The sequence below is a fragment of the Streptomyces sp. NPDC003379 genome (assembly GCF_053589195.1).
Window position 1 is genome coordinate 1 of record NZ_JBSFRK010000029.1, and the last position, 56,328, is coordinate 56,328.

Consider the following 56,328-nt stretch of genomic DNA (forward strand, 5'->3'; position numbering starts at 1 on the left):
TCCGCATCCTTGGCAGAGCAGCCGTTGAATCCGTAGGCGAACGACTTCGATGACAGCTTCTTGTTCCACCCGGTACCGCTCAGCGGTACCGGGGCTCTGCTCATGGAGCTGACGAGCCGGGGTCAGTCCTCGTCGCGGTTCGAGCCCCAGTGCGAGTCGCGCTGCGACAGGCCGCCGATGAAGCCGCCGCCGTCGTCTCCACCGCCGTTGCCGCCGTTCCCACCGTTGCCGCCGTTCCCGCCGTTGCCGTTTCCGCCGCCCGCGGTGGTCAGGTCGACCGCCGTGCCGGGGGCTGCCTTCTCGCCCGCGCCGGGCGTGGAGATGAGCACGAGGGAGTCATCGTCCTGCGGACCGGTGATGGTGCCCACCGAAAGCCCGGCGTCCTCGATGGCCTTACGGGCGTCCTTCAGCTTCTGGCCGGTGAGGGGCGGGACGGTGGTTTCTTCGGGGGCCTTGGCGACCTGGACAGTGACGACGGAGCCGGGGTCGGCCGACGTGCCGGCGGTGGGTGTGGTCTGGATGACCTTGCCCTCCTCGACATCATCGCTGGAGACGTCCTCGCGCTGCGCAACGAGGTCGCTGTCCTCGATCTGCTTCTTGGCTTCCGCCCAGGTCTTGCCCACGACGCTGGGTACGACGGACTGCGCCTTCTCCTTGGCGACGGTGAGGGTGATGTCGCTGCCCTTTTGGACCTCGGTGCCGAAGGTCGGGTCCTGCTCGAGCACGGTGCCCGGCTCCTCGGTGGACTCCCGGGCCTCGGTGTCGACGTTGAACTGGTACTTGTCGCCCTCGAGCTTCTCTGTGGCGTCCTTGACGTCCGTGTTGATGACGTTCGGAACCGCGACCTTGGGCGCGCCGGTCGAGACGGTCACCGTAATGGTGTCGCCCTTCTCGACCTCGGCATCCACCGCGGGATCCTGATCGCAGACCTCACCCTTCGGGTACTTGGCGCACGCCTTGCGATCGCCGACCGCGAACTTGAGGCCGTAGTTCGTGGCCGAATCCTTCGCCTCGCTCTCGGTCTCGCCGATGAGCTTCGGCGCCTTCATCGGCGCGTCCGCGCCGTCCCCGCTGACCGCCCACTTCCCGATGAGGATCGCCCCCACCAGGACGAGGACGCCCGCGAGGATCAGCAGCCACGTCGATGTGCTGCTCTTCTTCTGGCGGCGGCCGTGGCCGCCCTCGTCGCCGTAACCCCCCTCGTCGGGGTTGACCGGCGGCATCATGGACGTCTGGCCGCCGCCGTTCTGCGGGCGCAGCATCGCGGTCTGCTGGTCGGCCCCGTAGCCGTCGGTCCCGCCGTAGCCGACCGCGCCCATGGCGGCGGTGGCCGCGACGGGCTGGCCGTCCAGGCAGGCCTCGATGTCGGCGCGCATCTCGTCGGCCGACTGGTAGCGGTAGTCCGGGTCCTTGGTGAGGGCCTTCAGGACGATGGCGTCCATCTCCGGAGTGATCTCTCCGTCGAAGACGCTCGGGGCCTGCGGCTCCTCACGTACGTGCTGGTAGGCGACCGCGACCGGGGAGTCGCCGACGAACGGCGGCCGGACGGTGAGCAGCTCGTAGAGCAGACAGCCCGTGGAGTACAGGTCGGAGCGGGCGTCGACCTGCTCGCCCTTGGCCTGCTCCGGCGAGAGGTACTGGGCCGTGCCGATGACCGCGGACGTCTGCGTCATCGTCATGCCGGAGTCGCCCATCGCGCGGGCGATGCCGAAGTCCATGACCTTGACCTGGCCGTTGCGCGTCAGCATGACGTTCGCGGGCTTGATGTCGCGGTGGACGATGCCGCTGCGGTGGGAGTACTCCAGGGCCTGGAGGATGCCGATCGTCATCTCCATGGCCCGCTCCGGCAGCAGCTTGCGGCCGGAGTGCAGGAGCTCGCGCAGCGTGGAGCCGTCGACGTACTCCATCACGATGTACGGGATGGAGACCCCGTCGACGTAGTCCTCGCCGGTGTCGTAGACCGCGACGATCGCCGGGTGGTTGAGCGAGGCGGCAGACTGGGCCTCACGGCGGAACCGGGCCTGGAACGACGGGTCGCGGGCCAGGTCGACCCGCAGCGTCTTCACCGCCACGGTGCGTCCGAGGCGGGTGTCGTGCCCGAGGTAGACCTCCGCCATCCCACCGCGGCCGAGCACCTGACCCAGCTCGTACCGGCCGCCGAGGCGACGCGGCTCTTCCATAGCTAATCCAGCCCTCTCCGTCGGTCCCCGACCGCACCTTTGTGTGGTCCGGCGGTGTGCTGTCCGGGCATACCGTACCCGGCTCGACTTGCGTGACCCGGACGCGACCGTCAGCCGATACCGGACCGGTACCGCAACGTGCACCGATGCGGAGTGGCCGTGACGGGCGTCACTTCTTGCTCTTGATGACCGCTTCCATCACGTCCTTGGCGATGGGGGCGGCGAGCCCGCCACCGGAGATGTCACCCCGGTCGGCGTCGCTGTCCTCCACGACCACGGCGACGGCGACCGGCGACCCGGAGTCCGTCTTGGCGTACGAGATGAACCAGGCGTACGGGTTCTTGCTGTTCGCCACGCCGTGCTGCGCGGTGCCCGTCTTGCCTCCGACAGTGACGCCGGGGATCTTGGCCATGGTTCCGGTGCCTTCGTTGACGACCGTCTCCATCATTTCCTGGAGCTTCTGGGCGTTCTCCTTCGAGAGCGGCTCGCTCATCTCCTTGGGCGAGTGCTTCTCGATGACGTCCAGGTTCCGCGCCTGCAGGTCGCTGACCATGTACGGCTCCATGAGCGTGCCGTCGTTGGCGATCGCGGCGGCGACCATGGCCATCTGCAGGGGCGTCGCGGCGGTCTCGAACTGGCCGATGGAGGACAGCGCGGTCTGCGGCTTGTCCATGTCCTCGGGGAAGTGCGAGGCGTTGGAGCGGACCGGAACGAACTGCTCGGAGTTGAACCCGAACTTCTTCGCCGTCTCCAGCATCTTGTCCTTGCCGAGATCGGAGCCGATCTTGCCGAAGACGGTGTTGCAGGAGACCCGCAGCGCCTCACGCAGCGTGGCGTTCTTGCAGGGGATGTTCCCCTCGTTCTTCAGCGGCGTCGTGGTGTTCGGCATGACCCACGGCAGCGGCGAGCGCGTCTTGCTGTCGATGTCGTCGTACAGGCCGTTCTCAAGGGCGGCCGCGGCCGTGACCACCTTGAAGGTGGACCCGGGCGGGTAGGTCTCGCGCAGCGCGCGGTTGACCAGCGGCTTGTCCTTGTCCTTGTCGAGGTCCAGGAACTTCTGGGCCTCGTCGTTGGTGTTGCCCGCGAAGTCACCGGGGTCGTACGAAGGCGTGGAGGCCAGCGCCAGGATCGCGCCCGTGGAGGGGTCGATCGCGGCGACCGCGCCCTTGCCGCGGCCCTTCAGACCGTCGTACGCGGCCTTCTGCGCGGCGGAGTCGAGGGTCGTGACGACATTGCCGCCCTCCTTCTTCTCGCCGGTCAGCATGTCGAGCGTGCGGCGGAAGAAGAGCCGGTCGTCGTTGCCGGTGAGGATGCCGTCGTCGATGCTCTCCAGCTGGCTGGCGCCGATGCGCTGCGAGGAGTAACCGGTGACGGGGGCCCACATGGGCCCGTCCTTCCAGGTGCGCTTGTACTTCAGGTCGCTGCCCGGGGTGGCCTTGGAGCCGGTGATGGGCTTGCCGTCCACGATGATGTCGCCGCGCGGCTGGGAGTAGCGCTCGATGGTGACGCGGCGGTTCTTCTCGTGCTTGGCCAGGGTGTCGGCCTGGACGTACTGGAGCCAGTTGTCCCGGGCGAGCAGGGCGAGGACGAGCAGCCCGCAGAAGATCGCGATCCGGCGCAGGGGCTTGTTCACGGTCGGACCACCTGGGTCATTTCGGCGTCGGGGTTCGGGGCGGGGGACGGGGCGGGACGGCGCGCGGTGTCGCTGATCCGGATGAGGATGCCGACCAGGGCCCAGTTGGCGATGACGGACGAACCGCCGTACGCCAGGAAGGGCATGGTCATACCGGTCAACGGGATCAGGCCCATGACGCCGCCGGCGACGACGAAGACCTGGATGGCGAAGGCTCCGGAGAGACCGATCGCGAGGAGCTTGCCGAACGGGTCGCGGGCGGCGAGCGCCGTGCGGACGCCGCGCTCCACGATCAGGCCGTAGATCAGCAGGATCGCCATCACACCGGCCAGACCCATCTCCTCGCCGAAGGTGGCGAGGATGAAGTCGGAGTTGGCGGCGAAGCCGATGAGGTCGGAGTTGCCCTGACCGAGGCCGGTGCCGAGGACACCGCCGGAGCCGAAGGCCATGAGGGACTGGGCGATCTGCTCGGTCTGCTGGAGCGTCTCGGGGGCGAACGGGTTCAGCCAGGCGTCCACACGCTGCTGTACGTGGGGCTCGAACGAGGCCACGCCGACGGCACCGACGGCGGACATCAGCAGACCGAAGACGATCCAGCTGGTGCGCTCCGTGGCGACGTACAGCATCACGACGAACATGCCGAAGAACAGCAGCGACGTACCGAGGTCGGTCTCGAAGACCAGGATCAGGATCGAGATCGCCCAGACGACGATGATCGGACCGAGGTCGCGGCCACGCGGCAGGTACAGGCCCATGAAGCGGCGGCTGGCCAGGGCGAGCGCGTCCCGTTTCACCATCAGATAGCCGGCGAAGAAGATCGCGATGACGATCTTCGCGAACTCACCGGGCTGGATGGAGAAGCCACCGACCCGGATCCAGATCTTGGCGCCGTAGATGTTCTGGCCGAGACCCGGCACGAGCGGCAGCAGCAGCAGGACGATCGCGCCGACCATCGAGATGTACGTATAGCGCTGCAGGACGCGGTGGTCCTTGAGGAAGACCAGTACGGCCACGAAGAGCGCGATGCCGATCGCGGAGTACATGAGCTGGTTCGGAGCCGACGGGCTGAAGGCGTCGAACTGGGCCTTGGCGAGGTTCTGCAGCCTCTCCGACTGGTCGAGCCGCCAGACCACGACAAGGCCGAGTCCGTTGAGGACCGTTGCCAGCGGCAGCAGCAGCGGGTCCGCGTACGCCGCGAATTTGCGTACGACGATGTGGCCGACGCCCGCGAGGAGGCCGAGCCCCATGCCGTAGCCGAGCATGCCGGACGGCAGTTCACCGTCGAGCGCGAGGCCGACGTTGATGTAGGCGAACAACGGAATGACGACCGCGAAAGCGAGCAGCGCGAGCTCGGTGTTGCGCCGGCTCGGCGCCCCGATCGCGCCGATCGTCGACGTGTGTGTAGTACTGCTCATGGCGTGCAGAGGCCCCCAACGGCTGCTTACTGCTTACCGCACAGCGGGACCAGCTTCTGCTCATCCTCGGAGAGGCTGGGGCCGGGTGTGGGAGTCGGTGCGGTCTTGGACTTGTTCTTGTCGGTCGTGCTGTTCTTGTCGTTCTTGCCGGTCGGGTCCGACGACGGGTTCGTGGTGGGGTCGTCGCCCGGGGCCTTGGTCAGGCCGGTCGTGCCGCCCGCCTCGCCCTCACCGGTCCTGGCGTTGTTCTCGCGCTCGACCTCGCGGCGCTCGGCGTCCTTCTTGCACGCCGAGGCCTGGAGGCCGAGCTCCTTGATCTTGCTCTTGGCCTCGTCGAGGTTGCCCTCGGCGATGGTGGCCTCGACCTGCTTGCGCTGGTACGGCGGCAGGTACTTGAGTTCGATCTCGGGGTGGTCCTTCTCGACCTTCGACAGACTGACCCAGGCCAGGTCCTGGTCGATGCCTCGGTAGAGCGCGATGTGCCTGTCCTTCGTGCCCACGTAGTACTGGGTCTGCGTCCAGCGGTACCCGCCGTAGAGCCCGCCGCCGATGACGGCGAGCGCGAGCACTGTGTAGAGGGATCTCTTGAGCCACTTGCGGCCGCCGCCGGGCTTCACGAAGTCTTCGTCGTCGTACGCCCCGAAGCCGCCCTCGGGGACATACCCCGTGGTGTCGCCGCTGCCGGGCGGGCCGAAGCCGCCACCCTGCCCAGGAGAGCTCTGCGGCGGCACCGGGCGGCCGAGGCCGGAGGCGCGTCCCGCGGGCGTCTGCATGGCGCCGTCGTCCTGAGACTGGAGCTGGTTCTCGGCGACCGCGCCGACCACCACGGGGGTGTCGGACAGCTGGCCGGCGAGGGTGTCGCCGCTGTCGATGTCCAGGACATCGGCGACGATCACCGTGATGTTGTCGGGGCCGCCGCCGCGCAGCGCGAGCTGGATCAGCTCCTGCACGGTCTCCTGCGGGCCCTGGTAGGAGGCGAGCGTGTCCTCCATGGTCTGGTGCGAGACGACTCCGGAGAGGCCGTCCGAGCAGATCAGGTAACGGTCGCCGGCGCGGACCTCGCGGATGGACAGGTCGGGCTCGACGTGGTCGCCGCTGCCCAGCGCGCGCATCAGCAGGGAGCGCTGCGGGTGGGTGGTGGCCTCTTCCTCGGTGATGCGGCCCTCGTCGACGAGGCGCTGCACCCAGGTGTGGTCCTGCGTGATCTGCGTGAGCACGCCGTCCCGCAGGAGGTACGCGCGCGAGTCGCCGACGTGGACGAGACCGAGGCGCCGGCCCGTCCACAGGAGGGCGGTCAGGGTCGTCCCCATGCCCTCCAGCTGGGGGTCCTCCTCGACCATCAGCCGCAGCTGGTCATTGGCCCGCTGCACGGCCGTGCCGAGCGACGTCAGGATGTCCGAGCCGGGGACGTCGTCGTCGAGCGTGACGAGCGTCGAGATGACCTCGGAGCTCGCCACCTCGCCCGCCGCCTGGCCCCCCATGCCGTCGGCGATGGCGAGGAGACGGGGGCCGGCGTAACCGGAGTCCTCGTTCCCCTCCCGGATCATGCCTTTGTGCGATCCGGCGGCGAAGCGCAACGACAGACTCATGCGCACCTCGCCCGTCGGCTCCGGGTACATCCGCACGGTGCCCACCCTCCGGTCGGGAGCGCGCGGGCGTCCAGTGCCTGGACAGCCGCTTCGGCTCGCTCGCTCCGCTCGCGCTCTTTCATGACGTAGCACTACTTCCGCAGCTCGATGACGGTCTTGCCGATGCGGATCGGCGCGCCCAGCGGAACGGGCGTCGGGGTGGTGAGTCGGGTCCGGTCGAGATACGTGCCGTTGGTGGACCCGAGATCCTCGACGATCCACTGGCCGTCACGGTCCGGGTAGATCCTGGCATGCCTGCTGGAGGCGTAGTCGTCGTCCAGCACGATCGTCGAATCGTGCGCACGGCCCAGCGTGATGGTCTGCCCCTGCAGGGCGACCGTCGTCCCCGCGAGGATGCCCTCGGAGACGACCAGCTTGCTGGGGGCGCCGCGGCGCTGGCGGCCACCGCCGCCCTGCTGCTGGCGTGGCGGAGTTGGTGCGGCCTGCTGCTGGCGGGCGGCCTGTTGCGGCCGCTCGCGCCGGGAACCGCGTTGTGTGACGCGTGTTCCGAACAGGTCGCTGCGAATGACCTGGACGGCCACGATCACGAACAGCCACAGAACAGCTAGAAAACCTAGCCGCATGACCGTCAGGGTCAGCTCTGACATTGCCCCCGCTTCACCCTTCGGCTTGCCGGTAAACGATGGTGGTTTGGCCCACGACGATCCGCGAGCCGTCGCGGAGCGTAGCGCGGGTGGTGTGCTGCCCGTCTACCACGATGCCGTTGGTAGACCCGAGATCCTGGATCGTCGAGGGCGTTCCGGTCCGGATCTCACAGTGCCGGCGGGATACGCCGGGGTCGTCGATCCGCACATCGGCGTCGGTGCTGCGGCCCAGCACCAGCGTCGGGCGGGAGATCTGATGGCGGTTGCCGTTGATCTCGATCCAGCGCCGCACCTGGGCGCCCGGAAGAGGTCCGGCACCGGGGCCCGCGGGCCTGCCCGCCGCCGGGGACTGACCGCCTGGGCGACCCGCGCCGGGTGGCGGTGCGGCAGGCATGGGAGGTGCCCCGCCGGGAGCGCCGCCGGTGGCTCCGGAGGGCGGCTGCGGATAGCCGTAGCCGCCGCCCGCGCCACGGCCGGGAGCCGCGGGGCCACCGGGACCGGGGCTACTGGAGCCTGGACCACCGGAGCCTGGACCACCGGAACCGGAACCGCCGGAACCGGGGCCGGAGCCGCCGGGTCCAGGGCCTGCGGAGCCGGGGGCCGCGGAGCCGGGGCCTGCCGGGGCGCGTTCAGGAGACTGCGAGGTGCTGGAGGCGAGCGTGCGGCTGCGTACGCGATACAGGCCGGTGTCGAGATCCTCGGCCTTCTCCAGGTGCACCTTGATGGGGCCCATGAAGCTGTAGCGCTGCTGCTTGGCGTAGTCGCGCACCATGCCGGACAGCTCGTCGCCGAGCTGCCCGGAGTAGGGGCTCAGGCGCTCGAAGTCGGGTGCGCTGAGCTCCACGATGAAGTCGTTGGGGACGACCGTCCGCTCGCGGTTCCAGATCGTCGCGTTGTTGTCGCACTCCCGCTGGAGGGCGCCGGCGATCTCGACGGGCTGGACCTCGGACTTGAACACCTTGGCGAAGGTGCCGTTGACCAGACCTTCGAGTCGCTGCTCGAACTTCTTCAGGACTCCCATGGGGCACCTCCTCCGTCGTAGTCATCCTGGTACTGCTTACTGATCGTATCCACGCGCCGGGAAATCGGCTGGTTCCCCCTGTCTGCCCGGTCGACGAGTGTCGCCTCTCACAAGGCATGCCCGCACCAGGCCCCACGGATCCTCCCAGCACCCCTGATGAGGCCCTGATTTCCGGATCCGCAAACCCTTCCGGGAAGTGGCTCGGGACGCCTGCTCGAGTCTCCTCTTACCAGGGATCGTAGAGGGGGTCCCAAGCCAGTGTCCCGCACCTGGCTGTGGACCTCGGCGAGCCCGGTGGGCCCGGTGGGCGGAGCGGGTGTGGTCCCGGTCCGTTCCTGTGCGCGTACGGGAGTGTTGCCGGGCGGATCCCTTGGCAGGTGCCCCCCTAATACGGATGTGAATCCACCGTCTGCAGCGTGCTAATCTTCTGGATGTCGGCAGGCGCTCGCCCCACACGGCGGGGAGCCCGAAGACAACACCCAATGCGCGGGTGGCGGAATAGGCAGACGCGCTGGATTCAGGTTCCAGTGCCCGAAAGGGCGTGGGGGTTCAACTCCCCCCTCGCGCACCAGAAGAACCGATGAAGCGGGTCTTCACCAGAGACGACAGTCCTGGTGGGGGCCCGCTTCTCGTGTTCCGAGGAGACCGTGCCGCAGCCTGGATGACGACGACAGGGCCCCGGCCGTGAGATAGCTCACGGCCGGGGCCATGCTGCATCGGCTCTGTCGCCTTGGCCGTCGCCTGTGGGGCGGGTGTGGTCGTGGACGACCTCAAGGCCGATGCCGACGGCCGACACGACTATGTGGCCACCAATGAGGGGCTGGGCTGTCCCCCTTCTCCTGCCCGGCAGACTTCGGCCTCCTCCTGCCCGGCAGACTTCGGCATGGCGAATGACCGGGCGGCCGCCCTCGGCTTCCACTTCACGCCGATCGCCCAGCCATGTTCGACCTCATCGTCATCGTCCGGGTCCCCGAGACCGACAACATCACGCCGGTGGCCGATGCCCTGGCCCGCATGCGCCCCCGTCGAGCGCTGGGCGAGCCGCGCCCACTGGGAGGCGCACGACGACGGCGACGCCATCCAGAAGATCTACATCCCGGAGCTCATGCCGCGCATCGAACGCGAGGTGCACCCGAGCGTCCCGGTGAGCAGCGCGCAGTAACACGCGCGGTAACGGCGGTCTCAGCAGGAATACGACGCCGTGGGATCGGTCGCGGTGTACAGCGGGCGCACCCCGCTCGACCGGTGCCTGTGCGATGTCCCCACCGCAGGCCACCACGTGGCGTCGTCGGAGAGGACCTCGACCAGATCGGCCACCTGCGACTCGGAGGTGACCCTGTCTCGCCCCACCTCTGATAGGGGGCCGACCACGCCTTTTGGCAGCCCGCACCGAAGTTGTCCACAGGCTCTGACGATGGTCGGCGCGCGGCGGTACCGTCGAAGGCCGGATGTGGCTGGGTGGCCGAGGGGCGGGGGCGATGAGCGTGGTGGAGCTCGACGGGAAGATGCCTGGGCGAGGGCGGCAAGGGCGGCAGGGGCGGCAGGGGGAGCGGATGCCGCGGGTGCCGGGGTTCGCCGAGTGGGCCGGGCAGGGTTCGCCCAAGAAAGAGGGCAGGGCGTTGCGCCGGCGGGTGCTCCGCGCTTCGCACGGCGAGTTCGCGGTGGACGGCGGGCGTCCCGACCCCGTGGCCGCCGTGAACGAGTCCAACCGCAGCCGGCTTCCGGAGCTCGCGCCGATCCGGGTCGGCAGGATGGCCGCCTCTCCCTTCGCGTTCCTGCGGGGCTCCGCGGGACTCATGGCGTACGACCTCGCGCGCGCCCCGCTGACCGGCATCGGTGCGCAGATCTGCGGGGACGCGCACGCCGCGAACTTCGGGCTCTACGCGGACGCGCGGGGCGGCCTCGTCATCGACCTCAACGACTTCGACGAGACCGTGCACGGCCCCTGGGAGTGGGACCTCAAGCGACTGGCCACCTCCCTGGTGCTCGCCGGCCGCGAGGCGGGTGCGAGCGAGGCTGTCTGCACGGCTGCCGCGCTGGACGCGGCGGGGGCCTATCGCCGCACCATGCGGCTGCTCGCGAAACTCCCCGCCCTGGACGCGTGGAACGCCATCGCGGACGAGGAGCTGGTCTCGCACACGGACGCGCGCGACCTCCTCGGCACGCTGGAGCGGGTCGCGGCGAAGGCACGGCAGAACACGAGCGCCCGGTTCGCCGCGAAGTCGACGGTGCTGGTCGAGGGCGTTGACGGTTCCGTGGGGCGGCGCTTCGTCGACGCACCGCCCGTGCTGCGGCGCGTGCCGGACGCGGAGGCCGCCTCGGTGGCGGGTGCGCTGGAGGAGTATCTGGGCACGCTGACCGAGGACCGGCTGCCGCTGCTCGGGCGGTACGCGATCCAGGACGTCGCGTTCCGCATAGTGGGCACCGGCAGCGTCGGCCTGCGGTCGTACGTGGTGCTGCTGCTCGACCACCGGGGCGAGCCGCTGGTGCTCCAGGTCAAGGAGGCGCGGCCCTCCGCCCTGCTGCCGCAGCTGCCCGTGGCGGGCTTCAAGGTGCCCGATACCGCGCACGAAGGGCAGCGGGTGGTGCGCGGCCAGCAGCGGATGCAGGTCGTCAGCGACTTCCTGCTCGGGTGGACGACGGTCGACGGGTCTCCTTTCCAGGTACGCCAGTTCAGGAACCGCAAGGGCAGCGTGGACCCGGTGGCGCTGAGCGCCGACCAGATCGACGACTACGGCCGCATGACCGGCGCGCTGCTGGCTCGCGCCCATGCGCACAGCGCCGACCCGCGCCTCATAGCGGGGTACTGCGGCAGGAGCGACGAGCTGGACGTGGCGATATCGCGGTTCGCGACGGCGTACGCGGACCGTACGGAGGCGGATCACGCGCTGCTGGTGCGGGCGGTCAAGGAGGGGCAGGTGGCAGCTGAGGCGGGAGTGTGAGGGCCTCTTGAGCGGGTGGTGGGCGGCCCCGGGCAGGCTGTCCGGGGGAACGGACCGGTCGTGCTTCGGGGGCGGGGCACTTGGTGCCCTACGCTGGACGAGTGACGATCCCGGAAGCCGAGCCGACGCAGCCCGAGACGCCTGAGACTCCCGGCGAGGAGTCCGGGCAGCCGGGCCCAGAAGGGCGGCTCAAGGACCAGCTCAAGGAGCGGCTCAGGGCGCGCTCCGAAGAGCGACGTGCGGAGCAGGCGGACCAGCGGGCCGAGGAGCAGGCGGATCAGCGGCCCGAGGCGCGGCTCGAACGGGCCGTGCGCGCCGCCGAGCAGGCGCTGATCGAGTACGAGATCGCGCTGGAGACCTTCCGGGTGGAGGTCGAGAACTTCTCGCGCCTGCACCACCAGAAGCTCGGCCCGATGTACGCGCGCCTCGACGAGCTTGACGCACGGATCGCCGAGGCCACCGCGGCCCGCACGGGCGACCCCGAGGATCTGCGCAAGGCGGAAGAGGCGCGAGCGCGGGTGATGCCGATGCCGGGCGTCGAGGAGCTGTTCCACGGCTGGATGGACGACGAGGGTCTCTACCCCGAGGCCGCCGCGATGCTCACCGACCAGTCGGTGCGGCCTCCGCAGCGGGTGCGCCCCGGCGAGGAGGCCCGCAAGCTCTACCGCGAGCTTGCGCGCAAGGCGCATCCGGACCTGGCGCAGGAGGAGGGCGAGCGGCAGCGGCGCGAGGAGTTCATCACGCGCGTCAACGCCGCGTACGCCCGTGGCGACGAGGCGCTGCTGCGGGAGCTGTCCGAGGAGTGGGCCGCGGGGCCGGTGCCCGAGGAGCAGCGGCTGACCCGCAGCGAGGAGCTGTACGCCAGGCTCGAATGGCTCGCCCAGCGCAAGGAACTCCTCTCCGTCCTCGCCAAGGATCTGGAGGAGAGCGCGATCGGCGGGATGCTGCGCCTCGCGCCCGACGACCCGGACGCGCTGCTCGACGAGATCGCCGAGCAGCTGCTCGCGCAGGTCGCCGAGCGTGAGGCGGAGCTGGAGCGGCTGAGCGCGTAGCCGCGTTCACAGTTCGCCGAGCAGCCATCCACAGTCCGTCGCGCAGGCGCGTCCCCGGGGCGGCACCGGTCGGGTAGCGTCGGGGGCATGGCTTTCGGAACTCATGTGCCCACGGTCGGCGTCGACGACCTCACGCCCGGTGACTTTCTGCTGGATGTCCGCGAGGACGACGAATGGCAGGCGGGTCACGCCGAGGGCGCGCTGCACATCCCGATGAGTGAGTTCGTCGCCCGGTACGGGGAGTTGACCGAGGCCGCGCCGCAGGACGGCAAGGTCAACGTCATCTGCCGGTCCGGCGGGCGCTCCGCCCAGGTCGCCATGTACCTGGGGCAGCAGGGCATCGACGCGGTGAACGTCGCAGGTGGCATGGAGGCCTGGGAGGCCGCCGGCCGACCGGTCGTCGATGACAAGGGCGCGCCGGGCACCGTCGTATAGGCCCTGTACGTCCGCCTCCCGCTGGTTCAGCCGAGCGCGTGGGCGGCCAGCAGGTCGCCCAGCGCTTCCTCGTGCGCCGCTGCCGGGCCGAGGGAGAGTTCCAGCTGCTTGGCCCAGGCGTGATAGCGGTGCAGGGGGTAGTCGGTGTCGGCGCCGAAGCCGCCGTGCAGATGCTGGGCGGTCTGTACGACCCTTCGTACGCCGTCGGACGCCCAGATCTTGGCGACGGCCACGTCGCCGGTGGCGGGGAGCGCGCTGTCCGCGCCCGTGGCGATGCGCCAGGCGGCCTGCCAGAGGGTGGCCTCCATGGCGCGCAGGTCGATGTAGCGGTCGGCGGCCTGCACCGCGACGGCCTGGAACGTGGCGATCGGATGGCCGAACTGCTCGCGCTTGCTGACGTATTCACTTGTCATACGCAGGACGCCCTCGCCGAGCCCGAGGGCGAGCGCGCAGGTGCCGGTGGTGAGCAGGTCGCGCAGCCGGTCCCAGGCGCCGTCGGCCTCGATGACGTCGGACGCGGCGACGCGCACGGCCTCAAGGCGCAGCTCGCCGAGGTGCTCGCCGCTGGTGGAGTATTGCTCGGCCAGGCCGAGGCCGTCGTGGACGCGGGGGACCAGGGCGAGGACGGTGCGGCCGTCGGCGGTGTGGGCGGGTATGACGACGAGGTCGGCGTTCCGCGCCCAGGGCACGGCCGTCTGGAGTCCGTCCAGGAGCCAGCTGTCGCCTTCGCGCCGGGCTGAGACGGCCAGCTCGGCCGGGTCATGGCCGGTGCGGCCGTGGGCGGCGACGGTCAGGACGAGCTCCCCACGGGCGGCCCGGGGGAGGAGCCGTTGCCTCAAGCTCTCGCCGCCATGGGTCTGTACGAGTGCGGCGGCGGCGCTGCTTTCCAGGAGCGGTACCCGCGCGAGGACCTTCGCGGACTCGCGGAGCACCAGGCACAGGGCGATGGCGTCGAGTCCAACGCCGCCGTACTCGGCGTCGATGAGCAGGCCGAGCAGGTCGGCGTCCGCGAGCCTGGACCACAGGGCGCGGTCGAGGTCATCGGCGACGGCACCCGGCGTGAGGGCCGGACTCGGCACCCCGTCCGGCGCGACGTCGGTGAAGAGCGCCTTGGCCGTCTCGACCACGGCCCGCTGTTCCTCGGTGAAGGTGAAGTCCACTGCCTGTCCTCCCGCGCCGGCCTCTTCGTATCTGATGGGGCGTCAAGATAGAACAGGTTCTAGCGGAAGGGAACAGGCGCGGGGCCCTGGCGGCACCCGAGCGCCGCCGTCTCAGCGGTCGAAGTCCAACTCCACGGTGTCCGTGACCGGATGGGACTGGCAGGCCAGGACATATCCGGCCTCCGTCTCCTCCGGTTCCAGTGCGAAGTTCCGCTCCATCTGGACCTCGCCCGAGACCCGGAAGGCGCGGCACGTCCCGCAGACCCCGCCCTTGCAGGCGTAGGGCGCGTCCGCGCGGTTGCGCAGCACCGTCTCCAGCAGCGTCTCGCCGTCCAGCACGGGCCAGGTGCCCGAGCGGCCGTCGAGGGTCACCGTCACCGTGCTGTGCGCGGGCGTGGTCGGGGGTGCCGAGGCTGCGGTGGAAACACCGCCGTCCACGTGGAAGATCTCCTCGTGGATGCGCCGGCGGCCCACGCCGAGGGCGCGCAGGGTCCGCTCCGCGCCCTGCACCAGGCCGAACGGGCCGCACAGGAACCAGCCCTTGACCTCCGCCACGGGCAGCAGCGCCGGCAGGAGCCGGGCGAGCCGCTCCTCGTCGAGACGCCCGGAGTCCAGTCCCGCCTGCTGCTCCTCCCGGGAGAGCACGGTCACCAGCTGGAAGCGGTCCGGCCAGCGGTCCTTGAGGTCGGCGACCTCCTCCAGGAACATCGTCGAGGCGGCGGTGCGATCGCTGCGTATGAGGCAGAAGTGGGCCAGCGGCTCGCGCTCCAGGAGCGTGGTGACGATGGAGAGCACCGGTGTGATCCCGCTGCCGCCGACCACCGCCGCATAGCGCCCGGGGGCCGGGTCCAGGGTGAAGCGTCCGGCCGGGGTCATCACCTCCAGCTCGTCGCCGACGGAGAGTTCCTTGAAGGCGTATGTCGAGAAGGCGCCTTCCTCGACGAGGCGCACTCCGACCCGCAGCGTTCGTGGCTCACCGGGGGCGTCGGGGAGCGGGGCGGGGGAGCAGATCGAGTACGTACGGCGGATCTCGGTGCCGTCGGTGAAGCGGCGGAGGGCGAGGTGCTGGCCCGGGGCGAAGCGGTACTCCTCGCGCAGGGCGGGCGGCACGTCGAAGGTCAGCGTCACGGAGTCGTCGGTGAGCCGGTCGACGGCCGCTACCCGGAGCGGGTGGAAGCGGGCCATCACAGCTCCTTGAAGTGGTCGAAGGGTTCACGGCAGGAGACACAGCGGCGCAGCGCCTTGCAGGCCGTGGAGGAGAAGCGGCTGAGCAGCTCCGTGTCGGTCGATCCGCAGTGCGGACAGCGGATCGAGAGGCTCAGGGGGACGGGCCCGTCCGCCGGGTGGGAGCGCGGGGGCGCTATGCCGAACTCGGCCAGCTTGCGACGGCCTTCGGCGCTGATGTCGTCCGTCGACCAGGCGGGCGCGAGCACCGTGCGCACCGAGACCTCGGCCATGCCGTGGTCGTGCAGCACCTGCTCTATGTCGGAGGTCATGGCCTCGATCGCCGGGCAGCCGGTGTACGTGGGGGTCAGCTCGACCTCGACCTTGCCGGGGGCCAGGACCCGCACCCCGCGCACCACGCCGAGGTCGGCCAGGGTCAGGACCGGCAGCTCCGGGTCGGGCACCGAGCCCGCGAGGGCCAGGAGCTCGGCCTCCAGCGCGGTGGGCGCGGTCGTCACCATGACGCCCCCGGGTGGCTGCGGTGGAGGTGCTGCATCTCGGCGAGCATCCGTCCGAACGGCTCGGTGTGCAGGCCCTCGCGGCCGGCGCCCGCCGCCCAAGCGCCCGTCTGCGGCCCGCCGGGCACGGTCAGGGTGGCCCGCTCCATGACGGCCGTCACCGAGGCCGTCCAGCTGTCCCGCAGGGCGTCGCAGTCGACACCGAGGCCGTCCACCGGCTGGAACATCTCGCCGGTGAACCGCCAGAGCGCGTCGAGCCCCCGCTGCATCCGCTCATGGCTCCCGGCCGTGCCGTCGCCCAGCCGCAGTGTCCACTGCTCCGCGTGATCCTGGTGGTAGGCGACTTCCTTGACGGCCTTCGCCGCCAAGGGCGCGAACTCGCCGTCCCCGGACGCCAACTGGCCGTACAGCGCCGACTGGTAGGTGGAGAAGTAGAGCTGGCGGGCGATGGTGTGCGCGAAGTCGCCGTTCGGCTGCTCGACCAGTTGGAGGTTGCGGAAGGCGCGCTCCTCGCGGAGGTACGCCAACTCGTCCTCGTCCCCGGCCAGGGAGAGCAGGACGCGGGCTTGCCCGAGCAGATCCAGGGCGATGTTCGCCAGGGCGACCTCTTCTTCGAGGACCGGGGCGTGCCCGGCCCACTCCCCCAGGCGGTGCGAGAGCACCAGGGCGTCGTCCCCCAGAGCGAGGGCGGGCGTGGTCGGGGCCGGTGCGGCGGTCACAGGTGCTTCACCCCGTCCGGGATGTCGTAGAACGTCGGGTGACGGTAGGGCTTGTCGCCGGCCGGTTCGAAGAAGGAGTCCTTCTCGTCCGGTGAGGAGGCGGTGATCGCGGTGGACGGCACGACCCAGAGGGAGACGCCTTCGCTCCTGCGGGTGTACAGGTCGCGGGCGTTGCGCAGGGCCATCTCCGCGTCCGGCGCGTGCAGGCTGCCGGCGTGGGTGTGGGAGAGGCCGCGGCGCGAGCGGACGAAGACCTCCCACAGTGGCCAGTCGGTCGAGCTGCTCATGCTGTCGCCTCTCCGTGCTGTGCGGCGGCGCCGCCATGCGTGCCGTCCGTACGGACCGCTTCCGCTTGCTTCGCGGCATACGCGGCCGCTGCCTCCCGGACCCAGGCGCCCTCCTCGTGGGCGCGCCTGCGTTGGGTGATGCGCTGTTCGTTGCACGGGCCGTTCCCCTTCAGGACGTCCCAGAATTCGGTCCAGTCGATCGGGCCGAAGTCGTAGTGCCCCCGTGTTTCGTTCCACACCAGGTCCGGGTCGGGGAGGGTCACGCCGAGCGACTCCGCCTGGGGGACGCAGATGTCCACGAAGCGCTGGCGCAGCTCGTCGTTCGAGTGGCGCTTGATCTTCCACGTCATCGACTGCTCGGAGTGCGAGGACTCGTCGTCGGGCGGGCCGAACATCATCAGCGAGGGCCACCACCAGCGGTCCACCGCGTCCTGAGCCATCTCGTGCTGGGCCCGGGTGCCTCTGCTGAGGGCGAGCAACGACTCGTACCCCTGGCGCTGGTGGAAGGACTCCTCCTTGCAGACGCGGACCATCGCGCGGGCGTACGGGCCGTACGAACAGCGGCACAGGGGGACCTGGTTGGTGATCGCGGCGCCGTCCACGAGCCAGCCGATCGCGCCGACGTCCGCCCAGGTCAACGTGGGGTAGTTGAAAATCGACGAATACTTCTGGCGGCCGGAGTGCAGCTTGTCGAGCAGCTCGTCGCGGCTGGTGCCGAGCGTCTCGGCGGCGCTGTAGAGATACAGGCCGTGGCCTGCCTCGTCCTGCACCTTCGCCATGAGGATCGCCTTGCGCCGCAGGGAGGGGGCGCGCGTGATCCAGTTGGCCTCGGGCTGCATGCCGATGATCTCTGAGTGCGCGTGCTGCGCGATCTGCCGGACGAGTGACGCGCGATAGGCGTCCGGCATCCAGTCGCGCGGCTCGATGCGCTCGTCGGCGGCGACCGCCTCGTCGAAGGCGGCCTGGTACCCGGCCGTGCGTGCGGCCGAGGACGTGGCCTCGTCCGGCTCCGTCCCCGCCGCCCTGTCTGCGGCTGCTGTCGCCATCTCGGTCCCCCTCGACCTGAGCGAACCGACCGACCGATCGTTCGGTTCGTCTGGATTCAATGGTGCGGCTCGCCGCCATAAGGTGTCAACCCTGTGGATAACTTCGCGAACGCTGTGCGCGGCGGGCGCGCCTGAGTACCGTTCCGGCGGCAGGGTCGGAGCGAGGCCGGGGATCGGGGAACGGGGCGGAATGGACGGGTACGACAAGGGCTCCGGCGGCGGGCCCGCCGACCCGGAAACCGGCCCGGAAGCCGCGCCGGAGCCGGAGCCCCGCGTCGGTATCGCCGGGCTGAAGCTCGGCTACCAGATCGCCGCCGCCTGCGCCCTCGCGTTCGTCGGCGTGGTCGCGTGCGTCCACATGGGGATGCTCTTCTTCCATGTCGCGCCCTCGAACACCCTGACCAAGCAGCATGGCGACGTGGTCGAGGAGTGGGTCTACCCCGAGTTCGAGCAGAACTGGAAGCTCTTCGCGCCCAACCCGCTCCAGCAGAACGTCGCGGTGCAGGCCCGCGCGGAGCTCCGTACGGCTGACGGCGGAACGCGGACCACCGACTGGTACGACCTCTCCGCACAGGACGGCGCCGCCATCGACGGCAACCTCCTGCCCAGTCACACGCAGCAGAACGAACTCCGCCGGGCCTGGGACTTCTACGTCGGCTCGCACGACGCGCAGAATCGTCCCGTCGGCCTGCGGGGCCAGCTCTCGGAGCGCTACATCCGCCGCATCGCGTACATGCGGCTGGACCGGGAGCGGCCGGGCGGCAAGGGCGACGACATCGCGCGCGTGCAGCTGCGCTCCAGGACCACGAACGTGGGGCCGCCGAAGTGGAGCGAGGAGAAGGTCTCCGCCAAGCCGGTGTACCGGCTGCTCCCCTGGTGGTCGGTGACGCCCGACGACCTGCCGCTCACGGACGCGGAAGGGGCCGCGCGGTGACCACCCGTATCGAACGCCCGTTGGCGCGAGGGCTCAGCAAAGTCACCGGGTTCGCCCTCGGCCCGTACCAGACCGCGGTGGTCCGCATCGGATTCGCCGGCACCTGGCTCTTCTTCCTGCTGCGCGAACTCCCCCACCGCCATGAGATGTACGGTCCCCACGGCCCCTGGGACTGGGACATGGCGCGGCAGCTCATCTCGGGGAACGGCGCCTTCACCGCCCTGATGTGGTCGGACGGGCGGATCTGGTTCGAGGTCGTCTACGCGCTGGCGATCCTGAGCAGTGCCCTGCTGCTGCTCGGCTGGCGGACGCGCACCATGTCCGTGCTGTTCATGATCGGCGTGCTGTCGCTGCAGAACCGCAGCATCTTCATCGGCGACGGCGGCGACAACGTCATCCATCTGATGGCGACCTACCTGGTGTTCACCCGCTGCGCCCAGGTCTGGTCGCTGGACGCGCGGCGTGCGGCACGCGCGCGCGTGGAGGACACCGACAGGGTGGGGCCCCTTCTGTGGTGGGTGCTCGGGCTCGGGCTCTCCGTCGTGACCTTCATGGGGGAGCTCAGCGGCGGCTGGCCGTGGATCTTCTGGGGGCTGTGGCTGGCGCACGGTCTGTGGTGGGCCGTGGGGCGGCGCGCCCCGCGGAGCGAGCTGCGCAAGCTGCTCGACGTCGTCGCCAACATCGCCCACAACGCGGGCCTGCTCGTCATCATGGTCGAGGCCTGCCTGATCTACGCCACCGCCGGCTGGTACAAGATCCAGGGCAGCCGCTGGCAGGACGGCACGGCTGTCTACTACCCGTTGAACCTCGACTACTTCTCCCCGTGGCCCGCCCTCTCCGAGCTGCTCTCGTCCAACGGCCTGATCCTGATGCTGGTGACGTACGGGACGGTCGCCGTGCAGGTGGCCTTTCCCTTCACCCTCTTCAACCGGCGGGTGAAGAACGTCCTGCTGGCGGCGATGATCGTGGAGCACGCCGTCATCGCCGTCGTCCTGGGGCTGCCCTTCTTCTCGCTGGCGATGATCACAGCCGACGCGGTGTTCCTGCCGACGACGTTCCTGCGGCGCCTGGGCGAATGGGTGGCACGCGCGCGTGAAGCGGTGGTTTCCCGTGTGCCGCTCTCCCGTCTGCCGCTCCGGGGCGCCCGGCCGCGGCGGAGTGCGGTGGAGCGGCGGCGGGACGAGGAGCCCACCGAGCACGCGCGCGTAGGCTTCACTCCATGAACAGGACGTCCATGAACAGGACGGATGCGGTGGACCCCGACGGCGCCCTGCGCGCCTGGCACGGGCTCGCCGACACGTCCGTGCTGCTCGACGGCTTCCATGCGATCAAGCACGCGCTGCGTTTCGAGGCGCGTGTACCGGTCGCGCTGACCGGCGACCGGGCCGCTGCGCTGGCTCTCGCGGACGAGCTGGCGCCGGATGTGAGGGACGCGCTGGACGCGCTCCTGGTGGAGATCCCCGAGGAGCGGCTGCGCGCCCTGGTGCCGCGGCTGCACCCCACCGCGATGGCCGCCTTGGCGGTACGTCCCTCGCGCGCGGCCAACCTCGAAGCGCTGGGGCGTACGCCGAGGACCGCGCCGGTCGTCGTGCTCGACGACCCCCGCAATCTCGGCAACGCCGGGGCGGTGATCCGGCTCGCCGCCGGTTTCGGGGCGACCGGTGTCGTCACCACCGGGACGCTCGACCCCTGGCACCCCACTGTCGTACGCGGTGGCGCCGGGCTGCACTTCGCGACGGCCGTGGAGCGCCTGGAGGTCGCCGAGCTACCGCCCGGGCCGGTGTTCGCGCTCGACGCGAAGGGCGTGGACATCCGGGGACTGAAGCTCCCGGACGACGCCGTGCTCGCCTTCGGGTCCGAGCGCAGCGGCCTGTCGGCGGAGCTGCGGGAACGGGTCGACCACTTGGTGTCCCTGCCGATGCGGCCGCAGGTCTCCAGCTACAACCTGGCGACGAGCGTGGGCATGGCGCTCTTCCACTGGTCGGCGGGCATGCCTCCGGGCCTGGAGGCCTGAACCCGCCGCCGGGTCACATCCTTCGCGCGCGGGTCACGCGTCCTTGCGGATCTCCACCACACGGAAGCGGTTGGCCACGAACGCGCCGTCGCACAGCGCGGCGTTCGCCGCGGGGTTGCCGCCCGAGCCGTGGAAGTCCGAGAACGCCGCCGTCTGGTTCACATAGACGCCGCCCGTGAGGTTCAGGGACAGCTGGGCGCACTCCTCCAGGCAGGTCTCCTCGACGGCCGCGGAGACCTCTTCCGAGGTGGTGTACGCCCCGACGGTCATCGCTCCCTTGTCGCGCACCGTGCGGCGCAGCAGCTCCACCGCGTCCGCCGCCGAGTCGACGGCGACCGCGAAGGAGACCGGGCCGAAGCACTCGCTCAGGTAGGCCGCCTCGGCGTCCGGCTTCGCGCCGTCCAGCTTGACGATCACCGGGGTGCGCACCACGGCGTCGGGGAAGTCGGGGTTGGTGACCTCCCTCGACGGCAGGGCCACCTCGCCGAGCCCGGCGGCCGCCTCCAGGCGGCTCTTCACGTCCGGGTTGACCAGCGCGCCCAGGATGCCGTTCGCCCGGGCGTCGTCGCCCAGGAGGCCGCTCACCGAGGCCGCGAGGTCGGCCACCACCTCGTCGTACGACTTGGCTCCGGCGTCCGTCCGGATGCCGTCGCGCGGGATGAGGAGGTTCTGCGGGGTGGTGCACATCTGGCCGCTGTAGAGGGACAGGGAGAAGGCGAGGTTGGCCAGCATTCCCTTGTAGTCGTCCGTCGAGTCGACGACGACGGTGTTGACTCCGGCCTTCTCCGTGTAGACCTGCGCCTGGCGGGCGTTGGTCTCCAGCCAGTCGCCGAAGGACGACGATCCCGTGTAGTCGATGATCTTGATCTCGGGGCGGACGGCGAGGGTCTTGGCGATGCCCTCGCCGGGCCGCTCGACGGCCAGACAGACAAGGTTCGGGTCGAAGCCCGCCTCCGCGAGGACCTCACGGGCGATCCGCACCGTCAGCGCGAGCGGCAGCACCGCGCGCGGGTGGGGCTTGACCAGGACGGGGTTGCCGGTCGCGAGCGAGGCGAAGAGGCCCGGGTAGCCGTTCCACGTCGGGAAGGTGTTGCAGCCGATCAGGAGCGAGACGCCGCGCGCCACGGGCGTGAACCGCTTGTTCATGGCGAGGGGGTCGCGCTTGCCCTGGGGCTTGTGCCACTCGGCGGTCTCGGGGGTGCGGGCCTGCTCGGCGTAGGCATACGCGATCGCTTCCAGGCCGCGGTCCTGGGCGTGCGGACCGCCCGCCTGGAAGGCCATCATGAAGGCCTGGCCACTGGTGTGCATCACCGCGTGCGCGAACTCGTGCGTGCGGGCGCTGATCCGCGCCAGGATCTCCAGGCTGACCACCGCGCGCGCTTCCGCGCCCGCGTCGCGCCAGGCGCGCATTCCGGCGCGCATCGCCGGGAGCAGGGCGTCGATGTCCGGGTGGGGATATGTGATCCCCAACTCCGGGCCGTACGGCGAGACCTCGTCGCCGGCCCAGTCGTCCGTGCCGGGCTGGTCGAGGTCGAAGCGGGTGCCCCGGAGGGCGTCGAAAGCGGCTTTGCCCTCGGGCAGGCTCAGGCTGCCGTCCTCGCCGTATGCCTTGGGGTGCTCGGGGTGCGGGGACCAGTACGCCCGCGTGCGGATGGTCTCCAGCGCCTGATCGAGGGTGGGCCGGTGCTTGGCGATCAGCTGGTGCGCGGTGAGTTCGGCGGCCATGACAGGACCAACTCCTCGTCGGTCAGCTCTCCATCGAGCTGGCGAGTGGGCGGGAACAGTGGGCAGGGACTGGCTGACAGAGCTAGAGTAACCGAACGATCGGTCGGGACAAGAGGGTCCGCCAAACCTGTGGACAACTTCTCCGCGGCCACCCCGAACCCCCCGGCCGACAGACCGTGCGGGAGGATCGCGGACATGACAGCAGTCGAGCTCAGCAGCGCCGTGGCCGTGGTCGGCACCGGAACCATGGGGCAGGGGATCGCGCAAGTCGCCCTCGTGGCCGGTCACCCCGTGCGGCTGTACGACGCGGCCCCCGGCCGAGCGGAGGCGGCGGCCGACGCGATCGGCGCCCGCCTGGACCGGCTCGTCGAAAAGGGCAGGCTCACGGCCGACGACCGGGCCGCCGCGGTCGCCCGGCTCGTGCCCGCGGAGAGCCTCGCGGAGCTCGCGGGCTGCGGCCTCGTCATCGAGGCGGTACTGGAACGACTGGACGTCAAGCAGCGGCTGTTCCAAGACCTGGAGGACGTAGTCGCCGACGACTGTCTGCTGGCCACCAACACCTCCTCGCTCTCCGTCACCGCCATCGCGGGCGCCCTGAAGAAGCCGGGCCGCTTCGTCGGCCTGCACTTCTTCAATCCGGCGCCGCTGCTCCCCCTCGTCGAGGTCGTCAGCGGCTTCGCGACGGACGAGACGGCGGCCACGCGCGCGTACGAGACCGCCAAGGCCTGGGGCAAGGCGCCGGTGCGCTGCGCGGACACCCCCGGCTTCATCGTCAACCGCGTCGCCAGGCCCTTCTACGCCGAGGCGCTGCGCCTGTACGAGGAGCGGGTCGCCGACCCGGCGACGATCGACGCGGTCCTGCGCGAATGCGGCGGCTTCAAGATGGGCCCCTTCGAACTCACCGACCTCATCGGCCAGGACGTCAACGAAGCCGTCACGCGCTCCGTGTGGGAGTCGTTCTTCCAGGACCCCAAGTTCACACCCTCGCTCGCCCAGCGCCGGCTCGTCGAGTCGCGCCGCCTCGGCCGGAAGTCGGGCCAGGGCTGGTACGCGTACGGGGACGACGCCCCGCGCGCGGAGCCGCACACCGCCCAGTCCGAGAAGGCCCCGCGGGCCGTCACCGTCCACGGTGACCTCTTCCCGGCGGACGCCCTGCTCGACCTCATGCGGGAGGCCGGCATCCGGGTCGGCCACGGGCAGGACGTACCGAGCCGCCCCGGCTCCATCGAGCTGCCCAGCGGCGCCCGGCTTGAGCCGGTCGACGGAGGGGCCCCCGACGCCGCGGCGGAGCCCGCGATCCACTTCGATCTCGCGCTGGACTACCGCGCCGCGACCCGCATCGCCCTCGCCCCCTCCGGCAGGGTCGGCGAGCAGGCCCTGAGAGAGGCGATCGGCCTCTTCCAGGCGCTCGGCAAGAAGGTCAGCGTCATCGGGCCCGCCCCGGGGATGATCGTGGCCCGCACGGTGTGGATGCTCGTCGACTTCGCCCTGGACGCCGTGGGGCGCGAGGTGGCGGACGCCGAGGACGTCGATACCGCCATGCGCCTCGGGGTCAACTACCCGCTCGGTCCGATCGAATGGGGACGCCGTCTCACCACGTACCGCGTGGCCGAGGCGCTGGACCTCTTGAGCAGCGAGTACCCCACCGGGCGTTACGCGCCCTCCCAGGCCCTGCGGCGCCAGGCCGTGCGAGAGGAGTACTCATGACCACCGCCCGGCGGGACACGTACACCCCGGAGACGCTGTTGAGCGTCGCCGTCCGCGTCTTCAACGAGCGCGGCTACGACGGCACGTCCATGGAGCACCTCTCCAAGGCGGCCGGTATCTCCAAGTCCTCGATCTACCACCATGTGACGGGCAAGGAGGAGCTGCTGCGCCGCGCGGTGAGCCGGGCGATCGACGGCCTCTTCGGGATCCTCGCCGAGGAGCACGCGCGCGTGGGCACCGCCGTCGAGCGCCTGGAGCACGTCACGCGCCGCACGGTGGAGGTCCTTGTCGCAGAACTGCCCTATGTGACGCTGCTGCTGCGGGTGCGCGGCAACACCGACACCGAGCGGTGGGCCCTGGAGCGGCGCAGGGAGTTCGACCAGCAGGTGGCCGCGCTGCTCAAGGAGGCCGTAGCGGACGGCGACCTGCGCTCCGACGTCGAGCTGCGCCTGGCCACCCGGCTGCTCTTCGGGATGATCAACTCCATCGTGGAGTGGTACCGGCCGGAGAGCCGGGGAGCGGCCAACGGCGCCCAGATCGCCGACGCCGTCGTGCAGTTGGCCTTCGCGGGGCTGCGCACCGACCGCTGAGCCGCGCGGGTCACCCCTCCGGCTCGGCGCTCTCCAGGTCCTCCTCCTCGAAGACGAGCAACGTACGCGTGCTGAGGACTTCGGGGATGGACTGCAGCCGGGTCAGCACCAGCTCGCGCAGGGCGCGGTTGTCCGGCGTGTGCACCAGGAGCAGTACGTCGAAGTCGCCGCTGACCAGCGCGATATGGGAGGCACCGGGGAGCGCGCGCAGATGGTCGCGCACCGTGCGCCAGGTGTTCTGCACGATTTTGAGCGTGATGTACGCCGACGCGCCCTGCCCGGCGCGCTCGTGGTTGATCCGCGCCCCGAAGCCCCGGATGACGCCGTCGTCGATGAGGCGGTTGATGCGCGCGTACGCGTTGGCCCGTGACACATGGACCCGTTCGGCCACGGAGCGTATCGACGCGCGACCGTCCGTGTGCAGGATCTGGAGGATGTCACGGTCGATGGAGTCCAGGGGCCGGGGCTCCGGCCGGTCGCCGGCATGCTGCACGGCCATTCGTTCAGATGCCATGTCCCCCCGCCTCCCTACCATGGACGTACTGCATCCATCCCAGGCTGTGCAGAACCGTTTGTCCACAGCCTGGAGGTGCCTGTAGCCAAAATGTGCCGACGACCGAACAATCGGTAGGTGAGGCGCATCACATCGCCGCGCCTCTTTTGCCGCTCCCACGAGGAGACCGCTTCCCCCAGGAGGTGCCGTCATGACGGTTATGGAGCAGCGGGGCGCCTACCGGCCGACCCCGCCCCCCGCTTGGCAGCCCAGGACCGACCCCGCGCCGCTGCTGCCGGACGCGGAGCCCTACCGCGTCCTTGGCACCGAGGCCGCCGCGAAGGCCGACCCCGGGCTGCTGCGCCGTCTCTACGCCGAGCTGGTGCGAGGACGTCGCTACAACACCCAGGCGACGGCGCTGACGAAGCAGGGCAGGCTCGCGGTCTACCCCTCCAGCACCGGCCAGGAGGCCTGCGAGGTGGCCGCCGCGCTGGCCCTCGACGAGCGGGACTGGCTCTTCCCGAGCTACCGGGACACACTCGCCGTGGTCGCCCGCGGCCTCGACCCCGTGAGCGCGCTGACGCTGCTCCGCGGCGACTGGCACACCGGTTACGACCCGCGCGAGCACCGCATAGCGCCCCTGTGCACGCCCCTCGCCACCCAGCTGCCCCACGCCGTGGGCCTCGCGCACGCCGCCCGCCTCAAAGGCGACGACGTGGTCGCGCTCGCCATGGTCGGCGACGGCGGCACCAGCGAAGGCGACTTCCACGAGGCGCTGAACTTCGCCGCCGTGTGGCGGGCGCCCGTGGTCTTCCTCGTGCAGAACAACGGCTTCGCGATCTCCGTGCCGCTCGCCAAGCAGACCGCGGCGCCCTCCCTGGCCCACAAGGCCGTCGGGTACGGCATGCCGGGGCGTCTGGTGGACGGCAACGACGCGGTCGCGATGCACGAGGTCCTGGGCGAAGCGGTCACCCGCGCGCGGGAGGGCGGCGGGCCCACCCTCGTGGAGGCGGTCACGTACCGCGTGGAAGCCCACACGAACGCCGACGACGCCACGCGCTACCGCCACGATGCCGAGGTCGAGGCGTGGCGCGACCACGACCCGATCCTGCTCCTGGAGCGGGAGTTGGCGGAGCGCGGCCTCCTCGACGACGACACCAAGCGGCAGGCGAGCGAGGACGCCGAGGCCATGGCGGCCGACCTGCGCGAGCGCATGAACCAGGACCCCCTGCTCGACCCCATGGACCTCTTCACGCATGTGTACGCCGAGCAGACCTCCCAGTTGAGGGAGCAGGCGGCGCAGTTGCGCGCCGAGCTGGAAGTGGCCTCCGAAGAGGCCCAGGAGGAGACGCGATGACCACGGTCGCGGTGAAGCCGGCCACCAAACCGGCCACCATGGCGCAGGCGCTCGGACGCGCGCTGCGCGACTCCATGACCGAGGACCCCTCCGTGCACGTCCTCGGAGAAGACGTGGGGGCGCTCGGCGGTGTCTTCCGGGTCACCGACGGGCTCACCAAGGAGTTCGGCGAGGACCGCTGCACGGACACACCGCTGGCGGAGGCGGGCATCCTGGGGACAGCGGTCGGCATGGCCATGTACGGCTTGCGGCCCGTCGTCGAGATGCAGTTCGACGCCTTCGCCTATCCGGCCTTCGAGCAGCTGATCTCGCACGTGGCGCGGATGCGCAACCGCACCAGGGGCGCGATGCCGCTGCCCATCACCGTGCGCGTGCCCTACGGCGGCGGAATCGGCGGAGTGGAGCACCACAGCGATTCCTCAGAGGCGTACTACATGGCGACCCCGGGCCTCCATGTCGTGACGCCCGCCACGGTCGCCGACGCCTACGGCCTGCTGCGGGCCTCCATCGCCTCCGACGACCCGGTCGTCTTCCTGGAGCCGAAGCGGCTGTACTGGTCCAAGGCCGACTGGAACCCGGAGGCTCCCCAGGCCGTTGAACCGATAGGCCGCGCGGTGGTGCGGCGCCCCGGGCGCAGCGCCACGCTCATCACGTACGGCCCGTCCGTGCCCGTCTGCCTGGAGGCGGCCGAGGCGGCGCGCGCGGAGGGCTGGGACCTCGAAGTGGTCGACCTGCGGTCGCTGGTGCCCTTCGACGACGAGACGGTCGCCGCGTCCGTGCGACGCACGGGGCGGGCGGTCGTCGTGCACGAGTCGGGCGGCTTCGGCGGCCCCGGCGGAGAGATCGCGGCGCGGGTCACCGAGCGGTGCTTCCACCACTTGGAGGCGCCGGTGCTGCGGGTCGCGGGGTTCGACATCCCGTATCCGCCGCCGATGCTGGAGAAGCACCACCTTCCGGGTGTCGACCGGATCCTGGACACGGTCGCGCGGTTGCAGTGGGAGGCGGAGAGCTGATGGCGCCTGCTTTTGATGTGAACAGCCTGGAGTTCAAACTGCCCGACCTCGGCGAAGGGCTCACGGAGGCCGAGATCGTCCGCTGGCTCGTCCAGGTCGGGGACGTCGTCGCCGTGGACCAGCCGGTCGTCGAGGTCGAGACGGCCAAGGCGATGGTCGAGGTGCCGTGTCCCTACGGGGGCGTGGTCACGGCCCGCTTCGGCGAGGAGGGCGAGGAACTCCCCGTGGGTTCCCCGCTGCTGACGGTCGCCGTGAGCGCGCCGACCGGTCCCCGAGCGCCCGAGGAGCCCGCCGAGCGGGCCCTGCGGACGGCCGAGGAGGAGTCCTCAGGGAACGTCCTGGTCGGTTACGGCACCGCGGCGGCGCCCGCCCGCCGCAGGAGGGTGCTGCCCACGCGGCCCGCCCTGAGGACGCCCTCCGAAGGGCCTGGCCCGGAAAGGCCTCCCGCGCGCGTGGACGGCCCGGTCCCGGTGATCTCCCCTCTCGTACGCAAGCTGGCGCGGGAGCACGGCGTGGAGCTGCGCGGGCTCGCGGGTTCGGGCCCGGACGGGCTCATCACGCGGGCCGACGTCGAGGCGGCCATCGGCGGGGGCCGGGCGGCCGAGCGCGAGAAGGCCACCTCGGGTGCTGAGACCTACATCTCAAGTGCCGAGGCCGATGCCTCGGGTGCCAAGAGCGAGGCGCGCCGGGTCGCGGCGGTCAAGAAGGCGGTCCGCGAGGACGACGAGCTGATCCGCGCCGGACGGGCCGAGACGCGCCGCCAGGTCGGGGCGGGGCAGCAGCCCACGCGCGCGGGCATCGAGTCCCGGCATCCGCTGACCGGCATCCGGGGCCTCGTCGCCGACAAGATGTCCCGCAGCAGGCGCGAGATACCGGAGGCCACCTGCTGGGTCGACGCCGACGCGACGGAACTGCTCGCCGCCCGTGCCGCCATGAACGCCGCGATGACGGAGCGCGACGGCCACAAGGTGTCGCTGCTCGCGCTGCTCGCCCGCATCAGCGTGGCCGCACTGGAGCGCTTCCCGATGCTGAACTCCACGGTGGACATGGAGGCGCGGGAGGTGCGGCAGTTCACCGACATCCACCTTGGATTCGCCGCGCAGACCGATCGGGGCCTGGTCGTCCCGGTCGTACGGCACGCGCAGACGCGGACGACCGCGTCGATCAACGCCGAGTTGATCCGGCTCACGGAGGAAGGGCGGGCCGGGACGCTGACCCCCGGGGAGCTCACCGGGGGGACGTTCACGCTGAACAACTACGGGGTGTTCGGGGTCGACGGATCCACGCCGATCATCAACCACCCCGAGGCGGCCATGCTCGGCGTGGGCCGGATCGTCCCCAAGCCGTGGGTGCATCAGGGTGAGTTGGCGGTGCGGCACGTGGTCCAGCTGTCGCTCACCTTCGACCACCGGGTGTGCGACGGCGGCACGGCCGGAGGCTTCCTGCGGTACGTGGCGGACTGCGTCGAACAGCCGGCGGTGCTGTTGCGGTCGGTGTGAGGACCCTTGGTGACGTAAGCCCTTTACCCAGCCCAAGGGCCCGTAATGGGGTGGCAATGATCCTCCGTACGCCCATACTCGGGGGGTGACCGCGAACGAAGGTGCCCCGTACGACGCCGTGGTGCTCGCCGGTGGCGGCGCAGCGCGGCTCGGCGGCGCCGACAAACCCGGCGTGCGCGTGGGCGGCCGGACGCTGATCGACCGGGTCCTGGCGGCGTGCGCCGGCGCCGGGACCACCGTCGTCGTGGCCGCGCCGAGGCCGACCGTACGGCCCGTGGTGTGGGCCCGCGAGGAGCCGCCGGGCGGCGGGCCGCTGGCCGCGCTCGACGCGGGCCTGCGGCGCACGACGGCGGAGCGGGTGGTGGTGCTCTCCGCGGACCTGCCGTTCCTGGCCGAGGAGACCGTACGCCGTCTGCTGGGCGCCCTGCGGGAGAGCGGCGCGGACGGGGCGGTCCTCACCGATCCCGGGGGCCGTGAGCAGCCGCTCGTCGCGGCCTATCGGAGTGCGTCGCTCCGGCGGGAGATCGCGGGGCTCGCGGGCGCGGGTGAGGGCGCGGGCCGGGGTGGTGGGCTCGGCGGGCTGCCGCTGCGGTTGCTGACCGCGCGGCTCGACCTGACCCGGGTCGCCGACCCCGTCGCCGCCTTCGACTGCGACACCTGGGACGACATCGCGGCCGCGCGGGCGCGCATCAGGGAGCATGGGCACGTGTTGGATGAATGGATTTCCGCAGTCAAGGACGAGCTGGGCATCGAACTCGACGTCGATACCGGCACCCTCCTCGACCTCGCCCGCGATGCCGCGCACGGCGTGGCCAGGCCGGCGGCACCGCTGACCACCTTCCTCGTCGGCTACGCGGCGGCGCAGGCCGCCGCGCGGGGCGGGACGACGGGCGGCGCCGAAGCGGTGGCCCAGGCGGCGCGCAAGGCCGCGGCGCTGGCGGCCCGTTGGGCGGACGAGGACGAAGAGGACGAACAGGACGCGAAGCCGACGTCGACCTCCGACACCGCCGTCGACACCGCCTCCGGCGCCGGGCTTCATGCGGCCTCCGGCGCGGAGCCCCAGGCGAGTCCCGGCGCGCAGCCCCCCGCCACCTCCGATCCGGAGCCCTCGGCGACCCCGCGCCCCCAGCCCCACCCCGCCCCGGACGCCGGATGAGTGGGAACCCCGCGCCGGATGCCGAGCTCGATGAAGCTCTTGCTCTGGTGAACGAGTGCCGGGACGGTCACGGAGTCGTGCCCCGCTCGGCGTCCCCGGCCGCGCCGACAGCCCCGGTCGGCGTCACCCCCTGGCCCGCGGCCCGTGCCCTCGCCGCGCGGGTCGTGCCGAGGGCCGGGGGTGAGCCCGTGGGGGTTCCGTTGGAGGGGGCCCTCGGGATGGTTCTGGCCGTTCCGCTCGCCGCCCTCACCGACCTGCCGTCCTTCGACACCTCCGCGATGGACGGCTGGGTCGTCGCGGGCCCGGGCCCCTGGGACGTACGGGCCGACGGGATCCTCGCCGGACACGACGGTCCGCAGACGCTCGGCGACGGAGAGGCGGTCCGCATCGCGACGGGCGCCCGCATCCCGCGGGACGGCACCGCGGTTCTGCGCAGCGAGCACGGCCGCATCGACGACAAGGGCAGGCTGCACGCCCTGCGCGAGGTGGTGCCGGGGCAGGACATCCGCCCGCGCGGTCAGGAGTGCCGTTCCGGTGACCATCTCCTGCCGGCCGGCTCCCTCGTGACGCCCGCCGTACTCGGGCTCGCCGCGGCCGCCGGGTACGACACCCTCCGTACCGTCCGCAGGCCCCGCGCCGAAGTCCTCGTACTCGGCGACGAGTTGCTCACCGAGGGCCTGCCCCGCCAGGGCCTCATCCGGGACGCGCTCGGCCCGATGCTGCCGCCCTGGCTGCGCGCGCTCGGCGCCGAGGTCACCGGGGTCCGGTGGCTCGGCGACGACGCGAAGGCGCTCCACCAGGCGCTCAAGACGTCGACCGCCGACCTGATCGTCACGACGGGCGGCACGGCGTCGGGCCCCGTCGACCACATCCACCCCACGCTGCGCCGCATCGGCGCCGAACTGCTCGTGGACGGTGTCGCCGTACGCCCCGGACACCCGATGCTGCTGGCCCGCATCCGGCCGGGGCAGCACCTCGTCGGTCTCCCGGGCAATCCGCTCGCCGCCGTCTCCGGACTGCTGACGCTGGCCGAGCCGCTGCTGCGCACACTCACCGGACGCACGGCCGACCCCGGCGGCGGCTCCTCGGAGGCTTACGCGGCTTCGGCCACTTCGGCCGCTTACGCGGCTTCGGCGGATCCGGCCGCATCGACCGGCTCGACGTACACCGCGCCCGTACGCGACGACGTGCAGGGACACCCGTACGACACCCGCCTCGTGCCCGTCGCCCTGCGCGCCGAGCACGCCGTGCCGCTGCACTTCAACGGCCCGGCGATGCTGCGCGGCATCGCCGCGGCCGACGCGCTCGCGGTCGTGCCGCCCGGCGGTGCCCGCAAGGGCCAGGAGCTGGAGATCCTCGATCTCCCCTGGGCCCTGACCGACGGCGGCGGGGTGTGTTTCACGTGAAACTTCCCGGCCACGACGCGATCGCCCGCAATCCCGAAGAGCACCACGCCACCCACCGGATCAAACTGCCCCAGCGGGTGATGGAACGGCCGTTGCGCCAGGTCACCCGGCGTCTGCTGATGGCCTTGCTGGTGCTCGCCCTGACGACGTTCATAGTCTGGATCGACCGCGGCGGCTACCACGACAACTCGGACGAGCGCGTCGACTTCCTCGATGCCGCGTACTACGCCACCGTCACGCTCTCCACCACCGGGTACGGCGACATCGTCCCGTACAGCGACAGCGCCCGGCTCACCAACATCCTCATGATCACGCCGTTGCGCGTGCTCTTTCTGATCATCCTGGTCGGCACGACCCTCGAAGTGCTCACGGAACGGACGCGCGAGGAATGGCGTCTGTCCCGCTGGAGGTCCAACTTGCGTGAACACACCGTCGTCGTCGGCTTTGGCACCAAAGGCCGCTCGGCGATCCAGACCGTCTGCGCGACCGGTCTGAAACCGGAGCAGATCGTAGTGGTCGACCCCAGCGCGAAGGTCGTCGACGCGGCCACGGCGGAGGGGTACGCGGGTGTCATCGGCGACGCCACGCGCAGCGATGTGCTGCTCCGCGCGGAGGTGCAGCGGGCCCGCCAGATCATCATCGCGACGCAGCGCGACGACACGGCGGTCCTTGTCGCCCTCACCGCACGGCAGCTGAACCGCGGGGCGAAGATCGTGGCCGCGGTCCGCGAGGAGGAGAACGCGCCGCTGCTCCGGCAGTCCGGCGCCGACGCGGTGATCACCAGCGCCAGCGCGGCGGGCCGGCTGCTCGGGCTCTCCGTGCTGAGCCCCAGCGCGGGCATGGTCATGGAGGACCTGATCCAGCAGGGCTCCGGGCTCGACCTCGTCGAGCGGCCGGTCATAAAGGCCGAGGTGGGGAAGGGCGTCCGGGAGACGGATGACCTGGTCGTGAGTGTCGTACGAGGGCATCGGGTGCTCGGGTACGACGACCCGGCCGTCGGGAAGCTGCAGTTGATGGACCGGCTGATCACGATTGTGCGGGTGACCCCGGGGTCGGCGGTCGCGCCCGACACGAAGCCGTTGCCGGCGGACTGAGGGCGGGCCCTCCCTGCGGGGGCGCCGGCGCTGTGCCGGGGCTGGGGTCGTACCCCAGGACCAGGGTTCGGCGTGGGGATGGGCTTGGGGTTCTCTTTCGCGGTAGCGGTGCGTCGTGGCTGGTCGCGCAGTTCCCCGCGCCCCTGACGGGGCGCTCGGTCTCCCGCCCATCGCGCAGTCCCCCCGCGCCCCGGACGGGGGCGCGCTCTTTCCCGCGCCCCCGCTGAGGGCCGGAGTAGCCTCGGCCGCATGTATGCGATCACGATCCCCGAACCCGGTGGCCCTGAAGCGCTCGTATGGGCCGAGGTGCCCGATCCCGTGCCCGGTGAGGGCGAGGTGCTGGTCGAGGTGGTGGCCAGCGCCGTGAACCGCGCCGATCTGCTGCAGCGGCAGGGCGCCTACAACCCGCCGCCCGGCGCGTCCCCGTACCCCGGCCTGGAGTGCGCGGGCCGCGTCACCGCGCTCGGCCCCGGCGTCTCCGGCTGGGCGGTCGGCGACGAGGTGTGCGCCCTGCTCTCGGGCGGCGGTTACGCCGAGCAGGTCGTCGTCCCGGCCGGGCAGCTGTTCCCCGTGCCCGAGGGCGTCGACCTCGTGACGGCGGCCGCGCTGCCCGAGGTGACCTCCACCGTCTGGTCCAACGTCTTCATGATTTCCCACCTGCGCCCCGGCGAGACGCTGCTCGCGCACGGCGGTTCGAGCGGCATCGGCACCATGGCGATCCAGCTGGCCAAGGCGGTCGGGGCGAAGGTCGCCGTCACGGCGGGCAGCAAGGAGAAGCTGGCGTTCTGCGGGGAACTGGGGGCCGACGTCCTCATCAACTACCGCGAGCAGGACTTCGTCGAGGAGATCCAGCGGGCCACGGACGGGGCCGGCGCGGACGTCATCCTCGACAACATGGGCGCGAAGTACCTGGACCGGAACGTGCGGTCCCTCGCGGTCAACGGCCGGCTCGCGATCATCGGCATGCAGGGCGGCGTCAAGGGCGAGCTGAACATCGCCACGCTCCTCAACAAGCGTGCCGCCGTCACCGCCACCTCGCTGCGCGGCCGCCCCGCCGCCGAGAAGGCGTCGATCGTCGCGGCGGTGCGGGAGCATGTCTGGCCGCTGATCGGTGGGGGGCACGTCCGGCCGATCGTCGACCGGACGGTGCCGATGAGGGACGCGGCGGCGGCGCATCGCGTCCTTGAGGAGAGCGGGCACATCGGGAAGGTGCTGCTTACGCGGTAGCGCGTTGCCGGGGCGCGGTGCGGTGCCGTGCCGTGCCGTGCGGTGCCGTGCGGTGCCGTCGTGCCGTGCCGTGCGGTGCCGTCGTGCCGTGCCGTGCCGTGCCGTGCGGGGTAGGGGGACTGGCGCGTGGTCTCGTCTCTGCGGGCTCGACGTGGCTGGTCGCGCAGTTCCCCGCGCCCCTTCGGGCCGCCCCCTTCGGGCCGACCCCTTCGGATGCGATCAAGGTGCCGGAATTGTCGTGCTATGTGACGCTGTCACTGGCGTGATGATCCTCTTGGTCCTGGGCGACCCGACAGCGGGAGGGAGCCGGCGCGGTGCCTGTTCCATGGACGACTCTTCGCATGGTCCTCGTGGCGACGCTGCTCACGTCCCTCGCGGCACTCGTACCGGACGACCTCATGTCGTACGCGGCCGAATCCGCGCCCCGAGGCCCCGTCTCCACCGTCGACGAGACGCCTCGCGCCGGGAGCCGGCCGGGTGAGGGCCGCGCGCGGCCGGGGCGGCCGGACCCGCCGCTGCCCGATCCGCCGCCGCCACCCCTCACGCCCCCGCCGTACGTACCGCCGCCGCAGCCCGAACCGGCCCCCGTGACGCACCGCGACACCGTGTCCGACGCCGGGGAACCGGCGCCCACCGAGGCCGTGCTGCCGGGGCTGCGCGTCCTGCCGCTCGGCGGCGGTCTGGTCCTCATCGGGCTCGGGCTCGGCTTCCTCGCTCTGCGGTTGCGGCGCGGCTGAGGGTGGATCAGCTCCGTACGGGGGCACTACCGATGTGTGATGTAGGGGTGCGAGAGAATGGCGGCATGGAGATGCCGAGGAACGAACGGTCACAGGAGAGCCCCCAGGTCCTGGTCGTGGGCCAGGACGGAATGGCTCTCGGTGGTGGCGGAGACGACGAATCCCGCGAGGTCCCGGTGACGGAGATGGTCGAACAACCGGCCAAGGTCATGCGCATCGGCAGCATGATCAAGCAGCTGCTCGAGGAGGTGCGGGCGGCTCCTCTCGACGAGGCGAGCCGGGTCCGCCTCAAGGAGATCCACGCCAGCTCGGTCAAGGAGCTGGAGGACGGACTCGCCCCCGAGCTCGTCGAGGAGCTGGAGCGGCTCTCCCTGCCCTTCACGGAGGAGGCGACGCCCAGCGACGCCGAACTGCGCATCGCGCAGGCCCAGCTGGTCGGCTGGCTCGAAGGCCTCTTCCACGGGATCCAGACCACGCTGTTCGCGCAGCAGATGGCGGCGCGGGCCCAGCTGGAGCAGATGCGGCGGGCGCTGCCGCCCGGTGTGGGCGGCGGCGATGACGACGACGAGGGCGGCCTCGCGGGCCGAACGGGGGGTCCCTACCTCTAGGACGACCTACGACCAGGACGACCTACGACCAGGACGACCTGCGACTAGAACGACCTGCGACTAGAACGACCTGCGACGAGGGGCCCGGCACGCACTCCGCGTACCGGGCCCCTCGTCGTACAGAAGCTGTGCTCAAGCCGTACTCAAGCCGGGTTGCCCGTCGAGATGTCGAACTGGATGTCGACGTTCTTCGGGTCGACCTCCGTGCCTTCCTTCGGGGTCTGCCGCATGATGGTGTCCTTGCCGTAGGCGTTCTCGTCGACCTCGCGCTTGTCGTACTGCCATCCGGCGGCCTGCAGGCAGGTCAGGACGGACTTCCAGTCGCGGAAGGTGAAGTCCGGGACCTTGATCTTGGTCTCGTCGTTGTAGCCGATGTCCGGGTCCGTGCACTTCTCCTTCTCGATCACGTTGTTGCGATCGGGACCCTTGTAGCCCGCCACCGGCTGCTTCGACTTGTCGTCCGTCGCTTCCTTGCCGCCCTTGTCGTCGCCGTTGAGCGAGAGGGCGGTGATCAGGCCGCCGATGGCGAGGAGGGCGACGACGATCGAGCCGACGATCACCGGCATGTTCCGCTTGCCGGAGCCGCCCGAACCGGAGGACGCCGTCGTGGCCGGCTGCGGGGAGAGGTTGTACGGCGGCGGCGTGTGCGCCCCCTGCTGCGGCGTGTACGCGTTGGTGGGCGCCGGGGTCTGGTAGCCCTGCTGCTGCGGCGGGTAGCCGTAGCCCGGAGTGGGCGCGGGAGTCGGGGCCGGGGTCGCCGGGCCGTAAGGACCCGGCTGGTACGGGGTCTGGACGCTGCCCGACTGCTGCGGGAGCGAGGAGTCGACCGGCGGGAAGACCGCGGAGCCGACGCCCGCGCCGCTCGCCGTCGGGGCGCCGGGGACGATGCTGGGCGCCGCCGCCTGGAAGGCCTGGGCCACGCGCAGGCACTCGTCCCGCATGGACTCGGCCGTCGGGAAACGCTCGTTCGGGTTCTTTTTGAGCGCGCGGGCGACGATCGCGTCGACCGCGGGCGGCAGCGAACGGTTGATCGAGGACGGAGCGACCGGCTCCTCCTGGACGTGGGCATACGCGATGGCCAGCGGCGAGTCCGCCTCGAACGGCAGCCGTCCCGTGACCAGTTGGAAGAGCATGATGCCGACCGAGTAGAGGTCGGAGCGCGCGTCCACGCCGCGCCCGAGGGCCTGCTCCGGCGAGAGGTACTGCGGGGTGCCGACGACCATGCCGGTCTGCGTCATCGACGTGACGCCGGACTGCATGGCACGGGCGATGCCGAAGTCCATGACCTTGACGACGTTGCGCTTGGTCATCATGACGTTGCCGGGCTTGATGTCGCGGTGCACCAGGCCCATCTCGTGGCTGATCTCCAGCGCCGCGAGGACGTCGGCCGTGATCTTCAGGGCCTGGTCCGTCGGCATCGCGCCGAACTGCGCGACGGACGCGTCGAGCACGGAGCCGAGCGGCTTGCCCTCGACGTACTCCATGACGATGTACGGCATCGTCGTGCCGTCGAGATCGTCCTCGCCGGTGTCGAAGACCGACACGATGTTCGTGTGCGTGAGCTTCGCCACCGACTGGGCCTCGCGGCGGAAGCGCTCGCGGAAGGACTGCTCGCGGCCCAGCTCGGTGTGGAGCGTCTTGATCGCGACTTGGCGATCGAGAACGGCGTCGTACGCGAGGTGGACCGAGGCCATGCCGCCTTCGCCGAGCAGATCGCGCAGTTGGTAGCGGCCGCCGGCCAGCGAACGCCCCGCGTACCGCCCCTGTGCGCCGTCCTGGCTGCTCATCTCGTGCGTCCCCCATCGGCGCGGCGGCCGGACGGCTCCGCGGCTGGTGATCGATTACCCGCTATTCCTGGCCAAGTCTGCCCCAGGACGAGGACGCGTCAAGCTCGGTGCCCGTTCCGTGACCGTACGCGCAAGAAGCGTCTCGGAAGCGTTACAAGTTTGCGCGTGAGGACCCGGGAACGCTTTTATGTCCGGTCCACCTCGAACCGACGGGTGGTGTGAAGGCTGTAGCGTGGCCCGTCGGAGTACCCGTACAGCGACGTACTCAGCACCAAGTACCACGACCAGAAACGACGGCGAGGACTGATGGCACAGACGCAGCGCGCTCAGGGCCCGTCCGACCCCGAGGCGACTGGCGGCGGAATGTCTGACGCGCCCGAGTTGTGGGGCAATGGCGGGCTCGTCGGAGACGGCCGGTATCGGCTGACCCACAGACTCGGCCGGGGCGGTATGGCCGAGGTGTTCGCGGCCGAGGACGTACGTCTCGGCCGCACCGTCGCGGTCAAGCTGCTCCGCTCCGACCTCGCCGAGGACCCCGTCTCCAAGGCCCGCTTCACGCGCGAGGCCCAGTCCGTCGCCGGCCTCAACCACCACGCTGTGGTCGCGGTGTACGACTCCGGTGAAGACGCCGTCGGGCCGAGCGTCGTCCCGTACATCGTCATGGAGATCGTCGAGGGCCGCACGATCCGCGATCTGCTGCTGAGCGCGGAGGCGCCGGGGGCCGAGCAGGCACTCATCATCGTCTCCGGGGTGCTCGAAGCGCTCGCGTACTCGCACCAGCACGGCATCGTGCACCGCGACATCAAGCCCGCGAACGTGATCATCACCAACACCGGCGCGGTGAAGGTGATGGACTTCGGCATCGCGCGCGCCCTGCACGGCGCGCAGTCGACGATGACGCAGACCGGCATGGTCATGGGCACGCCCCAGTACCTGTCGCCCGAGCAGGCGCTCGGCAAGGCCGTCGACCACCGCTCCGACCTGTACGCGACCGGCTGTCTGCTCTACGAACTGCTCGCGCTGCGGCCGCCGTTCACCGGCGAGACGCCGCTCTCCGTGGTCTATCAGCACGTCCAGGACACGGCCTTGCCGCCCTCCCAGGTCTCGGACGCGGCGCCGCCGGAGCTGGACGGGCTCGTCATGCGCTCCCTCGCCAAGGACCCGGACGACCGGTTCCAGACCGCCGAGGAGATGCGCGGCCTCGTCCAGTACGGGCTGCAGATGCTGCACGAGCAGGGCAGCCACACGGGAACCTGGAACACCGGGCCCGTCGAGATGCACGAGGGCGGCAACACCCCGGCGATGGGCGTCGTGGGGACGGCCGCGATGGGGCACCCGGACTCGGGGACCGCGCAGATCCCGGGCCCGATGCTGCGGCCGCCGGGCGACGACGGCGGTTTCGAGGGCGGGCAGCGCGGCGGCAAGGGCGGCCGCGGCAAGATGTGGATCTTCGCTGTGCTCGCGGTCATCGCGATCGCGGTGGGCGTCGCGTTCGCGCTGAACGCGAGCAACGACACGAAGGACAAGGACAAGACTCCGACGACTCCTTCGACGAAGCAGTCGCAGAAGGAGAAGCCCAGCAAGAGTCCGGACCAGGACGAGACGGGCGAGGAGACGGAGCCGGGCGGGGACACGGGGGGCCAGACCGACTATCCCCCGCAGACGAATCAGCCGACCGGGCCGACGCAGCCGACGCAGCGTCCGACGCAGCCGACGACGAATCCGACCCAGCCCACGCCGGATCCGACGACGCCGGACCCGACGGACGACCCGGTGACGGACCCGCCGACGGACCCGCCGGTCACGACGGACCCGACCGACGGCGGCGAGGACCCGGGCAGTGGTGACGGCGACGGCGCCTGATCCGGCGACCGTGTTGACGTAGGGACGGGTGCGCGGCCCGGCGGGGCGGGGTGCCGCTGTGCAACGCCTCGCCTACGCCAGGCGTTGCGGCTCGACCGCCCACAGCTGCGGCTCTATCCGCAGGTACACCCCGTCGAAGAGCTCCCCGCCCGCGAAGTGCGGCGTCGGGCCGAAGAGTGCCAGCTCCGCGTCGGTCGGCTCGGCCGCCTCGCAGAGGCCCACGCACTGCACGGTCCACTGGCCGTCTCGGGCGGACGCCGCGTCGAGGTTGTCCGCCCCGTACGCGACGACGCTGCCGGCGCACGCCTGGTGGTAGCCGTACCCCTTGTGCATGCGCAGCAGGAGCTGCCCGTCGACGACGATGTGGCGGGCCACGGCGAGGAAGGGCAGCGCGCGCATGCTGGTCGCCACCCGCCCGTAGTCGGTACGGCGGAGCAGTTCGAAGGCGAGCTGTTCATCGGCGCAGGCGGCGGAGGCGGCAGAGGCGGTGGGTTCGACGGGGTCGATGGACATGACCCCACCCTCGTCCAGGACCGGGATGCCGGAAAAGAGGACCCCGCCCCCATCAAACGGGACGTAAGTCCCGTCGGTGGCGAGTTTCGTCAGCGCTGCTTCTCCGCCTGCATGCGCGCCACGTACGCGGCGGCCTGCGAGCGGCGCTCCATGCCCAGCTTGGAGAGCAGGCTGGAGACGTAATTCTTGATCGTCTTCTCGGCGAGGTGCAGCCGCTCGCCGATGACGCGGTTGGTGAGGCCCTCGCCGATCAGGTCGAGGATCTTCCGCTCCTGGTCGGTGAGGCCCGCGAGGCGGTCGTCGCCCTTGGTGCTGTTGCCGTCGCGCAGCCGCTCCAGGACCCGGGCCGTGGCGACGGGGTCGAGCAGGGACTTGCCGGCGGCCACGTCGCGCACGGCGGTGAGCAGCTCATTGCCGCGGATGGCCTTCAGGACATAGCCCGAGGCACCGGCCATGATCGCGTCGAAGAGGGCCTCGTCGTCGGCGAACGAGGTGAGCATCAGGCACTTGATGTCCTCGTTCTGCGAGCGGATCTCGCGGCACACCTCGACGCCGCTGCCGTCCGGCAGGCGCACATCGAGCACGGCCACGTCGGGCCGGGTCGCGGGGATCCTGACTAGGGCGTCCGCCGCGGTGCCGGCCTCGCCGACCACCTCGATGTCGGACTCCACGGAGAGCAGCTCATGGACTCCGCGCCGGACCACTTCGTGATCGTCGAGGAGAAATACCGTAATTTTTCCGTCATCGCGCACGGGGTCAGTCTCACACACACGCTCTTTCGGTGCCCGGGCGGAACCCTTCTCGTGCGGCTCTTCCCGTGCCCGGGGTGCCCGGGATAACGTGCCGGTGTTCCGGCCCCCTGCCAGGCTGTGATCAGTGCTGTGACCAGGAAGTGTTCCCCCTTTTCTCGATCTACTCGGAAATCCAAGTACTCAGCACGTCGCCGTTTACTTGGAAATCCAAGCAAATTCGCAGGTCAGATGGGGTTTCACAGAATTGGGGAGCACTGGGTAACGTGCTTTGTGCAGGGCGCTCGCCGGGGCACCTGTCACGCCTGTTCCCGGCCAGCCGCACCCACCCCCGTGCGCGGGCACGGACCAGGCGAGCCGTACTGGCTACCCGGTAACCCCCGGGAGCCGGACCGACGGAGGAGCACACGTGACCGTGGAGAGCACCGCCGCGCGCACACCGCGCCGCAGCAGTACCGGCAGCGGCAAGCGCGCGAGCGCCAAGAAGGCCGCGCCGCAGAAAAGCACGGAGCCCGAGCTCGTACAACTGCTGACGCCCGAGGGCAAGCGGGTCAAGAGCGCGAAGAACGCCGTCTACGACGCGTACGTCGCCGACATCACCGGCGAGGAGCTGCGCGGCCTGTACCGCGACATGGTCCTCACCCGCCGCTTCGACGCCGAGGCCACCTCCTTGCAGCGTCAGGGCGAGCTGGGCCTGTGGGCGTCGCTGCTCGGCCAGGAGGCCGCCCAGATCGGCTCCGGCCGGGCCACGCGCGACGACGACTACGTGTTCCCCACGTACCGCGAGCACGGCGTCGCCTGGTGCCGCGGGGTCGACCCGACGAACCTGCTCGGCATGTTCCGCGGCGTGAACAACGGCGGCTGGGACCCGAACAGCAACAACTTCCACCTGTACACGATCGTCATCGGCTCGCAGACGCTGCACGCCACCGGCTACGCCATGGGCGTGGCCAAGGACGGCGCCGACTCGGCCGTGATCGCGTACTTCGGGGACGGCGCCTCCAGCCAGGGCGACGTGGCCGAATCGTTCACCTTCTCCGCGGTCTACAACGCCCCGGTCGTGTTCTTCTGCCAGAACAACCAGTGGGCGATCTCCGAGCCGACCGAGAAGCAGACCCGCGTACCGCTTTACCAGCGCGCGCAGGGCTACGGCTTCCCGGGTGTGCGGGTCGACGGCAACGACGTGCTCGCCGTGCTCGCCGTCACCAAGTGGGCCCTGGAGCGGGCCCGTACGGGTGAGGGCCCCACGCTGATCGAGGCGTTCACGTACCGCATGGGCGCGCACACGACCTCCGACGACCCGAGCAAGTACCGCAACGACGACGAGCGGGTGGCCTGGGAGGCCAAGGACCCGATTCTGCGGCTGCGGGGCTACCTGGAGTCCGAAGGTCACGCGGATGAGGGATTCTTCGCGGAACTCGACGACGAGAGCGAAGCGTTGGGCAAGCGAGTGCGGGAGGCGGTGCGGGCGATGCCGGATCCGGATCTGATGGCGATCTTCGAGAACGCGTATGCCGACGGGCACGCGCTCGTGGACGAGGAGCGCGCCCAGTTCGTCGCCTACCAGGCGTCGTTCGCGGACGCTCCCGCGGGTGGGGAGGGCAAATAACCATGGCTGTCCAGAAACTTCCCATCGCCAAGGCGATCAACGAATCGCTGCGCACGGCGCTGGAGAATGACCCCAAGGTCCTCGTCATGGGCGAGGACGTCGGCAAGCTCGGCGGCGTCTTCCGCGTCACCGAGGGGCTGCAGAAGGACTTCGGTGAGGACCGGGTCATCGACACCCCGCTCGCCGAGTCGGGCATCGTCGGTACGGCCATCGGCCTCGCGCTGCGCGGCTACCGCCCCGTGGTGGAGATCCAGTTCGACGGCTTCGTCTTCCCCGCGTACGACCAGATCGTCACGCAGCTCGCGAAGATGCACGCCCGCGCGCTCGGCAAGATCAAGATGCCGGTCGTCATCCGCATTCCGTACGGCGGCGGGATCGGCGCGGTCGAGCACCACAGCGAGTCGCCCGAGGCGCTCTTCGCGCACGTGGCGGGCCTGAAGGTGGTGTCCCCTTCCAACTCGGCGGACGCCTACTGGATGATGCAGCAGGCCATCCTGAGCGACGACCCGGTGATCTTCTTCGAGCCGAAGCGGCGTTACTGGGACAAGGGCGAGGTCGACAAGGAGGCCATCCCCGGGCCCCTGCACAAGGCCACCGTCGCCCGCGAGGGCAGCGACCTCACGCTCGTGGCGTACGGCCCGATGGTGAAGGTCTGCCTGGAGGCGGCCGCGGCCGCCGAGGAGGAGGGCAAGTCCCTGGAGGTCCTGGACCTGCGCTCCATGTCGCCGCTCGACTTCGACACCGTGCAGACCTCGGTCGAGAAGACCCGGCGGCTCGTCGTCGTGCACGAGGCCCCGGTCTTCCTGGGCACGGGCGCGGAGATCGCGGCCCGCATCACCGAGCGGTGCTTCTACCACTTGGAGGCTCCGGTGCTGAGGGTCGGCGGCTATCACGCCCCGTATCCGCCGGCGCGCCTCGAAGAGGAGTACCTGCCGGGCCTCGACCGGGTGCTCGACACCGTCGACCGCTCGCTGGCGTACTGAGGGAGAGGGTCGTGACGACGATGACAGACACCGCTCTTGCCGAGTTCAAGATGCCCGACGTGGGCGAGGGACTCACCGAGGCCGAAATTCTCAAGTGGTATGTGACGCCGGGTGACACCGTCACCGACGGGCAGGTCGTGTGCGAGGTCGAGACGGCCAAGGCCGCGGTCGAACTCCCCATTCCGTTCAACGGTGTCGTACGTGAGCTGCGCTTCCCCGAGGGCACGACGGTCGACGTCGGCCAGGTGATCATCTCGGTGGACGTGTCGGGCGGCGGGGCGGGAGCCGTGGCGGCGCCCGAGCCGGCGGCGGCACCTGAGCCGGTCGCGGCGCCCGAGCCCGAGGCTGACCCCGCCGCACCGGCGGGCCGGCAGCCCGTGCTCGTGGGGTACGGGGTCGCCGAGTCCTCGACGAAGCGGCGTGCGCGGAAGGTCGGGGCGCAGAACGTGCCGGAGCCGGAGCCGGAGCCGGAGCTGGAGCCGCAGCCGGTGGCGCGGCATGATGTGAACGGCCACGGCGCCCGGCCGCTGGCCAAGCCGCCGGTGCGCAAGCTCGCCAAGGACCTCGGAGTGGACCTCGCGACGGTCACGCCGTCCGGGCCCGACGGGATCATCACCCGCGAGGACGTGCACGCGGCGGTGGCCCCGGCCCCGGCCGCGCGGCCGCAGGACCGGTCGGCGGTGACCGAGGCCCCCGCGCCGCAGGCCGCCCCCGCCTCTGCGCCCGCCCCCGCGGCCGGTGCCGCGGTCGGTGCCGACGCCCGGGAGACCCGCATCCCTGTGAAGGGCGTCCGCAAGGCCACCGCGCAGGCGATGGTCGGCTCGGCGTTCAGCGCGCCGCATGTCACGGAGTTCGTGACCGTCGACGTGACGCGGACGATGAAGCTGGTCGAGGAGATGAAGCGGGACCCCGGCGAGTACGGGTTCGAGGGGCTGCGGGTCAATCCGCTGCTGTTCATCTCCAAGGCCCTGCTGGTGGCGATCAAGCGGAACCCCGACGTCAACGCCGCCTGGGACGAGGCCAATCAGGAGATCGTCCAGAAGCACTATGTGAACCTCGGCATCGCCGCGGCCACTCCGCGCGGTCTGATCGTGCCGAACATCAAGGACGCGCACGCCAAGACTCTGCCGGAACTGGCCGAGTCGCTCGGCGAGTTGGTGGCCACGGCGCGGTCGGGCAAGACCTCGCCCGGCGCCATGCAGGGCGGCACGGTCACGATCACGAACGTCGGCGTCTTCGGCGTCGACACGGGCACGCCGATCCTGAACCCCGGTGAGTCCGCGATCCTCGCGGTCGGCTCGATCAAGCTCCAGCCGTGGGTCCACAAGGGCAAGGTCAAGCCGCGCCAGGTGACCACGCTCGCGCTCTCCTTCGACCACCGCCTGGTGGACGGGGAGCTGGGTTCCAAGGTGCTCGCCGATGTTGCGGCCATTCTGGAGCGGCCGAAGAGGCTGCTGACCTGGGCGTAGTGCCCGGTCGCCGGTATATCGGTATAGCGATACACCGGTATAGCGGTATAGCGGTATACGAAGGGGGGCCCGCCGCGGAGATCGCGGCGGGCCCCTCCTCCGTACTGCTGCCGGGTGTCAGGCGACCTTGAAGCCGTAGTCCATCAGCTTCTTGGCGTCCGAGGTGCGGTTGGCCGGGGAGGAAGAGGTCAGGACCGTGCCGATGACCGTCTTGCCGTTGCGGGTCGCCGCGAAGACGAGGCAGTACTTCGCCTCGGGGCCCGAGCCCGTCTTCACGCCGATGGCGCCGCGGTAGGAACCGAGGAGGGTGTTCGTGTTCGACCACGGCATGTAGCGGTAGCCGCCGGTTTTCGTGGTGACCTTCTGCTTCGTCGACTTCGTCTTCACGACCGTACGGAACGTGGAGTACTTCATCGCGTTGCTCGTCAGTTTCGTCAGATCGCGCGGCGTCGAGTAGTTCTTGCCGTGTCCGATGCCGTCGAACGAGTCGAAGTTGGTGTTCGTCAGGCCGAGCGTCTTGGCCGTGGAGTTCATCTGGCCGATGAAGTTCTGCACGCGGGCCTTGCGGGTCGAGCCCTTGCCGAACTTGTCCGCGAGCGCATACGCGGCGTCGCAGCCGGACGGCAGCATCAGCCCGTACAGCAGCTGGCGGACGGTGACCTTGTCGCCGACGATCAGACGGGCCGAGGACGCGTAGTTGTTGGCGACGATGTAGTCGCTGTACGCCTTCTGGACCGTGACCTTGGAATCCAGGTTGAGGTTCCGCTGGCCGAGGACGACGCGCGCCGTCATGATCTTCGTCGTGGAGCCGGTGGACCGGCGGGTGTCGGCGGACTTGGTGTAGAGGCTCTTACCCGTGGCGTTGTTCATCACATAGCCGCCCTTGGCGACGATGGATGGCTTCGGCGGTGCGGCCGCGTGCGCGGCCGGGGTGGTGAGGACGCCGCCGGCCAGTATCGCGCTCGCGGTGACGGTAACAGCTGATACGCGACGTACGCCCTTAATGCCGGTATTCAAGATCTCTGCTCCAAATGCCCCTGGATTGCGGCCGCATGGAGGGGCCGCTCTTCCGTAAGACGAGCGAGAGGGGGTAATGGATGTGCGGGGTGGCCCGGGAATGTGCGGCGTGGCCCGGGAAATACCCGTGCGGTCTCATTCGACTGCCCTATGGACGGAGATTCCCTCGCATGCGTGTTGTATCTATGCTGTGCGCATGCCAGTCACCTCCATCAAGCAGCCGCCCGCCGCGGAGCGCGTCTACGCGCACGTGAAGCAGGCCGTCCTGGAACGCCGCTACGAGGGCGGCACGCTCCTCACCGAGGGCGAACTCGCCGAGGCCGTGGGGGTCTCCCGGACGCCGGTGCGCGAGGCGCTGCTGAAGCTGGAGGTCGAAGGGCTGCTGCGGCTCTACCCGAAGAAGGGGGCCCTCGTGCTGCCCGTCTCCGCGCAGGAGATCGCGGACGTCGTCGAGACGCGGCTGCTCGTCGAGACGCACGCGGTGCGCAAGGCCGTGCCGGCGCCGGCGGGGCTCGTGGAGCGGCTGGAGGCGCTGCTGTCCCGGCAGCGGGCGCAGGCCGCCGCGGGGGATCTCGCGGGGGCCGCGGTCACCGACCGGTGCTTTCACGCCGAGATCGTGCGCAGCGGGGGGAACGAGATTCTCTCGCGGCTCTACGACCAGCTTCGGGACCGGCAGTTGCGGATGGGGGTCGCGGTGATGCACTCGCATCCCGACCGGATCGCGAAGACGCTCGCGGAGCATGAGGAGCTTCTCGCGGCGTTGCGTTGCGGCGACGCGGAGGCGGCGGTCTCTGTTGTCACCCGGCACGTGGGCTGGTTCCAGAACCTTGCGCGGGGTGAGGTCCGGTGAAGGTGCGCTTTCGTGGCTCGCCGTCCGTGGGTTTTGGGTTTTTTGCCGCTTCGCGGCGGGTTTCCCACTCACCCACCCGTCTCGCCGCATCGGACCCTCGCCGTAGGAGCGACAGGAACGGGAGGTTTCGGTGAGTTCTCTCTCCTCGCCCGTCTCTCTCCCCGGTGATCCGCCCGGCGGCAAGAAGGCCGTGGTCGTCTGGTCCGTCGGCGTCGCCGTCTACTTCGTCGCCGTCATCTTCCGGACCTCCCTCGGCGTCGCCGGGCTCGACGCCGCCGACCGGTTCCACGTCAACGCCTCCGCCCTGTCGACCTTCTCCATCCTCCAGCTGCTCGTGTACGCGGGGATGCAGATACCCGTCGGCCTGATGGTCGACCGGCTCGGCACCAAGAAGGTGCTGACCATCGGGGCCGTGCTGTTCACGGTGGGACAGCTCGGCTTCGCGTTCTCACCCTCGTACGCGATGGCGCTCGCCTCACGCGCCCTGCTCGGCTGCGGTGACGCGCTGACCTTCATCAGCGTGCTGCGGCTCGGCACCCGCTGGTTCCCGGCCCGTCGCGGCCCGCTCGTCGCGCAGCTCGCGGGGCTCGTCGGCATGGCGGGCAATCTCGTCTCCACCCTCGTCCTTGCCCGGCTGCTGCACTCCGTCGGCTGGACCGCCGCCTTCGCGGGCAGCGCGCTGTGCGGTGTCGTCGTCCTCGTCCTGATGACGCTGTTCCTGAAGGACCACCCCGAGGGCCATGAGCCGGAGCCGGTCGGGCACACCGGGGCGGCCTTCGTGCGCAAGCAGATCGGCCTGTCCTGGCGGGAGCCCGGCACCCGGCTCGGCATGTGGGTGCACTTCACCACGCAGTTCCCCGCGATGGTGTTCCTGCTGCTGTGGGGCCTGCCGTTCCTCGTCGAGGCGCAGGGCCTCTCGCGGGCGACCGCCGGGGAGCTGCTCACGCTCGTCGTGCTCTCGAACATGGTCGTCGGCCTGGTCTACGGCCAGATCGTCGCCCGGCACCACGCCGCGCGCCTCCCGCTGGCGCTCGGCACCATAGGGGCGACGGCCACGGCCTGGGCGGCCACGCTCGCCTTCCCCGGGGACCACGCCCCGATGTGGCTGCTGATCGTCCTGTGCACCGTGCTCGGGGCCTGCGGGCCCGCCTCCATGATCGGATTCGACTTCGCGCGGCCCGCCAACCCGCCGGAGCGCCAGGGCACGGCCTCCGGTATCACCAACATGGGCGGCTTCGTCGCCTCCATGACGACGCTGCTCGCGATCGGGCTGCTGCTGGACGCCACCGGGGACGACTATCGCGTGGCGTTCTCCGCGGTGTTCGTCCTGGAAGCGGTGGGGCTCTGCCAGATTCTGCGGCTCGGGTCCCGGGCGGTCCGCCGTGAGCGGGAGCAGCTTGTCGCCTCCCGCGTCGAGGCCGTGCACGTCCCTGTGTGAACCTCCGCGCCTACGGCGTCACCGCGAAGTTCCGCAGGACCGCCTCCGCGAGGCCCTGGTCGCCTTCTGTCTTGACCCGGTCGGCCACGGACGCGTACGTCACGCGTCCGCAGGCGAGCCTGAAGTACGTGTCCCAGTCGAGGCCGATGGTGGCGAGCGGGCCGAGCGACGGCGCGCTGTCCACCGTGCCCTTGCCCTCGGCGTCCACGCGCACCGTGCGCAGGAACTCCACGGGGCCGCTCACGTCGAAGACGACCGCCGAACCCGCGGGCGCCCCCGCCTCCTTGGCGACGACCTTCGGCAGCCCTTGGAGGAGGAGGTCCCGGGCGACGTACGCACCGGGGGAGTCGAGATTGCCGGGCTTCTTCAGCGTCGTACGCAGGTCCTGCTCGTGCACCCACACGTCGAACGCCCGCAGCCGCATGGCCAGTTCAAGGGTCTGCTCGGAGCCGAGCGGGCCGCGGATCTTGGTGCTGGGGTCCCGCGACTCGTTCCGCAGCTGGCGGGAGCGGCGGATGATCGTGTACTCCAGCTCGGAGGTCATCTCCGGCGCGGTGTGGTGGCGCCGCACGTCGACCTGCATCTCCATGTACCGCTGGCCCTCGGTCCGGACGTGGTACAGGTCGCGGGGGAGCGAGTGGATCGGCCGCGGGTCGCCCAGCATCTCGCAGTCGAGGCCGATGACATGGGAGACGATGTCGCGCACCGACCAGCCGGGGCACGGGGTGGCCCAGTTCCACTCGCCCTCGGCGAGCGGTGTCACCAGCTCGGTTATCGCCTCAACTGAGTGCGTCCAGGCATCGGCGTAGTTTTGCAGGCTGGGATGGAGACTCACGGGACCCCTCGGCGGTCGTACGCGGGCGGTGGGTGTCTGTGTGGCGTCGTGGGGGTCCGGGGGGGTCCCCCGGAAAATCACAGTACGCTGCCCGCAGGCACCCCGGCAGTGCTTTCGTGTGACGATCGTAGGCTGTGCTTGACGGTGATGACGGATCGAATGCCAGGACGGTGGTAGTGTGCGCGCCTCTCTCATCCAGATCGCCGTGGACGAGGGCGAACCGGTCAATTCCCGCCGCGGGCGCGTCTCTTCACTGGTGCGTGAGGTGGCGGCGCGGGAGCGTCCCGATCTCGTGGTGCTGCCCGAGCTGTGGACGACGGGGGCGTTCGCGTACGACTCCTTCGCGAGCGAGGCCGAGCCGCTCGAAGGGCCCACGTACGACGTGATGGCGAAGGCCGCGCGTGACGCGGGCGTCTGGCTGCACGCCGGTTCCATCCCCGAGCGCGCCGCGCCCGACGGCGGCTCCGCCGCGGACGACGGGCCCCTCCACGACCTCTACAACACGTCCCTCGTCTTCTCCCCCGACGGGGAACTGGCCGCCGCCTACCGGAAGATCCACCGTTTCGGCTTCGACAAGGGCGAGGCCGTGCTGATGGGCGCGGGCTCACGGCTCGTTACGGTACGGACGCCGGCCGCCACCCTCGGCCTCGCCACCTGCTACGACCTGCGCTTCCCCGAGCTGTTCCGGGGGCTCGTCGACGCGGGCGCCGAGATGTTCGTGGTGCCCGCCGGGTGGCCCGAGCGACGGCGTGAGCACTGGCTGCTGCTCGCGCGGGCGCGGGCGGTCGAGGACCAGGTGTACGTCCTCGCGTGCGGGACGGGCGGTACGCACGCGGGCGTGCCGCAGGCCGGGCACAGCGTCGTCGTCGATCCGTGGGGCGAGGTCCTCGCGGAGGCGGGTGACGGCGAGGAGGTCCTCACCGTCGACCTCGATCCCGCGAAGGTGGCGGCGACGCGGGAGCAGTTCCCGGCGCTGAAGGACCGGCTGCTGGGGATGGATCCGCCCCGCCGCTGAGAGGCGTCGGCTGAGGGTACGTCGGCTGAGGGGGCCGTCTGCTGGAAGAGGGTCAGTTGTCCTCGCGTTCCTTCTCCGCGAGGCGGATGACGCAGACCGCGACGGCGAGCAGCAGCGCCGTGTCCGCGTCCTCGCGCACCACGTGCAGGCCGTACGTCTCGCGCACGCTGAACCAGCGGCGCGAGATGTCCGCGAGGAGCTCACCCTCGTACTCGATGGCGAACTCGCGGTCCAGGACCCTGCCGCTGACGTCCAGCTCGGTGCCGTCCACCAGCGTGACGCGGTAGTGGTTGCGCAGCAGGGACAGGCGCTTGCGCCGGACGGTGGCGAGCGGGCGTCCCTCCCGCTCGATCACCATCGTGTCCCGCAGGGCGAGCATCTTGGCCCGGATGTCGATGAGGACCCTGCCCCGCGCGTCCTTCAGCTCGAAGGTCTCGCGCAGGCGCATCGCCTTGCCGTCGACGAGGAAGACCTTGCGGCCCTGGTCGTCCTCGATCCAGTAGTCGTCGCCGATGCCGAGCAAGCGGTCGCGTACGAGTAGCTTCATGGCGCCATGACTACCCCGAACCGTCACTTTCCGGACACTCTGTGCCGTGTCGGCGGATCAGTAGCCCCTGCGCTCCTGGTCGGGGTCGACGACCGTCGTCGGCGCGACCGGTGGCACCACCGCACGCCTGCGCCGCGCGATGCTGGTGAACGCGGCGACGCCTATGAGGCCCACCGCCATCATGACGAGCCCGGCGACGGTGACGTTGAAGCCCTCCATCTTCCAGTCGGTCGCGAACGTGAGAATGGCGCCCACGGCGATGAGAATGATGCATCCGCCCAGGCCCATATGGACCGCCTCCCTGTGGTCGTGGCTGCGACTTCACCGTGTACCCGGCTCCGCCACCACCACACGGGAAACCGCCCGGGGCCGGGGAAGGGGACCCCTCAGCCTTCGAGGAACGCCACGAGCGCGTTGGCCAGCATGTGCGGGTCGTCCGCGCCGCACAGCTCGCGCGCGCTGTGCATCGACAGGATGGCGACGCCGATGTCGACCGTCTTGATGCCGTGCCGGGCCGCGGTGATGGGGCCGATCGTCGTGCCGCACGGCATCGCGTTGTTGGAGACGAACGACTGGAACGGCACGCCCGCCCTCTCGCACGCGGCGGCGAACACCGAGCGTCCGGCGCCGTCCGTGGCGTAGCGGTTGTTGACGTTCACCTTGAGGATGGGGCCGCCGTTGGCGCGGGGGTGGTGCGTCGGGTCGTGCCGCTCGGCGTAGTTGGGGTGCACGGCGTGGCCGGTGTCGGAGGAGAGACAGACGGTGCCGGCGAAGGCGCGCGCCCGGTCCTCGTACGAGCCGCCGCGCGCGAACACGGACCGCTCAAGGACGCTGCCGAGCAGCGGGCCGTCGGCGCCGGTGTCGGACTGCGAGCCGTTCTCCTCGTGGTCGAAGGCGGCGAGCACGGGGATGTACGGGAGGTCCTCCCGGCCCGATACGGCGGTGAGGGCGGCCGTCGCCGCGTGCACGGACAGGAGGTTGTCCATGCGGGGGCCCGCGACCAGCTCGCGGTCACGGCCGAGGTAGGCGGGGGCCTCCACGGAGTACGTCATGAGGTCCCAGCCGGTGACGTCGCCCTCGCCGAGGCCGGTCTCCTCCTCCAGGAAGCCGATGAGGTCACCCTCGTGGACGTCGTCGCCCAGGCCCCAGATGGGCTGCATGTGCTTCTGCTTGTCCAGCTTCAGCCCGTCGGTGTGGACGGAACGGTCCATGTGGATGGCCAGTTGGGGCACGCGCAGCAGCGGCCGGTCGATGTTCACGAGCCGCGTCGTGCCGTCGCGCAGCGACAGGCGGCCGGCGAGGCCGAGGTCCCGGTCGAGCCAGGAGTTGAGCAGCGGGCCGCCGTAGATCTCCACCGCGATCTGGCGCCAGCCGTGGGCGCCGGCGTCGGGCTGCGGCTTCACACGGAGGTTCGGGGAGTCGGTGTGGGCGCCCGCGATGCGGAAGGGGGTGTGCGGGGTGGCGCTCTCCGGGACGTACCAGGCGATGATCGCGCCGCCTCGCAGTACGTACTTGCCGCCGGTCGTTCCGTCCCAGGCGTCGGTCTCCTCCACCTGCCGGAAGCCGGCCTTCTCCAGCCGCTCGGCGGCGCTCGCCACGGCGTGGTACGGCGTGGGGCTGGCCGCCAGGAAGGACATGAGGTCTTCGGTGTGACCGCGGTCGAAGCGGGAGGGAGTGCTCATGGCGCCAGCCTAGCCAGGCCGCTTCCTGTGCGATGCCGGTCCCTGTGCCGCCGCTCTCCTCCACGTACCCGGCGCTGACCCCTGTCCCGCCGCTCCGCGGCGGATGTCTCCCACCCACCCGCCCGTTTACCGCGCATTGGTCAGGAACCGAACAGGCCATGTGGTGGCGCCCGGCTCATGGGTGCGGAGCGGCGGGACAGGGCGGGCGGTGGACGGACGTGCGGCGGCCCGCCCCCCCGGGGGGAGAGCGGGCCGGTGGTGCGTGGAGATGTGCGGCGGAGTTAGAACGCCGCCTCGTCCAGCTCCATCAGGTCCAGGTCAACGCCCTCGGCGAGCTTCCGCTCGGCGGCGACGCCGGGAAGGACGTTCGTCGCGTAGAACTTGGCCGCGGCGATCTTGCCCTCGTAGAAGGGCTTGTCCTTGGCCGAGGCCGTCTCCAGCTTCTCGGCGGCGACCGCCGCGCCCCGCAGCAGGAGGTAACCGACGACGACGTCGCCCGAGGCCATCAGGAGGCGGGTCGTGTTGAGGCCCACCTTGTAGATGGCCTTCACGTCCTGCTCCGTGGCCGCGAGGTCCGTCAGCATGACGCCGACGATGGCCTCCAGCTCTACCGCGGCCTTGGCCAGCTCCTCGCGGGCGGAGGCGAGCGTCTCGCCGCCCGTGCCGACCGCCAGGAACTTCTTGATCTCCTCGGCGAGGCCGTTCAGCGCCGCGCCCTGGTTGCGGACGATCTTCCGGAAGAAGAAGTCCTGGCCCTGGATCGCGGTCGTGCCCTCGTAGAGGGTGTCGATCTTCGCGTCACGGATGTACTGCTCGATCGGGTACTCCTGGAGGTACCCCGAGCCGCCGAACGTCTGGAGCGACTGCGCAAGCAGCTCGTACGACTTCTCCGAGCCGTAGCCCTTGACGATGGGAAGGAGGAGGTCGTTCAGGGCGTTCAGCGCCGACGCGTCCTCGCCCGCCGCCTCCTTGACCTGGATCTCGTCCTGGACGGCCGCGGTGTGCAGCACGAGCGCGCGCATGCCCTCCGCGTACGCCTTCTGCGTCATCAGCGAGCGGCGTACGTCCGGGTGGTGGGTGATCGTCACCTTCGGCGCGGTCTTGTCCATGAACTGGGCCAGGTCGGGGCCCTGGACGCGCTCCTTGGCGTACTCAAGGGCGTTGAGGTAGCCCGTGGAGAGCGTGGCGATCGCCTTCGTGCCGACCATCATCCGCGCGAACTCGATGATGCGGAACATCTGGCGGATGCCGTCGTGCTTGTCGCCGATCAGCCAGCCCTTGGCGGGGTGGCGGTCGCCGAACGTCATCTCGCAGGTGTTGGAGGCCTTCAGGCCCATCTTGTGCTCGACGTTCGTGGCGTAGACGCCGTTGCGCTCGCCCAGCTCGCCGGTCTCCCAGTCGAACTCGTACTTCGGGACCAGGAAGAGGGAGAGGCCCTTGGTACCGGGGCCGTGGCCCTCGGGGCGGGCGAGGACGTAGTGGAGGATGTTCTCCGACATGTCGTGCTCGCCGGACGTGATGAAGCGCTTCACGCCCTCGATGTGCCAGGAGCCGTCCTCCTGCTGGACCGCCTTGGTGCGGCCGGCGCCGACGTCCGAGCCCGCGTCGGGCTCGGTCAGGACCATCGTGGAGCCCCACTGCTTCTCGACGGCGATCGAGGCGACCTTCTTCTGCGCCTCGTTGCCCTCCTCGAAGAGGATGCCGGCGAAGGCGGGGCCGGACGAGTACATCCACACGGCCGGGTTCGCGCCGAGCAGCAGCTCCGCGTAGCCCCAGATCAGGGAGCGCGGCGAGGTCGTGCCGCCGATCTCCTCGGGCAGGCCCAGGCGCCAGTACTCGGAGTCCATGAAGGCCTGGTAGCTCTTCTTGAAGGACGCAGGGACGGGCGCGGTGTTGGTCTCCGGGTCGAAGACCGGGGGGTTGCGGTCGGCGTCCGTGAAGGACTCGGCCAGCTCGTTCTCGGCGAGGCGGCGCAGCTCGTCGAGGATGCTCTTGGCGGTGTCGACGTCCATCTCCGCGAACGGGCCGGTGCCGTACAGCTTGTCGCGGCCGAGCACCTCGAAGAGGTTGAACTCGATGTCGCGGAGATTCGACTTGTAGTGGCCCATGGCGAAGGCTCCGTAAGCAGGAAAGGGATGGAATACCAGCAAGTAGCAAGTGCCTACGATGATGCTACCCGTCGGTAATAAGATGCAACCCCTAACCGTCCATCTGTGACTCAGTAGGCTTCCACTCATGTACGGCTACGACCAGAATCCTGGCGCCCAGCAGCAGTACGCCCCGCCGGGCGCGCAGCCGCCGCCGCAGCAGCAGGGCATGCCCGGCGGTGGGTACGGCCAGCAGCCTCCCCTCTATCCCGAGCCCTCGCCACCGTCCCTCGCGGACGCGGTGCGGGCCTTCACGACCGGATCGATGTCCGCCGAGGACTTCCAGCAGATCTTCGCGGCCTCCAAGGTCTACTGCCCGCGCGGTGACAACCCCGGCTTCCTCGCGCTGCACAACACCCAGCAGCCCGTGATCCCGATGTTCACCTCCCTCAAGGAGCTGCGCCGGTACGCGGGCAAGGACTCCAAGTACTTCGTGATCACCGGTGCGGAGGTCATCGACCTGCTCCCCACCGGATACGGCTTCGTCCTGGACATGGAGGGCGAGCACCGCATGGTCTTCGACGCGAAGGCCGTGGAGCAGATGGTCGACTTCGCGATGCGCCGCATGTACGGCTGAACGCGCCGCGTGTACGGCTGACGCCCGGCGGCCCGGCGGCCGGACGGGGTATCACGGGGGCCGTCGCGTGAGGTGAACGGGTGACAGGCCGCGTCGGTCGTGGAGGACGCCGGGTCGGCACGGATGCTCTCGGCTATGCCCTCGTCCGTTATGTCCCCGTCTATGTCCTCGTCCGTGATCCCGCGCCGCGCCGTCGCCGCCCCGAGCGGCCGTCCCGCCGTTCTCGTGACCATCGCCGTGACCGTCGCCGTGTGCGCGACGGTGCTCGGCGCCGCGCCGCCGGCCACGAGGGCGGCGGAGCCCGCGCCCTTCGCGGAGACCCCGGCCGAGCGCGCCCACCGGGACTTCCTCGACCATGGACCCGAGGTCGGCGTCATGACCGTCGCCCACCGGGGCCAGTGGCGCAAGGCCCCCGAGAACAGCCTCGCCGCGATCCGGGCGGGCTTCGCGGACGGCGCCGAGATCGTCGAGGTGGACGTCCGGCTGACCAAGGACGGGGTCCCGGTGCTCATGCACGACGCGACCGTGGACCGCACCACGAACGGCACAGGCCGCGTCGCCGACCTCACCCACGACCAGCTGAGCGCCCTGCGCCTGCGCACGGGCCTGGGCGGCCGCCGGGCGGCGCTCACCGGTGAACGGATCCCCATGCTCGCCGAGGCCATGGAGGTCGCTCGCACACTCGGCCTCGTCAACCTCGACCAGGCATGGAAGGACCGCGAGGCCGTCTGGCGGGTGCTGGAGGAGACCGGCACCGTGCGCAACGGCCTCTTCAAGTCCAGGGCGCCCGTGCCCGAGGTGCGGGAGTTCCTGGACCGTCATCGGGGCGCGCTGTACATGCACCTGGTGGACGACGCCAACGCGCCATCCGTGGAGGAGTTCGGGGAGAACCGGCCGCCCGCGTTCGAGGTCGTCTTCGACGACGTCCGTGACAAGGTGGCCGCCCCCGTCTTCCTCCAAGGGCTGCGGTCGACCGGCCGCGTGTGGTTCAACACCATGCGGAACGGCTACGCGGCCCGGTTCACCGACGAGGCCTCGCTGATCGACCCCGCGCGCGGCTGGGCGGCGCTCATCGCCGACTACAGGGCGACGGCCCTCCAGACCGACAACGTCGAGGCGCTCAGGTCCTACCTGACCAAGGGCGCCGCGGACGCCGTGCCGCCCGGCGCGGTACGCGTCCAGGCGGAGGAGTACGCCCCCGGCGGCGAGGGCGTGGCGTACCGCGACACCGACACCGGGAACCGGGGGGACGGGCCGGGGCGGCACGGCGAGAACGTCGACGTGTGCGACCACGACGGAGCGGTGGCGGTGTGCTGGATGCGCGGCTCGGAGTGGCTCACCTACGGAGTGGACGTACCGAAGGCCGGGCGCTACACGCTCAAGATCCGTGCGTCGTCCCCGTACGCGCCCGCCGGGACCTATCGGATCGCCTACGACGGCGGCAGGCCCGGCAAGGCCGTGCGGGTCGCCAACACGACGGCCCACCACGCCTTCGCGCTCCAGGACAGCCGTGACTCGCGGCAGCTGACCCGCGGCCGCCACACCGTGCGCCTCTCCCTGGAGGCGGGCGCGGTCCAGAACTGGAACCTGGACTGGCTCCAGCTGGAGCAGGTCGGTCCGTGAACCGTGGTTCCTGACCGGAACAGATCAAGCCACCCGTGACACCCGGAGGAACCCGGAGGGAATGTCCTCCGGGTTTCATTCGTTCAGGTGGCAGAAAGTTCTACGTTCAACTAAAGTCAGTTTCCGAGGAGGTCCGACCATGCCTGCAGTGACCGTCGAGAACCCGCTGACCCTGCCCCGAGTGGTGGCGCCGGCCGACGCCGTGGCGCGCCCCGTGCTCGCCGTGACCACCGCTCCCAGCGGCTTCGAGGGCGAGGGG

Annotated in this window: 51 protein-coding genes and 1 tRNA gene (1 of these 52 only partly in view); 29 read left to right on the plus strand and 23 right to left on the minus strand. The window is 70.6% G+C overall.

What is annotated here, in order from left to right; translation table 11 throughout:
- Positions 1–122: 122 nt before the first annotated feature.
- The 6 genes from pknB to ACWDVB_RS26085 form a co-directional block, all read right to left on the minus strand.
- On the minus strand, positions 123–2,180 hold the full coding sequence (gene pknB, locus ACWDVB_RS26060; protein WP_451517200.1) for a Stk1 family PASTA domain-containing Ser/Thr kinase: 2,058 nt from the start codon (positions 2,178–2,180) through the stop codon (positions 123–125).
- Between the two features lie 169 nt (positions 2,181–2,349).
- On the minus strand, positions 2,350–3,813 hold the full coding sequence (locus ACWDVB_RS26065) for a peptidoglycan D,D-transpeptidase FtsI family protein (RefSeq protein WP_451517199.1): 1,464 nt from the start codon (positions 3,811–3,813) through the stop codon (positions 2,350–2,352).
- Entirely contained in the window at positions 3,810–5,228 is a 1,419-nt protein-coding gene (locus ACWDVB_RS26070; RefSeq protein ID WP_451517198.1) for an FtsW/RodA/SpoVE family cell cycle protein, read from the minus strand. Before ACWDVB_RS26070 ends, ACWDVB_RS26065 begins: the two co-directional genes overlap by 4 nt.
- A 26-nt stretch (positions 5,229–5,254) precedes the next feature.
- Positions 5,255–6,817 carry a Stp1/IreP family PP2C-type Ser/Thr phosphatase gene (locus ACWDVB_RS26075; protein WP_451517197.1) on the minus strand — a complete coding sequence of 521 codons (1,563 nt, stop codon included), beginning with the start codon at positions 6,815–6,817 and terminating at the stop codon, positions 5,255–5,257.
- Positions 6,818–6,948: 131 nt separating this feature from the next.
- The gene (locus ACWDVB_RS26080) at positions 6,949–7,464 is read right to left on the minus strand and encodes an FHA domain-containing protein FhaB/FipA (RefSeq protein WP_451517196.1); all 516 of its coding nucleotides are present in this window, start codon (positions 7,462–7,464) and stop codon (positions 6,949–6,951) included.
- A gap of 10 nt (positions 7,465–7,474) precedes the next feature.
- Entirely contained in the window at positions 7,475–8,482 is a 1,008-nt protein-coding gene (locus ACWDVB_RS26085) for an FhaA domain-containing protein (RefSeq protein WP_451517195.1), read from the minus strand.
- Positions 8,483–8,966: 484 nt separating this feature from the next.
- Here ACWDVB_RS26085 and ACWDVB_RS26090 point away from each other — a divergent pair.
- The 5 genes from ACWDVB_RS26090 (at position 8,967) to ACWDVB_RS26110 (ending at position 12,911) form a co-directional block, all read left to right on the plus strand.
- A tRNA-Leu gene (locus ACWDVB_RS26090) sits at positions 8,967–9,053 on the plus strand.
- Positions 9,054–9,482: 429 nt separating this feature from the next.
- A complete protein-coding gene (locus tag ACWDVB_RS26095) occupies positions 9,483–9,644 on the plus strand; it encodes a hypothetical protein (RefSeq protein WP_451517194.1) in 162 nt (53 codons plus the stop codon).
- A 343-nt stretch (positions 9,645–9,987) separates the two neighbouring features.
- Entirely contained in the window at positions 9,988–11,424 is a 1,437-nt protein-coding gene (locus ACWDVB_RS26100) for a DUF2252 domain-containing protein (protein WP_451517202.1), read from the plus strand.
- Positions 11,425–11,732: 308 nt separating this feature from the next.
- Entirely contained in the window at positions 11,733–12,476 is a 744-nt protein-coding gene (locus tag ACWDVB_RS26105) for a hypothetical protein (protein ID WP_451517201.1), read from the plus strand.
- A gap of 87 nt (positions 12,477–12,563) precedes the next feature.
- Entirely contained in the window at positions 12,564–12,911 is a 348-nt protein-coding gene (locus tag ACWDVB_RS26110; protein WP_451517193.1) for a rhodanese-like domain-containing protein, read from the plus strand.
- 26 nt (positions 12,912–12,937) lie between these two features.
- Here the strand turns inward: ACWDVB_RS26110 and ACWDVB_RS26115 are convergent, their stop codons facing one another.
- The 6 genes from ACWDVB_RS26115 to paaA all read right to left on the minus strand — a co-directional run bounded on the left by ACWDVB_RS26115 (position 12,938) and on the right by paaA (position 17,805).
- A complete protein-coding gene (locus ACWDVB_RS26115; RefSeq protein WP_451517192.1) occupies positions 12,938–14,071 on the minus strand; it encodes an acyl-CoA dehydrogenase family protein in 1,134 nt (377 codons plus the stop codon).
- Positions 14,072–14,182: 111 nt separating this feature from the next.
- Positions 14,183–15,256, minus strand: coding sequence for a 2Fe-2S iron-sulfur cluster-binding protein (locus ACWDVB_RS26120; protein WP_451517191.1), 1,074 nt, complete (start codon positions 15,254–15,256; stop codon positions 14,183–14,185).
- A complete protein-coding gene (paaD, locus tag ACWDVB_RS26125; RefSeq protein ID WP_451517190.1) occupies positions 15,256–15,756 on the minus strand; it encodes a 1,2-phenylacetyl-CoA epoxidase subunit PaaD in 501 nt (166 codons plus the stop codon). Before paaD ends, ACWDVB_RS26120 begins: the two co-directional genes overlap by 1 nt.
- Positions 15,750–16,472: a 1,2-phenylacetyl-CoA epoxidase subunit PaaC gene (gene paaC, locus ACWDVB_RS26130; RefSeq protein WP_451517189.1), complete on the minus strand. Its 723-nt coding sequence runs from the start codon at positions 16,470–16,472 to the stop codon at positions 15,750–15,752. The genes paaD and paaC overlap by 7 nt, the downstream gene beginning before the upstream one ends.
- A complete protein-coding gene (gene paaB, locus ACWDVB_RS26135; RefSeq protein WP_451517188.1) occupies positions 16,469–16,759 on the minus strand; it encodes a 1,2-phenylacetyl-CoA epoxidase subunit PaaB in 291 nt (96 codons plus the stop codon). Before paaB ends, paaC begins: the two co-directional genes overlap by 4 nt.
- Positions 16,756–17,805: a 1,2-phenylacetyl-CoA epoxidase subunit PaaA gene (paaA, locus tag ACWDVB_RS26140; protein WP_451517187.1), complete on the minus strand. Its 1,050-nt coding sequence runs from the start codon at positions 17,803–17,805 to the stop codon at positions 16,756–16,758. The genes paaB and paaA overlap by 4 nt, the downstream gene beginning before the upstream one ends.
- Before the next feature lie 190 nt (positions 17,806–17,995).
- Here paaA and ACWDVB_RS26145 point away from each other — a divergent pair, with 190 nt between their 5' ends.
- From ACWDVB_RS26145 to ACWDVB_RS26155, 3 genes are read left to right on the plus strand one after another with little or no spacing between them, the layout of a single operon-like run.
- The gene (locus ACWDVB_RS26145; protein WP_451517186.1) at positions 17,996–18,739 is read left to right on the plus strand and encodes a DUF5819 family protein; all 744 of its coding nucleotides are present in this window, start codon (positions 17,996–17,998) and stop codon (positions 18,737–18,739) included.
- Entirely contained in the window at positions 18,736–19,962 is a 1,227-nt protein-coding gene (locus tag ACWDVB_RS26150) for an HTTM domain-containing protein (protein WP_451517185.1), read from the plus strand. Before ACWDVB_RS26145 ends, ACWDVB_RS26150 begins: the two co-directional genes overlap by 4 nt.
- The gene (locus tag ACWDVB_RS26155; protein WP_451517184.1) at positions 19,959–20,753 is read left to right on the plus strand and encodes a TrmH family RNA methyltransferase; all 795 of its coding nucleotides are present in this window, start codon (positions 19,959–19,961) and stop codon (positions 20,751–20,753) included. The genes ACWDVB_RS26150 and ACWDVB_RS26155 overlap by 4 nt, the downstream gene beginning before the upstream one ends.
- A 33-nt stretch (positions 20,754–20,786) precedes the next feature.
- Here ACWDVB_RS26155 and paaN read toward each other — a convergent pair whose 3' ends face one another.
- A complete protein-coding gene (paaN, locus tag ACWDVB_RS26160) occupies positions 20,787–22,478 on the minus strand; it encodes a phenylacetic acid degradation protein PaaN (RefSeq protein ID WP_451517183.1) in 1,692 nt (563 codons plus the stop codon).
- Positions 22,479–22,673: 195 nt separating this feature from the next.
- Between paaN and ACWDVB_RS26165 the strand changes: the two genes are divergently transcribed.
- Complete coding sequence (locus ACWDVB_RS26165; RefSeq protein WP_451517182.1) at positions 22,674–24,185, plus strand: 3-hydroxyacyl-CoA dehydrogenase; 1,512 nt, start codon at positions 22,674–22,676, stop codon at positions 24,183–24,185.
- Positions 24,182–24,775 carry a TetR/AcrR family transcriptional regulator gene (locus ACWDVB_RS26170; RefSeq protein WP_451517181.1) on the plus strand — a complete coding sequence of 198 codons (594 nt, stop codon included), beginning with the start codon at positions 24,182–24,184 and terminating at the stop codon, positions 24,773–24,775. The genes ACWDVB_RS26165 and ACWDVB_RS26170 overlap by 4 nt, the downstream gene beginning before the upstream one ends.
- A 10-nt stretch (positions 24,776–24,785) precedes the next feature.
- Here the strand turns inward: ACWDVB_RS26170 and ACWDVB_RS26175 are convergent, their stop codons facing one another.
- Positions 24,786–25,289 (minus strand): Lrp/AsnC family transcriptional regulator, encoded by a 504-nt coding sequence (locus tag ACWDVB_RS26175; RefSeq protein WP_451517180.1) that lies wholly within the window; start codon positions 25,287–25,289, stop codon positions 24,786–24,788.
- Positions 25,290–25,479: 190 nt separating this feature from the next.
- Here ACWDVB_RS26175 and pdhA (ACWDVB_RS26180) point away from each other — a divergent pair, with 190 nt between their 5' ends.
- The 9 genes from pdhA (ACWDVB_RS26180) to ACWDVB_RS26220 all read left to right on the plus strand — a co-directional run bounded on the left by pdhA (ACWDVB_RS26180) (position 25,480) and on the right by ACWDVB_RS26220 (position 35,365).
- Positions 25,480–26,625, plus strand: a complete 1,146-nt coding sequence (gene pdhA, locus ACWDVB_RS26180) for a pyruvate dehydrogenase (acetyl-transferring) E1 component subunit alpha (RefSeq protein ID WP_451517179.1) — start codon at positions 25,480–25,482, stop codon at positions 26,623–26,625.
- Positions 26,622–27,638, plus strand: a complete 1,017-nt coding sequence (locus ACWDVB_RS26185) for an alpha-ketoacid dehydrogenase subunit beta (protein WP_451517178.1) — start codon at positions 26,622–26,624, stop codon at positions 27,636–27,638. The genes pdhA (ACWDVB_RS26180) and ACWDVB_RS26185 overlap by 4 nt, the downstream gene beginning before the upstream one ends.
- Positions 27,638–29,137: a dihydrolipoamide acetyltransferase family protein gene (locus tag ACWDVB_RS26190; RefSeq protein WP_451517177.1), complete on the plus strand. Its 1,500-nt coding sequence runs from the start codon at positions 27,638–27,640 to the stop codon at positions 29,135–29,137. Before ACWDVB_RS26185 ends, ACWDVB_RS26190 begins: the two co-directional genes overlap by 1 nt.
- Positions 29,138–29,222: 85 nt before the next feature.
- Positions 29,223–30,293, plus strand: coding sequence for an NTP transferase domain-containing protein (locus ACWDVB_RS26195; protein WP_451517176.1), 1,071 nt, complete (start codon positions 29,223–29,225; stop codon positions 30,291–30,293).
- Entirely contained in the window at positions 30,290–31,699 is a 1,410-nt protein-coding gene (locus tag ACWDVB_RS26200) for a molybdopterin molybdotransferase MoeA (RefSeq protein ID WP_451517175.1), read from the plus strand. Before ACWDVB_RS26195 ends, ACWDVB_RS26200 begins: the two co-directional genes overlap by 4 nt.
- Positions 31,687–32,793, plus strand: a complete 1,107-nt coding sequence (locus tag ACWDVB_RS26205) for a potassium channel family protein (protein WP_451517174.1) — start codon at positions 31,687–31,689, stop codon at positions 32,791–32,793. The genes ACWDVB_RS26200 and ACWDVB_RS26205 overlap by 13 nt, the downstream gene beginning before the upstream one ends.
- A 249-nt stretch (positions 32,794–33,042) precedes the next feature.
- On the plus strand, positions 33,043–34,020 hold the full coding sequence (locus ACWDVB_RS26210; RefSeq protein ID WP_451517173.1) for an NAD(P)H-quinone oxidoreductase: 978 nt from the start codon (positions 33,043–33,045) through the stop codon (positions 34,018–34,020).
- 314 nt (positions 34,021–34,334) lie between these two features.
- Positions 34,335–34,757 carry a hypothetical protein gene (locus tag ACWDVB_RS26215; RefSeq protein WP_451517172.1) on the plus strand — a complete coding sequence of 141 codons (423 nt, stop codon included), beginning with the start codon at positions 34,335–34,337 and terminating at the stop codon, positions 34,755–34,757.
- Between the two features lie 65 nt (positions 34,758–34,822).
- Positions 34,823–35,365 carry a bacterial proteasome activator family protein gene (locus ACWDVB_RS26220; protein WP_451517171.1) on the plus strand — a complete coding sequence of 181 codons (543 nt, stop codon included), beginning with the start codon at positions 34,823–34,825 and terminating at the stop codon, positions 35,363–35,365.
- 143 nt (positions 35,366–35,508) lie between these two features.
- Here the strand turns inward: ACWDVB_RS26220 and ACWDVB_RS26225 are convergent, their stop codons facing one another.
- A complete protein-coding gene (locus ACWDVB_RS26225; protein WP_451517170.1) occupies positions 35,509–37,152 on the minus strand; it encodes a protein kinase domain-containing protein in 1,644 nt (547 codons plus the stop codon).
- A gap of 306 nt (positions 37,153–37,458) precedes the next feature.
- On the opposite strand from ACWDVB_RS26225, the gene ACWDVB_RS26230 reads away from it, so the two are divergent.
- Positions 37,459–39,015, plus strand: coding sequence for a protein kinase domain-containing protein (locus ACWDVB_RS26230; RefSeq protein ID WP_451517169.1), 1,557 nt, complete (start codon positions 37,459–37,461; stop codon positions 39,013–39,015).
- 72 nt (positions 39,016–39,087) lie between these two features.
- On the opposite strand, the gene ACWDVB_RS26235 is transcribed toward ACWDVB_RS26230, so the two are convergent.
- Entirely contained in the window at positions 39,088–39,528 is a 441-nt protein-coding gene (locus ACWDVB_RS26235) for a pyridoxamine 5'-phosphate oxidase family protein (RefSeq protein ID WP_451517168.1), read from the minus strand.
- Between the two features lie 89 nt (positions 39,529–39,617).
- Complete coding sequence (locus ACWDVB_RS26240) at positions 39,618–40,280, minus strand: response regulator (protein WP_451517167.1); 663 nt, start codon at positions 40,278–40,280, stop codon at positions 39,618–39,620.
- A gap of 406 nt (positions 40,281–40,686) precedes the next feature.
- On the opposite strand from ACWDVB_RS26240, the gene pdhA (ACWDVB_RS26245) reads away from it, so the two are divergent.
- Genes pdhA (ACWDVB_RS26245) through ACWDVB_RS26255 form a run of 3 tightly spaced genes read left to right on the plus strand, consistent with a single transcriptional unit; the run spans position 40,687 to position 44,338 of the window.
- Positions 40,687–41,886: a pyruvate dehydrogenase (acetyl-transferring) E1 component subunit alpha gene (gene pdhA, locus ACWDVB_RS26245; RefSeq protein ID WP_451517166.1), complete on the plus strand. Its 1,200-nt coding sequence runs from the start codon at positions 40,687–40,689 to the stop codon at positions 41,884–41,886.
- Positions 41,887–41,888: 2 nt separating this feature from the next.
- On the plus strand, positions 41,889–42,869 hold the full coding sequence (locus ACWDVB_RS26250; RefSeq protein ID WP_451517165.1) for an alpha-ketoacid dehydrogenase subunit beta: 981 nt from the start codon (positions 41,889–41,891) through the stop codon (positions 42,867–42,869).
- 11 nt (positions 42,870–42,880) lie between these two features.
- Positions 42,881–44,338: a dihydrolipoamide acetyltransferase family protein gene (locus ACWDVB_RS26255; protein ID WP_451517164.1), complete on the plus strand. Its 1,458-nt coding sequence runs from the start codon at positions 42,881–42,883 to the stop codon at positions 44,336–44,338.
- A gap of 117 nt (positions 44,339–44,455) precedes the next feature.
- Here the strand turns inward: ACWDVB_RS26255 and ACWDVB_RS26260 are convergent, their stop codons facing one another.
- Complete coding sequence (locus ACWDVB_RS26260; RefSeq protein ID WP_451517163.1) at positions 44,456–45,355, minus strand: D-alanyl-D-alanine carboxypeptidase family protein; 900 nt, start codon at positions 45,353–45,355, stop codon at positions 44,456–44,458.
- 196 nt (positions 45,356–45,551) lie between these two features.
- Between ACWDVB_RS26260 and ACWDVB_RS26265 the strand changes: the two genes are divergently transcribed.
- Together ACWDVB_RS26265 and ACWDVB_RS26270 are read left to right on the plus strand one after the other, a co-directional pair.
- Positions 45,552–46,205, plus strand: coding sequence for a GntR family transcriptional regulator (locus tag ACWDVB_RS26265; RefSeq protein WP_451517162.1), 654 nt, complete (start codon positions 45,552–45,554; stop codon positions 46,203–46,205).
- 130 nt (positions 46,206–46,335) lie between these two features.
- A complete protein-coding gene (locus ACWDVB_RS26270; RefSeq protein WP_451517161.1) occupies positions 46,336–47,643 on the plus strand; it encodes an MFS transporter in 1,308 nt (435 codons plus the stop codon).
- A 10-nt stretch (positions 47,644–47,653) separates the two neighbouring features.
- Here the strand turns inward: ACWDVB_RS26270 and ACWDVB_RS26275 are convergent, their stop codons facing one another.
- Positions 47,654–48,478, minus strand: coding sequence for a maleylpyruvate isomerase family mycothiol-dependent enzyme (locus tag ACWDVB_RS26275; RefSeq protein ID WP_451517160.1), 825 nt, complete (start codon positions 48,476–48,478; stop codon positions 47,654–47,656).
- Between the two features lie 178 nt (positions 48,479–48,656).
- On the opposite strand from ACWDVB_RS26275, the gene ACWDVB_RS26280 reads away from it, so the two are divergent.
- Positions 48,657–49,493 (plus strand): carbon-nitrogen family hydrolase, encoded by an 837-nt coding sequence (locus ACWDVB_RS26280; protein ID WP_451517159.1) that lies wholly within the window; start codon positions 48,657–48,659, stop codon positions 49,491–49,493.
- A 52-nt stretch (positions 49,494–49,545) separates the two neighbouring features.
- On the opposite strand, the gene ACWDVB_RS26285 is transcribed toward ACWDVB_RS26280, so the two are convergent.
- From ACWDVB_RS26285 to ACWDVB_RS26300, 4 genes are all read right to left on the minus strand, one after another.
- On the minus strand, positions 49,546–50,040 hold the full coding sequence (locus ACWDVB_RS26285; RefSeq protein ID WP_451517158.1) for an LURP-one-related/scramblase family protein: 495 nt from the start codon (positions 50,038–50,040) through the stop codon (positions 49,546–49,548).
- A 57-nt stretch (positions 50,041–50,097) separates the two neighbouring features.
- On the minus strand, positions 50,098–50,328 hold the full coding sequence (locus ACWDVB_RS26290; protein WP_451517157.1) for a hypothetical protein: 231 nt from the start codon (positions 50,326–50,328) through the stop codon (positions 50,098–50,100).
- A 98-nt stretch (positions 50,329–50,426) separates the two neighbouring features.
- On the minus strand, positions 50,427–51,722 hold the full coding sequence (locus tag ACWDVB_RS26295; RefSeq protein WP_451517156.1) for a M18 family aminopeptidase: 1,296 nt from the start codon (positions 51,720–51,722) through the stop codon (positions 50,427–50,429).
- 281 nt (positions 51,723–52,003) lie between these two features.
- Positions 52,004–53,830 carry an acyl-CoA dehydrogenase gene (locus ACWDVB_RS26300; protein WP_451517155.1) on the minus strand — a complete coding sequence of 609 codons (1,827 nt, stop codon included), beginning with the start codon at positions 53,828–53,830 and terminating at the stop codon, positions 52,004–52,006.
- Between the two features lie 127 nt (positions 53,831–53,957).
- Between ACWDVB_RS26300 and ACWDVB_RS26305 the strand changes: the two genes are divergently transcribed.
- The 3 genes from ACWDVB_RS26305 to ACWDVB_RS26315 form a co-directional block, all read left to right on the plus strand.
- Positions 53,958–54,446: an SseB family protein gene (locus tag ACWDVB_RS26305; protein WP_451517154.1), complete on the plus strand. Its 489-nt coding sequence runs from the start codon at positions 53,958–53,960 to the stop codon at positions 54,444–54,446.
- A 162-nt stretch (positions 54,447–54,608) separates the two neighbouring features.
- On the plus strand, positions 54,609–56,069 hold the full coding sequence (locus ACWDVB_RS26310; protein WP_451517153.1) for a glycerophosphodiester phosphodiesterase family protein: 1,461 nt from the start codon (positions 54,609–54,611) through the stop codon (positions 56,067–56,069).
- 139 nt (positions 56,070–56,208) lie between these two features.
- Positions 56,209–56,328, plus strand: the 5' end (the start) of a protein-coding gene (locus ACWDVB_RS26315; RefSeq protein WP_451517152.1) for a pirin family protein. It continues 837 nt past the right edge of the window; only the first 120 of its 957 coding nucleotides appear in the window; it begins with the start codon at positions 56,209–56,211; the stop codon falls past the right edge of the window.

Bases quoted from the DNA above. Each gene is read 5' to 3' on its own strand.
- pknB (WP_451517200.1), bottom strand. From the start codon at position 2,180: ATGGAAGAGCCGCGTCGCCTCGGCGGCCGGTACGAGCTGGGTCAGGTG.
- ACWDVB_RS26070 (WP_451517198.1), bottom strand. From the start codon at position 5,228: ATGAGCAGTACTACACACACGTCGACGATCGGCGCGATCGGGGCGCCG.
- ACWDVB_RS26075 (WP_451517197.1), bottom strand. From the start codon at position 6,817: ATGAGTCTGTCGTTGCGCTTCGCCGCCGGATCGCACAAAGGCATGATC.
- ACWDVB_RS26080 (WP_451517196.1), bottom strand. From the start codon at position 7,464: ATGTCAGAGCTGACCCTGACGGTCATGCGGCTAGGTTTTCTAGCTGTT.
- ACWDVB_RS26085 (WP_451517195.1), bottom strand. From the start codon at position 8,482: ATGGGAGTCCTGAAGAAGTTCGAGCAGCGACTCGAAGGTCTGGTCAAC.
- ACWDVB_RS26095 (WP_451517194.1), top strand. From the start codon at position 9,483: ATGCCCTGGCCCGCATGCGCCCCCGTCGAGCGCTGGGCGAGCCGCGCC.
- ACWDVB_RS26100 (WP_451517202.1), top strand. From the start codon at position 9,988: ATGCCTGGGCGAGGGCGGCAAGGGCGGCAGGGGCGGCAGGGGGAGCGG.
- ACWDVB_RS26110 (WP_451517193.1), top strand. From the start codon at position 12,564: ATGGCTTTCGGAACTCATGTGCCCACGGTCGGCGTCGACGACCTCACG.
- ACWDVB_RS26120 (WP_451517191.1), bottom strand. From the start codon at position 15,256: ATGGCCCGCTTCCACCCGCTCCGGGTAGCGGCCGTCGACCGGCTCACC.
- paaD (WP_451517190.1), bottom strand. From the start codon at position 15,756: ATGGTGACGACCGCGCCCACCGCGCTGGAGGCCGAGCTCCTGGCCCTC.
- paaB (WP_451517188.1), bottom strand. From the start codon at position 16,759: ATGAGCAGCTCGACCGACTGGCCACTGTGGGAGGTCTTCGTCCGCTCG.
- paaA (WP_451517187.1), bottom strand. From the start codon at position 17,805: ATGGCGACAGCAGCCGCAGACAGGGCGGCGGGGACGGAGCCGGACGAG.
- ACWDVB_RS26145 (WP_451517186.1), top strand. From the start codon at position 17,996: ATGGACGGGTACGACAAGGGCTCCGGCGGCGGGCCCGCCGACCCGGAA.
- ACWDVB_RS26155 (WP_451517184.1), top strand. From the start codon at position 19,959: ATGAACAGGACGTCCATGAACAGGACGGATGCGGTGGACCCCGACGGC.
- paaN (WP_451517183.1), bottom strand. From the start codon at position 22,478: ATGGCCGCCGAACTCACCGCGCACCAGCTGATCGCCAAGCACCGGCCC.
- ACWDVB_RS26165 (WP_451517182.1), top strand. From the start codon at position 22,674: ATGACAGCAGTCGAGCTCAGCAGCGCCGTGGCCGTGGTCGGCACCGGA.
- ACWDVB_RS26170 (WP_451517181.1), top strand. From the start codon at position 24,182: ATGACCACCGCCCGGCGGGACACGTACACCCCGGAGACGCTGTTGAGC.
- ACWDVB_RS26175 (WP_451517180.1), bottom strand. From the start codon at position 25,289: ATGGCATCTGAACGAATGGCCGTGCAGCATGCCGGCGACCGGCCGGAG.
- pdhA (WP_451517179.1), top strand. From the start codon at position 25,480: ATGACGGTTATGGAGCAGCGGGGCGCCTACCGGCCGACCCCGCCCCCC.
- ACWDVB_RS26185 (WP_451517178.1), top strand. From the start codon at position 26,622: ATGACCACGGTCGCGGTGAAGCCGGCCACCAAACCGGCCACCATGGCG.
- ACWDVB_RS26190 (WP_451517177.1), top strand. From the start codon at position 27,638: ATGGCGCCTGCTTTTGATGTGAACAGCCTGGAGTTCAAACTGCCCGAC.
- ACWDVB_RS26200 (WP_451517175.1), top strand. From the start codon at position 30,290: ATGAGTGGGAACCCCGCGCCGGATGCCGAGCTCGATGAAGCTCTTGCT.
- ACWDVB_RS26210 (WP_451517173.1), top strand. From the start codon at position 33,043: ATGTATGCGATCACGATCCCCGAACCCGGTGGCCCTGAAGCGCTCGTA.
- ACWDVB_RS26220 (WP_451517171.1), top strand. From the start codon at position 34,823: ATGGAGATGCCGAGGAACGAACGGTCACAGGAGAGCCCCCAGGTCCTG.
- ACWDVB_RS26225 (WP_451517170.1), bottom strand. From the start codon at position 37,152: ATGAGCAGCCAGGACGGCGCACAGGGGCGGTACGCGGGGCGTTCGCTG.
- ACWDVB_RS26230 (WP_451517169.1), top strand. From the start codon at position 37,459: ATGGCACAGACGCAGCGCGCTCAGGGCCCGTCCGACCCCGAGGCGACT.
- ACWDVB_RS26235 (WP_451517168.1), bottom strand. From the start codon at position 39,528: ATGTCCATCGACCCCGTCGAACCCACCGCCTCTGCCGCCTCCGCCGCC.
- ACWDVB_RS26250 (WP_451517165.1), top strand. From the start codon at position 41,889: ATGGCTGTCCAGAAACTTCCCATCGCCAAGGCGATCAACGAATCGCTG.
- ACWDVB_RS26265 (WP_451517162.1), top strand. From the start codon at position 45,552: ATGCCAGTCACCTCCATCAAGCAGCCGCCCGCCGCGGAGCGCGTCTAC.
- ACWDVB_RS26285 (WP_451517158.1), bottom strand. From the start codon at position 50,040: ATGAAGCTACTCGTACGCGACCGCTTGCTCGGCATCGGCGACGACTAC.
- ACWDVB_RS26290 (WP_451517157.1), bottom strand. From the start codon at position 50,328: ATGGGCCTGGGCGGATGCATCATTCTCATCGCCGTGGGCGCCATTCTC.
- ACWDVB_RS26295 (WP_451517156.1), bottom strand. From the start codon at position 51,722: ATGAGCACTCCCTCCCGCTTCGACCGCGGTCACACCGAAGACCTCATG.
- ACWDVB_RS26300 (WP_451517155.1), bottom strand. From the start codon at position 53,830: ATGGGCCACTACAAGTCGAATCTCCGCGACATCGAGTTCAACCTCTTC.
- ACWDVB_RS26305 (WP_451517154.1), top strand. From the start codon at position 53,958: ATGTACGGCTACGACCAGAATCCTGGCGCCCAGCAGCAGTACGCCCCG.
- ACWDVB_RS26310 (WP_451517153.1), top strand. From the start codon at position 54,609: ATGTCCTCGTCCGTGATCCCGCGCCGCGCCGTCGCCGCCCCGAGCGGC.